General features: G+C 63.9%; 51 protein-coding genes (2 of these 51 only partly in view). 32 read left to right on the top strand and 19 right to left on the bottom strand.

What is annotated here, in order from left to right; all coding sequences use genetic code 11:
* From APH27_RS08080 to APH27_RS08030, 11 genes are all read left to right on the top strand, one after another.
* Positions 1–417, top strand: the 3' portion of a protein-coding gene (locus APH27_RS08080; RefSeq protein ID WP_060484511.1) for a chemotaxis protein CheW. 249 nt of this gene lie to the left of the window's left edge; only the last 417 of its 666 coding nucleotides appear in the window; the start codon falls outside the window, past its left edge; it ends in the stop codon at positions 415–417.
* The gene (locus tag APH27_RS08075) at positions 414–2,696 is read left to right on the top strand and encodes a hybrid sensor histidine kinase/response regulator (RefSeq protein ID WP_060484510.1); all 2,283 of its coding nucleotides are present in this window, start codon (positions 414–416) and stop codon (positions 2,694–2,696) included. Before APH27_RS08080 ends, APH27_RS08075 begins: the two co-directional genes overlap by 4 nt.
* The gene (locus APH27_RS08070) at positions 2,693–3,706 is read left to right on the top strand and encodes a chemotaxis response regulator protein-glutamate methylesterase (protein WP_060484509.1); all 1,014 of its coding nucleotides are present in this window, start codon (positions 2,693–2,695) and stop codon (positions 3,704–3,706) included. Before APH27_RS08075 ends, APH27_RS08070 begins: the two co-directional genes overlap by 4 nt.
* Positions 3,707–3,757: 51 nt before the next feature.
* Complete coding sequence (gene wspR, locus APH27_RS08065) at positions 3,758–4,762, top strand: Wsp signal transduction system regulator diguanylate cyclase WspR (RefSeq protein ID WP_027920075.1); 1,005 nt, start codon at positions 3,758–3,760, stop codon at positions 4,760–4,762.
* A gap of 89 nt (positions 4,763–4,851) precedes the next feature.
* A protein-coding gene (prfB, locus tag APH27_RS26350; protein WP_112312756.1) for a peptide chain release factor 2 occupies positions 4,852–5,947 on the top strand; the annotation gives its coding sequence in 2 pieces (ribosomal slippage) (positions 4,852–4,923 and positions 4,925–5,947; 1,095 coding nt in all).
* A gap of 93 nt (positions 5,948–6,040) precedes the next feature.
* Positions 6,041–7,543, top strand: a complete 1,503-nt coding sequence (gene lysS, locus APH27_RS08055; protein ID WP_027920073.1) for a lysine--tRNA ligase — start codon at positions 6,041–6,043, stop codon at positions 7,541–7,543.
* Between the two features lie 208 nt (positions 7,544–7,751).
* A complete protein-coding gene (locus APH27_RS08050) occupies positions 7,752–8,456 on the top strand; it encodes a TetR/AcrR family transcriptional regulator (protein ID WP_027920072.1) in 705 nt (234 codons plus the stop codon).
* Positions 8,457–8,485: 29 nt separating this feature from the next.
* Positions 8,486–9,034, top strand: a complete 549-nt coding sequence (locus APH27_RS08045) for a hypothetical protein (RefSeq protein ID WP_027920071.1) — start codon at positions 8,486–8,488, stop codon at positions 9,032–9,034.
* A gap of 135 nt (positions 9,035–9,169) precedes the next feature.
* The gene (locus APH27_RS08040) at positions 9,170–10,447 is read left to right on the top strand and encodes a flavohemoglobin expression-modulating QEGLA motif protein (RefSeq protein ID WP_027920070.1); all 1,278 of its coding nucleotides are present in this window, start codon (positions 9,170–9,172) and stop codon (positions 10,445–10,447) included.
* On the top strand, positions 10,419–11,342 hold the full coding sequence (locus APH27_RS08035) for an alpha/beta hydrolase (protein WP_060484508.1): 924 nt from the start codon (positions 10,419–10,421) through the stop codon (positions 11,340–11,342). Before APH27_RS08040 ends, APH27_RS08035 begins: the two co-directional genes overlap by 29 nt.
* Positions 11,339–11,665 carry a hypothetical protein gene (locus APH27_RS08030; RefSeq protein WP_027920068.1) on the top strand — a complete coding sequence of 109 codons (327 nt, stop codon included), beginning with the start codon at positions 11,339–11,341 and terminating at the stop codon, positions 11,663–11,665. Before APH27_RS08035 ends, APH27_RS08030 begins: the two co-directional genes overlap by 4 nt.
* A gap of 333 nt (positions 11,666–11,998) precedes the next feature.
* Here the strand turns inward: APH27_RS08030 and APH27_RS08025 are convergent, their stop codons facing one another.
* The 3 genes from APH27_RS08025 to APH27_RS08015 all read right to left on the bottom strand — a co-directional run bounded on the left by APH27_RS08025 (position 11,999) and on the right by APH27_RS08015 (position 13,877).
* Entirely contained in the window at positions 11,999–12,790 is a 792-nt protein-coding gene (locus APH27_RS08025; RefSeq protein WP_027920067.1) for an OmpA family protein, read from the bottom strand.
* A 50-nt stretch (positions 12,791–12,840) separates the two neighbouring features.
* Positions 12,841–13,254: a DUF4398 domain-containing protein gene (locus tag APH27_RS08020; protein ID WP_027920066.1), complete on the bottom strand. Its 414-nt coding sequence runs from the start codon at positions 13,252–13,254 to the stop codon at positions 12,841–12,843.
* Between the two features lie 278 nt (positions 13,255–13,532).
* On the bottom strand, positions 13,533–13,877 hold the full coding sequence (locus APH27_RS08015) for a hypothetical protein (protein ID WP_060484519.1): 345 nt from the start codon (positions 13,875–13,877) through the stop codon (positions 13,533–13,535).
* A gap of 170 nt (positions 13,878–14,047) precedes the next feature.
* On the opposite strand from APH27_RS08015, the gene ppc reads away from it, so the two are divergent.
* The 7 genes from ppc (at position 14,048) to APH27_RS07980 (ending at position 21,193) form a co-directional block, all read left to right on the top strand.
* Complete coding sequence (gene ppc / locus APH27_RS08010) at positions 14,048–16,675, top strand: phosphoenolpyruvate carboxylase (protein ID WP_060484507.1); 2,628 nt, start codon at positions 14,048–14,050, stop codon at positions 16,673–16,675.
* Between the two features lie 257 nt (positions 16,676–16,932).
* Positions 16,933–17,583 carry an adenylate kinase gene (adk, locus tag APH27_RS08005; protein ID WP_027920063.1) on the top strand — a complete coding sequence of 217 codons (651 nt, stop codon included), beginning with the start codon at positions 16,933–16,935 and terminating at the stop codon, positions 17,581–17,583.
* 88 nt (positions 17,584–17,671) lie between these two features.
* Entirely contained in the window at positions 17,672–18,346 is a 675-nt protein-coding gene (gene tsaB, locus APH27_RS08000) for a tRNA (adenosine(37)-N6)-threonylcarbamoyltransferase complex dimerization subunit type 1 TsaB (RefSeq protein WP_060484506.1), read from the top strand.
* A 131-nt stretch (positions 18,347–18,477) separates the two neighbouring features.
* Positions 18,478–18,765 (top strand): hypothetical protein, encoded by a 288-nt coding sequence (locus tag APH27_RS07995; RefSeq protein WP_027920061.1) that lies wholly within the window; start codon positions 18,478–18,480, stop codon positions 18,763–18,765.
* Positions 18,766–18,768: 3 nt separating this feature from the next.
* Positions 18,769–19,638: a DUF72 domain-containing protein gene (locus APH27_RS07990; RefSeq protein ID WP_060484505.1), complete on the top strand. Its 870-nt coding sequence runs from the start codon at positions 18,769–18,771 to the stop codon at positions 19,636–19,638.
* A 28-nt stretch (positions 19,639–19,666) separates the two neighbouring features.
* The gene (locus APH27_RS07985; RefSeq protein WP_060484504.1) at positions 19,667–20,497 is read left to right on the top strand and encodes an oxaloacetate decarboxylase; all 831 of its coding nucleotides are present in this window, start codon (positions 19,667–19,669) and stop codon (positions 20,495–20,497) included.
* Positions 20,498–20,503: 6 nt separating this feature from the next.
* On the top strand, positions 20,504–21,193 hold the full coding sequence (locus APH27_RS07980) for an extensin family protein (RefSeq protein ID WP_060484503.1): 690 nt from the start codon (positions 20,504–20,506) through the stop codon (positions 21,191–21,193).
* 2 nt (positions 21,194–21,195) lie between these two features.
* Here the strand turns inward: APH27_RS07980 and APH27_RS07975 are convergent, their stop codons facing one another.
* Complete coding sequence (locus APH27_RS07975) at positions 21,196–21,816, bottom strand: hypothetical protein (protein WP_027920057.1); 621 nt, start codon at positions 21,814–21,816, stop codon at positions 21,196–21,198.
* A gap of 107 nt (positions 21,817–21,923) precedes the next feature.
* On the opposite strand from APH27_RS07975, the gene APH27_RS07970 reads away from it, so the two are divergent.
* Entirely contained in the window at positions 21,924–22,706 is a 783-nt protein-coding gene (locus APH27_RS07970) for a class I SAM-dependent methyltransferase (protein ID WP_060484502.1), read from the top strand.
* A 78-nt stretch (positions 22,707–22,784) separates the two neighbouring features.
* On the opposite strand, the gene APH27_RS07965 is transcribed toward APH27_RS07970, so the two are convergent.
* Positions 22,785–23,426 carry a TetR/AcrR family transcriptional regulator gene (locus APH27_RS07965; protein ID WP_060484501.1) on the bottom strand — a complete coding sequence of 214 codons (642 nt, stop codon included), beginning with the start codon at positions 23,424–23,426 and terminating at the stop codon, positions 22,785–22,787.
* Between the two features lie 168 nt (positions 23,427–23,594).
* Between APH27_RS07965 and APH27_RS07960 the strand changes: the two genes are divergently transcribed.
* Both APH27_RS07960 and APH27_RS07955 read left to right on the top strand, forming a co-directional pair.
* The gene (locus tag APH27_RS07960; protein WP_060484500.1) at positions 23,595–24,695 is read left to right on the top strand and encodes an efflux RND transporter periplasmic adaptor subunit; all 1,101 of its coding nucleotides are present in this window, start codon (positions 23,595–23,597) and stop codon (positions 24,693–24,695) included.
* Positions 24,696–24,701: 6 nt separating this feature from the next.
* The gene (locus APH27_RS07955) at positions 24,702–27,767 is read left to right on the top strand and encodes an efflux RND transporter permease subunit (RefSeq protein WP_060484499.1); all 3,066 of its coding nucleotides are present in this window, start codon (positions 24,702–24,704) and stop codon (positions 27,765–27,767) included.
* Between the two features lie 120 nt (positions 27,768–27,887).
* Here APH27_RS07955 and APH27_RS07950 read toward each other — a convergent pair whose 3' ends face one another.
* From APH27_RS07950 to plsB, 3 genes are all read right to left on the bottom strand, one after another.
* A complete protein-coding gene (locus APH27_RS07950) occupies positions 27,888–28,574 on the bottom strand; it encodes a DUF4197 domain-containing protein (protein ID WP_027920052.1) in 687 nt (228 codons plus the stop codon).
* Positions 28,575–28,606: 32 nt separating this feature from the next.
* A complete protein-coding gene (locus APH27_RS07945) occupies positions 28,607–29,005 on the bottom strand; it encodes a YbaY family lipoprotein (RefSeq protein WP_027920051.1) in 399 nt (132 codons plus the stop codon).
* A gap of 78 nt (positions 29,006–29,083) precedes the next feature.
* Entirely contained in the window at positions 29,084–31,570 is a 2,487-nt protein-coding gene (gene plsB / locus APH27_RS07940; protein WP_060484498.1) for a glycerol-3-phosphate 1-O-acyltransferase PlsB, read from the bottom strand.
* A gap of 231 nt (positions 31,571–31,801) precedes the next feature.
* Here plsB and APH27_RS07935 point away from each other — a divergent pair, with 231 nt between their 5' ends.
* A complete protein-coding gene (locus APH27_RS07935) occupies positions 31,802–32,011 on the top strand; it encodes a cold-shock protein (RefSeq protein WP_003252255.1) in 210 nt (69 codons plus the stop codon).
* A gap of 64 nt (positions 32,012–32,075) precedes the next feature.
* Here APH27_RS07935 and APH27_RS07930 read toward each other — a convergent pair whose 3' ends face one another.
* The 4 genes from APH27_RS07930 to APH27_RS07915 all read right to left on the bottom strand — a co-directional run bounded on the left by APH27_RS07930 (position 32,076) and on the right by APH27_RS07915 (position 37,204).
* Positions 32,076–32,453: a hypothetical protein gene (locus APH27_RS07930; RefSeq protein WP_027920049.1), complete on the bottom strand. Its 378-nt coding sequence runs from the start codon at positions 32,451–32,453 to the stop codon at positions 32,076–32,078.
* 17 nt (positions 32,454–32,470) lie between these two features.
* Entirely contained in the window at positions 32,471–33,283 is an 813-nt protein-coding gene (locus tag APH27_RS07925) for a putative RNA methyltransferase (protein WP_027920048.1), read from the bottom strand.
* Positions 33,283–34,434 carry a succinyl-diaminopimelate desuccinylase gene (gene dapE, locus APH27_RS07920; RefSeq protein ID WP_060484497.1) on the bottom strand — a complete coding sequence of 384 codons (1,152 nt, stop codon included), beginning with the start codon at positions 34,432–34,434 and terminating at the stop codon, positions 33,283–33,285. The genes APH27_RS07925 and dapE overlap by 1 nt, the downstream gene beginning before the upstream one ends.
* A 178-nt stretch (positions 34,435–34,612) precedes the next feature.
* A complete protein-coding gene (locus APH27_RS07915) occupies positions 34,613–37,204 on the bottom strand; it encodes a glycosyltransferase (RefSeq protein ID WP_060484496.1) in 2,592 nt (863 codons plus the stop codon).
* Between the two features lie 132 nt (positions 37,205–37,336).
* Between APH27_RS07915 and tcdA the strand changes: the two genes are divergently transcribed.
* Entirely contained in the window at positions 37,337–38,146 is an 810-nt protein-coding gene (tcdA, locus tag APH27_RS07910) for a tRNA cyclic N6-threonylcarbamoyladenosine(37) synthase TcdA (RefSeq protein ID WP_060484495.1), read from the top strand.
* A 161-nt stretch (positions 38,147–38,307) separates the two neighbouring features.
* Here the strand turns inward: tcdA and APH27_RS07905 are convergent, their stop codons facing one another.
* From APH27_RS07905 to APH27_RS07890, 4 genes are all read right to left on the bottom strand, one after another.
* Positions 38,308–38,718, bottom strand: coding sequence for a SufE family protein (locus tag APH27_RS07905; protein WP_060484494.1), 411 nt, complete (start codon positions 38,716–38,718; stop codon positions 38,308–38,310).
* On the bottom strand, positions 38,715–39,920 hold the full coding sequence (locus APH27_RS07900) for a cysteine desulfurase (RefSeq protein WP_060484493.1): 1,206 nt from the start codon (positions 39,918–39,920) through the stop codon (positions 38,715–38,717). The genes APH27_RS07905 and APH27_RS07900 overlap by 4 nt, the downstream gene beginning before the upstream one ends.
* 81 nt (positions 39,921–40,001) lie before the next feature.
* On the bottom strand, positions 40,002–41,036 hold the full coding sequence (gene dapD, locus APH27_RS07895; protein ID WP_027920042.1) for a 2,3,4,5-tetrahydropyridine-2,6-dicarboxylate N-succinyltransferase: 1,035 nt from the start codon (positions 41,034–41,036) through the stop codon (positions 40,002–40,004).
* Between the two features lie 31 nt (positions 41,037–41,067).
* Entirely contained in the window at positions 41,068–41,415 is a 348-nt protein-coding gene (locus tag APH27_RS07890) for an ArsC family reductase (RefSeq protein WP_027920041.1), read from the bottom strand.
* A 548-nt stretch (positions 41,416–41,963) separates the two neighbouring features.
* Between APH27_RS07890 and APH27_RS07885 the strand changes: the two genes are divergently transcribed.
* Positions 41,964–43,610 carry a Na+/H+ antiporter gene (locus tag APH27_RS07885; protein WP_027920040.1) on the top strand — a complete coding sequence of 549 codons (1,647 nt, stop codon included), beginning with the start codon at positions 41,964–41,966 and terminating at the stop codon, positions 43,608–43,610.
* Positions 43,611–43,728: 118 nt separating this feature from the next.
* Here APH27_RS07885 and dapC read toward each other — a convergent pair whose 3' ends face one another.
* Genes dapC through map form a run of 3 tightly spaced genes read right to left on the bottom strand, consistent with a single transcriptional unit; the run spans position 43,729 to position 48,480 of the window.
* The gene (gene dapC, locus APH27_RS07880; RefSeq protein WP_060484492.1) at positions 43,729–44,925 is read right to left on the bottom strand and encodes a succinyldiaminopimelate transaminase; all 1,197 of its coding nucleotides are present in this window, start codon (positions 44,923–44,925) and stop codon (positions 43,729–43,731) included.
* 30 nt (positions 44,926–44,955) lie between these two features.
* Positions 44,956–47,658, bottom strand: a complete 2,703-nt coding sequence (locus APH27_RS07875; RefSeq protein ID WP_027920038.1) for a [protein-PII] uridylyltransferase — start codon at positions 47,656–47,658, stop codon at positions 44,956–44,958.
* 39 nt (positions 47,659–47,697) lie between these two features.
* Positions 47,698–48,480 (bottom strand): type I methionyl aminopeptidase, encoded by a 783-nt coding sequence (map, locus tag APH27_RS07870; protein ID WP_004375406.1) that lies wholly within the window; start codon positions 48,478–48,480, stop codon positions 47,698–47,700.
* Between the two features lie 346 nt (positions 48,481–48,826).
* Here map and rpsB point away from each other — a divergent pair, with 346 nt between their 5' ends.
* The 8 genes from rpsB to rseP all read left to right on the top strand — a co-directional run.
* On the top strand, positions 48,827–49,564 hold the full coding sequence (gene rpsB, locus APH27_RS07865; protein ID WP_027920037.1) for a 30S ribosomal protein S2: 738 nt from the start codon (positions 48,827–48,829) through the stop codon (positions 49,562–49,564).
* Between the two features lie 184 nt (positions 49,565–49,748).
* Positions 49,749–50,612, top strand: coding sequence for a translation elongation factor Ts (gene tsf, locus APH27_RS07860; RefSeq protein WP_027920036.1), 864 nt, complete (start codon positions 49,749–49,751; stop codon positions 50,610–50,612).
* Between the two features lie 179 nt (positions 50,613–50,791).
* Positions 50,792–51,535, top strand: a complete 744-nt coding sequence (gene pyrH / locus APH27_RS07855; RefSeq protein WP_027920035.1) for a UMP kinase — start codon at positions 50,792–50,794, stop codon at positions 51,533–51,535.
* Positions 51,532–52,089, top strand: a complete 558-nt coding sequence (frr, locus tag APH27_RS07850) for a ribosome recycling factor (protein ID WP_027920034.1) — start codon at positions 51,532–51,534, stop codon at positions 52,087–52,089. The genes pyrH and frr overlap by 4 nt, the downstream gene beginning before the upstream one ends.
* A gap of 15 nt (positions 52,090–52,104) precedes the next feature.
* Positions 52,105–52,860, top strand: a complete 756-nt coding sequence (gene uppS, locus APH27_RS07845) for a polyprenyl diphosphate synthase (protein WP_027920033.1) — start codon at positions 52,105–52,107, stop codon at positions 52,858–52,860.
* Positions 52,860–53,675: a phosphatidate cytidylyltransferase gene (locus APH27_RS07840; protein ID WP_060484491.1), complete on the top strand. Its 816-nt coding sequence runs from the start codon at positions 52,860–52,862 to the stop codon at positions 53,673–53,675. Before uppS ends, APH27_RS07840 begins: the two co-directional genes overlap by 1 nt.
* Positions 53,672–54,862 carry a 1-deoxy-D-xylulose-5-phosphate reductoisomerase gene (gene ispC / locus APH27_RS07835; RefSeq protein WP_027920031.1) on the top strand — a complete coding sequence of 397 codons (1,191 nt, stop codon included), beginning with the start codon at positions 53,672–53,674 and terminating at the stop codon, positions 54,860–54,862. The genes APH27_RS07840 and ispC overlap by 4 nt, the downstream gene beginning before the upstream one ends.
* A gap of 48 nt (positions 54,863–54,910) precedes the next feature.
* On the top strand, positions 54,911–56,114 hold the 5' portion of the coding sequence (rseP, locus tag APH27_RS07830) for a sigma E protease regulator RseP (protein ID WP_060484490.1). The gene runs 149 nt beyond the window's last position; 1,204 of the gene's 1,353 nt are visible here — the first part of the coding sequence; the start codon lies at positions 54,911–54,913; its stop codon lies beyond the right edge, outside the window.

Below are 56,114 nucleotides of genomic sequence, written 5' to 3'. Positions count from 1 at the left end.
CGCCTGGGCGAAGAATGGCTGGCCTTGGCCACTGCCTGCCTGGCCGAGATCGCCCACCTGCAGCCGGTGCATTCATTGCCGCATCAGCGCTCGCGCGTGCTGCAAGGGGTGGCCAACGTGCGCGGTGCGCTGGTGCCGTGCCTGTCACTGGGCGACCTGCTGGGCGTGGAGCGATTGTCCGAGCCGGCGCGTGGCGGCCGGGCGATGCCGCGCATGCTGATCCTGGCAGCGTCGGGCGGACCGGTGGTGATGGCCGTGGACGAGATCGACGGCATTCACCGCCTCGACGCCACACTGCTGGACGCCAGCGAAGATGCCGCGCCGTTCACCGCTGCGGTATTGCAATGGCGCGGGCGCAGCGTGCGTGTGCTGGACGATCAACAATTACTGTCTGCCGTGCAGCGGAGCCTGTCATGACCCCAGAGCAAATGCGCGACGCATCGCTGCTCGAACTGTTCAGCCTGGAGGCCGAGGCGCAGACCCAGGTGCTCAGTACCGGGCTGATGGCACTGGAACGCAACCCGACCCAGGCCGACCAGCTGGAAGCCTGCATGCGTGCGGCGCACTCATTGAAAGGCGCGGCGCGCATCGTCGGTATCGATGCCGGGGTCAGCGTCGCCCACGTCATGGAAGATTGCCTGGTGGCGGCCCAGGAAGGCCGGCTGCTGTTGCGCGCCGAACACATCGACGCGCTGCTGCGTGGCACCGACTTGCTGATGCACATCGCCACCCCTGGCGACCCGCATGGCGAGGCGCTGGTGCCGGCGTTCCTGCGGCAGATGGCCAGCTTGCTCGACCCCGGTGCCGCGCCACTGCCCGCAGCGGTTGCACTTGAGCCACCGTCGCCCGTGGTCCCGCCGGCCCAGACGGAGCCCGTGGTGCCGGCCTTGGAAACAGACGTCGAGCCAGCTGCGCCGCGCAAGGCTGGCAAGCGCACGGGTGAGGGGGGGGAGCGGGTGTTGCGGGTGACGGCCGACCGCCTGAACAGCCTGCTCGACCTGTCGAGCAAGTCGTTGGTCGAGACCCAGCGCCTCAAGCCCTACCTGGCCACCTTGCAGCGCCTCAAGCGCATGCATGGCCAAGGCATGCGGGCCCTCGACGGCCTGAAAACGCAACTCGAAGACAGCGGCCAGAGCATTGAGGTGCTCGACGCCCTGGCCCAGACCCAGCGACTGCTGGCGGAAACCCAGCAGATTCTGCAGCAGCAGGCCGCCGACCTCGACGAGTTCGGTTGGCAGGCCAGCCAGCGTGCGCAGTTGCTGTACGACACGGCATTGGCCTGCCGCATGCGCCCGTTTGCCGACGTGCTCACCGGCCAGAGCCGCATGGTCCGCGACCTGGGGCGTTCGCTCGGCAAGCAGGTGCAACTGCAGATCGAAGGCGAAAAGACCCAGGTCGATCGCGACGTGCTGGAAAAGCTCGAAGCGCCGTTGACCCACTTGCTGCGCAATGCCGTCGACCATGGCGTCGAGCTGCCCGAGCGGCGCCTGCTGGCGGGCAAACCAGCGGAAGGCACGATCCGCTTGCGCGCCTCGCACCAGGCCGGCCTGCTGATGCTCGAACTGAGCGATGATGGCGCAGGCATCGACCTTGAGCGCCTGAAACGCAACATCGTCGAGCGCGGCCTGTCGCCTGCCGATACCGTGGCACAAATGAGCAAAGCCGAGCTGCTGACCTTCCTGTTCCTGCCGGGCTTCAGCCTGCGTGACAAGGTCACCGAAGTGTCTGGCCGTGGTGTTGGCCTGGATGCGGTGCAACACATGGTCCGCGACCTGCGCGGTTCGATCGAGCTTACCCAGGTGCCTGGCCAGGGCTGCCGTTTCCAGCTTGAGGTGCCGCTGACCCTGTCGGTGGTGCGCAGCCTGGTGGTGGAGGTGGGGGATGAGGCGTATGCGTTCCCGCTGGCGCATATCGAGCGCACCCTCGAGGTGGCGGCCGACGAGATCGTGCAGATCGAGGGGCGCCAGCATTTCTGGCACGAAGGCCGACATATTGGCCTGGTGGCTGCCAGCCAGTTGCTCAACCGGCCGGCAGGGCAGGGTGAGGCAAACAGCCTGCGAGTGGTGGTGATCCGTGAGCGTGAGCAGCTGTACGGGGTGGCCGTGGAGCGCCTGATCGGCGAGCGGGTGCTGGTGGTGATGCCGCTCGACCCGCGCCTGGGCAAGGTCCAGGACATCTCTGCAGGGGCGTTGCTGGACGATGGCTCGGTGGTGCTGATCATCGACGTTGAAGACCTGCTGCGTTCGGTGGAAAAACTGCTCAGCACTGGCCGCCTGGAACGCATCGAACGCGGTGCCCAAGGCGCACGAGGCGCCAGCCGCAAGCGCATCCTGGTGGTCGACGACTCGCTCACCGTACGCGAGCTGCAACGCAAGCTGCTCAGTAACCGTGGCTACGACGTGGCGGTGGCAGTGGACGGCATGGATGGCTGGAACGCCCTGCGCAGCGAGGACTTCGACCTGCTGATCACCGACATCGACATGCCGCGCATGGACGGCATCGAACTGGTCACCCTGGTGCGCCGCGACCAGCGGTTGCAGTCGCTGCCGGTGATGGTGGTGTCGTACAAGGACCGCGAAGAAGATCGCCGACGTGGCCTGGACGCTGGCGCCGACTACTATTTGGCGAAGGCCAGCTTCCATGACGATGCGTTGCTGGATGCCGTGGTGGAATTGATCGGAGGTGCTCAGGGATGAAGGTCGCCATCGTCAACGATATGCCCATGGCAGTGGAGGCGTTGCGCCGGGCCCTGGCCTTCGAGCCGGCGCACCAGGTGATCTGGGTGGCCGGCAATGGGGCCGAAGCCGTGCGCAAGTGCGCCGAGGATACCCCCGACCTGATTCTCATGGACCTGATCATGCCGGTGATGGACGGCGTCGAGGCGACCCGGCGGATCATGGCCGAAACGCCCTGCGCCATCGTTATCGTCACCGTCGACCGCAAGCAGAACGTGCACCGGGTGTTCGAGGCCATGGGCCATGGGGCCCTGGACGTGGTCGACACCCCCGCGGTGGGCGCGGGTGATGCACGTGAGGCAGCGGCGCCGCTGCTGCGCAAGATCCTCAATATCGGCTGGCTGATCGGCCAGCAGCGGCCCGGGGCGAGCAAGACGGTCGCCGCCCCCCTGCGCGAGGCGTCCCAGCGCAGCGGCCTGGTGGCCATCGGCTCGTCCGCAGGCGGCCCAGCCGCGCTCGAAGTGCTGCTAAAAGGCCTGCCGCGCGGTTTTCCAGCCTCGATCGTGCTGGTCCAGCATGTCGACCAGGTGTTTGCCGCCGGCATGGCCGAGTGGCTCGCCAGCGCCTGCGGCTTGCCGGTGCGCCTGGCCCGCGAGGGCGAGCCGCCACAACCCGGGCAAGTGCTGCTGGCCGGCACCAATCACCATATCCGCCTGCTACAGGGTGGCCAGTTGGCCTACACTGCCGAACCGGTCAACGAGATCTATCGGCCTTCGATCGACGTGTTCTTCGAGAGCGTGGCGCGCCACTGGAACGGCGACGCGGTGGGCGTGCTGCTTACCGGCATGGGCCGTGATGGTGCCCAAGGCCTGAAGCTGATGCGCCAGCAGGGCTTTCTGACGATTGCCCAGGACCAGGCCAGCAGTGCGGTCTACGGCATGCCAAAGGCCGCTGCGGCTATCGATGCTGCGGTGGAAATCCGCCCGCTTGAGCGAATCGCCGGGCGCTTGATGGAAATCTTCGCAAAATGACCACATGTATTGAGTCACGTCGCCTGAGCGGCAGTGATCAGGTGAAAACGGATGACTGATCTACCGATCGAAGGTTTCGCGACCCCCAATGAAAATTCGGCGATGGTCCTTCTGGTGGACGATCAGGCGATGATCGGCGAAGCAGTGCGTCGTGGCCTGGCCCACGAAGAGAACATCGACTTCCACTTCTGTGCCGACCCGCACCAGGCGGTGGCCCAGGCGATGCGCATCAAGCCCACGGTCATCCTCCAGGACCTGATCATGCCCGGCCTTGACGGCCTGACCCTGGTGCGCGAGTACCGCAACAACCCAGCCACCCAGGACATCCCGATCATCGTCCTGTCGACCAAGGAAGACCCGCTGGTCAAGAGCGCGGCCTTCGCCGCCGGGGCCAACGATTACCTGGTCAAGCTGCCAGACACCATCGAGCTGGTGGCGCGCATCCGCTACCACTCGCGTTCCTACCTGACCCTGCTGCAGCGCGACGAGGCCTACCGCGCCCTGCGCGTAAGCCAGCAGCAGCTGCTCGACACCAACCTGATGCTGCAGCGCCTGATGAATTCCGACGGCCTCACCGGCTTGTCCAACCGCCGTCACTTCGACGAGTACCTGGAGCTGGAGTGGCGCCGGGCCATGCGTGAGCAGCAGCAATTGTCGCTGCTGATGATCGATGTCGATTACTTCAAGGTCTTCAACGACAGCTTCGGCCACCTGGCCGGCGACGAGGCCTTGCGCCAGGTGGCCGAAGCCATTCGCGGCTCCTGCTCGCGGCCGTCCGACCTGCCGGCGCGCTACGGCGGTGAGGAGTTCGCCCTGGTGTTGCCCAACACCTCGCCCGGTGGCGCGCGTCTGGTCGCAGAAAAGCTGCGCCAGACCGTTATCGGCCTGAACATTGCGCACAGCGCGCCGACCGCAGATTCGCACCTGACCGTGAGCATCGGCCTGGCGACCCAGACGCCAGCCATCGGTAGCCACTGCCGGCAGCTGATTTCGGCGGCAGACAAGGGGCTGTATCTGGCCAAGAACAACGGGCGCAACCAGGTCGGCATCGCCTGAGGCTGGTGCGGCTGCCCAACGGGCTGCCGCAGTTGCCTGGATCGGTTATACTCGCGGGCTTTTCACCGAATTCGCACGAGTAGCCAGCCATGGAAATCCAACCGATCCTGAACACCATCAAGGACCTCACCGAGCGTTCCCTGTCCATTCGGGGGTATCTTTGACTACGATCACAAGCATGACCGCCTGATCGAAGTCAACCGCGAGCTGGAAGACGCAGCCGTCTGGAACAAGCCCGAGTACGCCCAGGCCCTGGGCCGCGAGCGCGCCATGCTGGCGCAGGTGGTCGAGACCCTGGACAAGATGTCCAACGGCCTGGCCGACTGCAAGGACCTGCTCGACATGGCCGTCGAGGAAGGTGACGAAGGCGCTGTCAGCGATGTCGAGACCGAGCTGCAGGCCCTGGAAGAATCCCTGGCCCAGCTTGAGTTCCGTCGCATGTTCAGCGGCGAGATGGACATGAACAACGCCTACCTGGACATCCAGGCCGGCTCCGGTGGTACCGAAGCGCAGGACTGGGCCAACATCCTGCTGCGCATGTACCTGCGCTGGGCCGACAAGCGTGGTTTCGACGCTACCATCATCGAACTGTCCGAAGGTGAAGTCGCCGGCATCAAGGGTGCCACCGTGCACATCAAGGGCGAGTACGCCTTCGGCTGGCTGCGCACCGAGATCGGCGTGCACCGCCTGGTGCGCAAGAGCCCGTTCGACTCTGGCGCGCGTCGCCACACCTCGTTCTCGGCGGTGTTCGTCTCCCCCGAGATCGACGACAAGGTCGAGATCGAGATCAACCCGTCCGACCTGCGCATCGACACCTACCGCTCCTCCGGTGCCGGTGGTCAGCACGTCAACACCACCGACTCGGCGGTGCGTATCACCCACGTGCCGACCAACACCGTGGTGGCCTGCCAGAACGAACGCTCCCAGCACGCCAACAAGGACACCGCCATGAAAATGCTGCGGGCCAAGTTGTACGAGCTGGAAATGCAGAAGCGCAATGCCGCCTCGCAGGCACTGGAAGACAGCAAGTCGGACATCGGCTGGGGCCACCAGATCCGTTCCTACGTGCTGGATGACTCGCGCATCAAGGACCTGCGTACCGGCGTCGAGCGCAGCGACTGCCAGAAGGTTCTGGACGGCGACCTCGACCAGTACCTGGAAGCGAGCCTCAAGCAGGGGCTGTAAGCCGTACACCACTGCCGCGCTACCTGGCCAACCGCCGGTAGCGCGCGCCCTGCCCGACAAGGGCAACGAATACCTGATGGAAAGAATGACGACATGAGCGACCTCAAGACCGAATCGCAAGACCTGCAACAGGAAGAAAACGCCCTGATCGCCCTGCGCAAGGAAAAACTTGCCGCCGAGCGTGCCAAGGGCAATGCCTTCCCCAACGACTTCCGTCGCGACAGCTACTGCAACGACCTGCAGAAGCAGTACGCGGACAAGACCAAGGAAGAGCTGGAAGCAGCCGCGATCCCGGTCAAGGTTGCCGGCCGTATCATGCTCAACCGTGGCTCGTTCATGGTCATCCAGGACATGACTGGCCGTATCCAGGTCTACGTCAACCGCAAGACCCTGCCGGAAGAGACCCTGGCTGCGGTCAAGACCTGGGACCTGGGCGACATCATCAGCGCCGAAGGCACCCTGGCCCGTTCCGGCAAGGGTGACCTGTACGTCGAGATGACCAACGTGCGCCTGCTGACCAAGTCGCTGCGCCCGCTGCCAGACAAGCACCACGGCCTGACCGACACCGAGCAGCGCTACCGCCAGCGCTACGTCGACCTGATGGTCAACGAAGAAACCCGCCACACCTTCCGTGTGCGTTCGCAGGTGATCTCGCACATCCGCAAGTTCCTCATCGAGCGCGACTTCCTCGAAGTCGAGACGCCGATGCTGCAGACCATTCCTGGCGGTGCCGCGGCCAAACCGTTCGAAACCCACCACAACGCCCTGGACATGGCCATGTTCCTGCGCATCGCGCCTGAGCTGTACCTCAAGCGCCTGGTGGTCGGTGGCTTCGAAAAAGTGTTCGAGATCAACCGCAACTTCCGTAACGAAGGCGTTTCGACGCGTCACAACCCTGAATTCACCATGCTCGAGTTCTACCAGGCCTACGCCGACTACCGCGACAACATGGACCTCACCGAGGAACTGTTCCGCGAGCTGGCGCAGCTGGTGCTGGGCACCACCGACGTACCGTACGGCGACAAGGTGTTCCACTTCGGCGAGCCGTTCGTGCGCCTGTCGGTGTTCGACTCGATCCTCAAGTACAACCCGGAGCTGACCGCTGCCGACCTGCAGGACGTCGACCGTGCCCGCGAGATCGCCAAGAAGGCCGGTGCCAAGGTGCTGGGCCACGAAGGCCTGGGCAAGCTGCAGGTGATGATTTTCGAAGAGCTGGTCGAGCACAAGCTGGAGCAGCCGCACTTCATCACCGAGTACCCGTTCGAAGTCTCGCCGCTGGCCCGTCGCAACGACGACAACCCGTCCGTGACCGACCGTTTCGAGCTGTTCATCGGTGGCCGCGAGATCGCCAACGCCTACTCCGAGCTCAACGATGCCGAAGACCAGGCCGAGCGCTTCCTGGCCCAGGTGGCCGAGAAGGACGCGGGTGACGACGAAGCCATGCACTACGACGCCGACTTTGTTCGCGCCTTGGAATACGGCATGCCGCCGACCGCCGGTGAGGGCATCGGCATCGACCGCCTGGTGATGCTGCTGACCAACTCGCCGTCGATTCGCGACGTGATCCTGTTCCCGCACATGCGCCCACAGGCCTGAGTGAACTGAACAAGCCGCCTTTAGGGGCGGCTTTTTCTTGCCTGTACACTTGTATTGGCTGTACCGGCCTTTTCGCGGGCAAGCCCGCACCCACAGGTTTTTTGCACAGCTCCTGTGGGCTGTGGCGAACCCTGTGGGAGCGGGTTTACCCGCGAAGAGGCCGGCACTGACAAACCACTGTTTGTGAGGTACCCCCGTGACACCCGCAATGGCCCAACAAGGCGCCGCCGGCATCGCCACCGCCGTCGCCGAAAGCGTGCAATACCAGGGTCGCAAGACCGCCCGTCAAGGCAGCGAACAACGCCGCCAGCTGATCCTCGACGCCGCCATGCGCATCGTCGTGCGCGACGGCGTGCGTGGCGTGCGCCACCGTGCAGTGGCCGCCGAAGCCGGTGTGCCGCTGTCGGCCACCACCTACTACTTCAAGGACATCGAGGACCTGCTCACCGATACCTTCGCCCAGTACGTCGAGCGCAGTGCCGACTACATGGCCAAGCTCTGGGCCAACACCGAGGTGGTACTGCGCCAGCTGCTGGCCCAGGGCGATGGCAGCGTGCAGTCGCGGGCGCGGCTGGCCGACGAAATCGCGCGCATGACCGCCGACTATGTCCAGCGCCAGTTGCTTAACCGCCGCGATTTCATGATGGCCGAGCAGGCCTTCCGCCAGGAGGCCCTGCTGTGCCCGCGCTTGGCCGAGCTGGTGTGCGCGCACGAGCAGATTTTGCTGCATGGCGCACGCCAGCTGCTGCAGGTGGTAGGCTCGCAGCAACCGGAACAGGACGCCCAAATGTTGACGGCGATTATCGAGCAGATGGAATATCAGGGCCTGCTCAAGGATGCCGATGCGCAAGCCGATGGGCAGATGCTCGCTATGCTTACCCGTTACCTGCACCTGGTGTTGGCATCGGCCTGAGCTGAGACCGAACTTTCAAGGAGAACCTGATGAAAGCCTGGCGTGTGGTGTTGTTGACGTTGTCATTCCTGCTGCTGGGCGGTTGTCTGGTGACCTTTCATGAGCCGCTGCCGAGCAACCAGGCGGCGCCCAAGGCCTTGCTCGGCAAATGGAGCAGCAAGGACGCCTGGGGCGAACCGCTGAAGCTGACCATCAGCCGCAGCGGTGGCGATGCCTACAAGGCGGTGGCCACGGCCAAGGGCAAGGCGCCCGAGGAATACACGTTTACCGTCTCGCGGCATGGTAACCGCTGGTACCTGTCGGCTGGCGTGCCCAAGCGCCTGGGCGGCAACTTCCTGATCGGTGGATTCGACATCGTCGATGGCAAGGAACTGGTGGTCTACAACCTTGACGTCGAGCAGGTGCAGCAGGCGGTCGACAAGAAGGAATTGAGCGGGCGCAGCACTGAGGTGGCGGAAGAAAATGAACAGGGCGTGCTGATCGACAGCCCGTCGCCGCGCGTGCTGGCCTATCTGGATGATCCGGCCAACTCCGACCTGTTCGTTGAGGTGGCGCGGTTCCAGCGCTCCGGCAAATGACCGAGCTGGCCTCTTCGCGGCTGAAGCCGCTCCCACAGGTTCAGCGCCAGGCTTGAGGCGAGTGATAATCCTGTAGGAGCGGCTTTAGCCGCGAAGGGGCCGGCACAGGTATCTTGTTCTAGAAAGGAGTCCCCGGTGGACGAATACCAGCAAACCATCCGCGCCCTGTCTGACCGCATCGTCGCGGCGCAGACCCCGATCCGGGTCCTGGATGCGGTGAAATGGGACGACAACATTCGCCAGGGCTTCCTCAAGGCCAAGGGCAAGGAGCCACCCGCCGTTAACCGCGATTACTACCTGGCCCGCCCGCTGGCGTTCGACTCCAGCGCGGTGAAGGCCGAGTTCCAGGCCATCGAGCGTGACATCATTCGCCAACTCGGCCAGTTCAACCCGGTCGGGCAGATCATGAAGCGCATGTGCCGCGAGTACCGCATGGTCGTGCGCATGCTCGAAGCCCGCGGTACCGAAGACTTCGGGCTGATCTCCCAGGAACTCTACGGCGCGGCCTCCGATGCCTTCCATGCCGGTGACCCGACCCTGGCCGACCTGGGGCTGATGCTCTCGGACTACCTGAACAACATCGACGGGCGCGGTGACCTCAAGGACGAGCCAAAGAACCTCACTGCCAAAGAGGCCGTGGACATCCTCCAGCGCCGCCTGAACAAAGTGTTTGGCGAAGCCGAAGAAACCATCCGCGTATTCGAGTCGGACGGTATCGTCGCCGATGCTGCGGCCGGCGCCGACTATATCAAGGTGCGTGCCGATGCCATGTTCAACAACCGCGACGTACGTGCGCTGGAGGTGCATGAAGGCCTCGTGCACGTGGGCACCACGCTCAACGGCCTGAACCAGCCGATCTGCACCTTCCTGGCCAAGGGCCCGCCCTCGTCGACGGTGACCCAGGAAGGCCTGGCCATCCTCATGGAGGTGATCGCCTTTGCGTCCTACCCCAGCCGCTTGCGCAAGCTGACCAACCGCACCCGCGCCATCCACATGGTCGAGGAGGGGGCTGATTTCCTGCAGGTGTTCGACTTCTTCCGCGAACAAGGCTTCGAGATGACGCAGAGCTACAGCAACGCCAGCCGGGTGTTCCGCGGCTCGGTGCCCAATGGCCTGCCATTTACCAAGGACTTGTCCTACCTCAAGGGCTTCATCATGGTTTACAACTACATTCAGTTGGCCGTGAAGAAGGGCAAGCTTGAGCAGATTCCGCTGCTGTTCTGCGGCAAGACCACTCTGGAAGACATGCGCACCCTGCGCCAACTGGTCGAGGAGGGGCTGGTGGAGCCACCCAAGTACCTGCCGGAGCAGTTCCGTGACCTCAACGCACTGTCGGCCTGGATGTGCTTCTCCAACTTCCTCAACCACCTGAGCCTGGATCGCATTGAAGCCGACTACGCGAACATTCTCTGAAGGCTGCCGCCTGCTCGTCCTGGGCCTGCTCATGCTCGGGCTGGGCGGTTGCAGCAGCTTGCTGTTTTACCCGGAACCTGGCGAGCCGTTCACTCCGCAGCGGGCCAAGCTGGAGTACCGCGACATCACACTCACCACCGCCGATGGCCTGCGCCTGCATGGCTGGTGGCTGCCGGCCAAGGCTGGGGTGGAGGTGAAAGGGACGGTGCTGCACCTGCACGGCAATGGCGGCAACCTGCCAGGCCACCTGGGCGGCAGCTACTGGCTGCCGGAGCAGGGTTATCAGGTGCTGATGATCGATTACCGTGGCTATGGCCTGTCGGAGGGCTCGCCGAGCTTGCCCGAGGTCTACCAGGACATCGCTGCGGCGATGGCGTGGCTGGACCAGGCACCTGAGGTCAAGGGCAAGCCCCTGGTGCTACTCGGCCAGAGCCTCGGTGGGGCAATGGCGATCCATTACCTGGCGCAGCACCCAGATCAGCGCCAGCGCTTCAGTGCCTTGGTGTTCGACGGCGTGCCGGCCAGTTACCGAGGTGTCGGCCGCTATGCCCTGAGTACTTCGTGGATGACCTGGCCGCTGCAGGTGCCGCTGTCCTGGCTGGTGCCGGACGGCGACAGTGCGATCCGATCGATCGGGCAACTTAGCAGCCCGCCGAAGCTGTTTTTCCACAGCATCGACGACGCCCTGGTGCCGATGGACAACGGTATCCGCCTGTACCAGAACGCGCCGGCCCCGAGGGTGCTGCAACTGACCCGTGGCGGCCATGTGCAGACCTTCGCCGACCCGGTGTGGCGCCAGGTGATGCTGCGCTTCCTGGATGACCCCAGCCATTTCAACGGCCTGCGGCGGCTTGCCGAAGTGCCCAACTACCCTGACGAGAAGAACCAGCAATGAGTGAAGAACGCAACGCCATCCCGCTGATCCTGACCGGCGTCGGCAGCATCATCGTGACGGTGGGAGCCCTCTGGTACTACGGCTACCTGCATTTCGCCAAACCTGAGGATGCGCTGCTGCTGCAGGACTTCACCATGCTCAAGACCATCCCTGGCGAAGACTACAAGGTCTCGCTGGACCCGGCACCGCAGGTGGCCCAGTGCGTGGATGGCGTGCTGGTGCTGTTCGATACCGAACAGAAAGGCCTGACCGGCGTGCTGGTGGACAGCCGCAAGCGCGCGGTGCGTTGCATGGGCGAGGAGACCCCGAAGCAGGTGCAGTGAGGGTTGACGTGGGGGTTTTGGCGCCTGTGAGATCGAGCGCCGCCCGCGCGGCGCATCGCGGATAAATCCGCTCCTACATCTGTTGCAACGTGCCGAACCTGTTAAGCCATGGTCGCCTGCCCTCGCGCATCTCTTGAGCCGTGTAAACCGGCTGACAACCATGGCCTCACAGGCATGGCCACGTTGCAACAAATGTAGGAGCGGATTTATCCGCGATGCGCCGCGCGGGCGGCGCTCGATCTCACAGCCGCTACCCCTCTCAAGACATGAGCCCAGGCGCCCAAAGAAAAGCCCCGCATTGATCGCGGGGCTTGTCACTTGCGCTAACCGGACTTACTGGCTGACTTGGCTCACCGAACGCGGTGCCACCGGCTGGTTGTCGTTGGAAATGGTCACCTCCACCCGGCGGTTCTGCGCACGGCCCGAGTTGCTGCCGTTGTCCGCAATCGGGTATTCCTTGCCATAACCCTGGGCAACGATGCGTGCCGGGTCTACGCCTGCGCGGACCAGCGCCATGCGCACGCTGGCGGCGCGGCGTTCGGACAGGCCCTGGTTGTAGTTGGCCGAACCGACGCTGTCGGTGTAGCCCTCGACGATCACCTTGCGCTCTGGGTTTTCCTGAAGGAACTGGGCCAGTTTGGTGATGTTCGGGTAGGCATTGCTCTTGAGGTTGGCCTTGTTGAAGTCGAACAGCACGTCACCGAAGGTCACCAGGGTGCCGCGGTCGGTCTGCTTGGCGTTCAGGCTTTCCTGCAGCTTGGCGATCTGCGCGTCGCGGGCATCGAGCTTGGCCTGGGCACGCTGGGCCGAGGCATTCTTCAGCTCGTTTTCGGCGGTGCGCAGGGCGATGGTTTCTTTCGCCACCTCGATGCGCTGGTTGGTCAGGTAGGCCAGTTGGTCGACCTTCTTGCTGTCTTCACGGTCCATGAAGGCCTTGTCGGACTTGTTCAGCCAGTCCTGGGCATCCTTGGTCTCCAGCGCGGCAACCTTGCTCGACTGCGGGTCGCTCTGCAGTGCCGAGAAGTTGGTGCGCGCCGACTCCAGGTTGGGGTTCGGGTCGTGGGAGCAGGCGGCGAGGCCGACGCTGAGGGCCAACAGGGCGGGAATCATGACGTAGTTGCGCATAGTGTTCATCCTTTGATCAGTTGCGAAGGCTTGGGTTGGCATGGCGGCGCTCATTGAGCGCTGCGCAAGCCTTCCTGACGTACGTCCTGAACGCCCTGGCGGGCATCCTGCACGGCCTTCTGGGCCTTGGCTGCCTGGGCCTTGCGTTCGGCGACGCGGGCATCCCATTCGGCCTGCTCGGCCAGCAGCTTGGCTTCGTCGTACTTCTTGTCGTGCATGGCGATTTCCGCCTGCTTGAACTTGTCCTGGGCCGCTTTCATCTCCACTGCGGCGAACTCGGTGCCCCCCGCGCTGACGGCGGAGTTCACGGCGGACTGGGTAACGGCGTACTGCTCGGTGGGCGGTTTGCCCGCACAGCCGGCCAGGACCAGGCTACTGCCGAGGGCCAGCGCGGCCAGCTTGAGCCCGCGCACGTGGGTGGATGAGGGTTTTGCAGTGCGGGTCTTCATGGTGGTCAGCTCCATTGGGTCACTCCTGATAACGACGATGTCCGTAGCAGTCCATCGCTCAATCCCTGACATTGCCTGCGCTTTGCGCTTCACGATGCACCTGGGCAGGTGTGCAGGGTTTTAGCGTGATGGCTATTGGCTGGGACTTGACCTTTTTTTGAATAGTTCAGAAAAAAGTTGCCAAGGCTACGTATCTGTTTCTGACTAATTGGTCAGCAGGATTGGCCCGGAACTTTCAATGCTCGGAGGGGTATTCCAGGCCTGTTGCAGGCCTGGAACAAGGTGCTGGCAGGTCAGTTTCCGCTGTCGTCGCCCGTGTTGCTGAGGTCGTGCAGGTGCCGCCGCGAAAGGGCCAGAAAACGTGGCGTCGGGCCGACGTCTTCAAACAAGGGGTCACCTTCTTCGTCCGTGGCGATGACCTTGCGGCCCTGCACGTAAGGGAAGCTGGCTTCCAGCTCCTCCAGCGCGGCGGCGACCAGTTCGCCGAGCAATTCCTCGGCGGTGCGCTTGGGGTACATGTCGATCAAGGCCGCCAGCCGCGCTTCGGACTCCAGGTCCAGGTGCAAGGCGTGGCCGGTGGGGCTCAGGGTGCCGGTGGCATTCTGTTCCCAGTGCTGGGCGAGTTCGCGGATTTTCATGATGACCTCTGTCAACGCCAGAAAAGGCTGCATTGCATCGGACTGCTGTGCCTTAACTTTAGTTTGCTTTGCGCGATCGCGGCTTGCCATTACGTCCCGGCAGTGGGCACTCTTGGGCCAGTGCTGTTTCCTGAGCAGTGCGCGGGCGAGCCGCGCCGAAGAGAGGGCCAATGACTGATATCGATGTGCGCTTGCGTGAAGATGTCCATGTGTTGGGGGAGTTGCTCGGCGAGACCATTCGCCAGCAGCACGGTGATGCGTTCCTGCAGAAGATCGAGGGTATCCGCCACAGTGCCAAGGCCGACCGCCGTGGAGCTGGCGAGCAGTTGAGCTCGACCCTCGCCGACCTCGCCGAAGAGGACCTGCTGCCGGTGGCACGGGCATTCAACCAGTTCCTCAACCTGGCCAACATGGCCGAGCAGTATCAGCTGATCCGCCGCCGCGATGCTGGCCAGCCAGAACCGTTCGAAGCGCGGGTATTGCCCGAGCTGCTGGCGCGGCTGAAGCAGGCCGGGCACAAGGATGATGCCTTGGCCCGGCAATTGGCCAAGCTCGATATCCAGCTGGTGCTTACCGCGCACCCAACCGAAGTGGCGCGGCGCACGTTGATCCAGAAATACGATGCCATCGCCGGCCAGCTGGCCGTGCAGGACCACCGCGACCTGACCCCCGCCGAGCGCCAGCAGGTACGTGAACGTCTGCGCCGGCTGATCGCCGAGGCCTGGCACACCGAGGAAATCCGCCGCACCCGGCCAACCCCGGTGGACGAGGCCAAATGGGGCTTCGCGGTGATCGAGCACTCGCTGTGGCAGGCCATTCCCAACCACTTGCGCAAGGTCGACAAGGCACTGTTCGAAGCCACCGGGCTGCGCCTGCCGCTGGAAGCCGCACCCATCCGCTTCGCCTCGTGGATGGGCGGCGACCGTGATGGCAACCCCAATGTCACGGCCGCGGTGACCCGTGAGGTGCTGCTGCTGGCCCGCTGGATGGCGGCCGACCTGTTCCTGCGTGATGTAGATGCGCTGGCCGCCGAGCTCTCCATGCAGCAGGCCAGCCAGGCACTACGTGAGCGTGTGGGCGACAGTGCCGAGCCGTACCGGGCCGTCCTCAAGCAGTTGCGTGACCGCCTGCGGGCCACCCGCGTCTGGGCCCATGCTGCACTGACGAGCAGCCAGCCGGCCAGCGCCGAGGTGCTGGTGGACAATCGCGACCTCATCGCCCCGCTGGAGCTGTGCTACCAGTCATTGCATGAGTGCGGCATGGGCGTGATCGCCGATGGCCCGCTGCTCGACAGCTTGCGCCGGGCGGTGACCTTTGGCCTGTTCCTCGGCCGCCTGGATGTGCGCCAGGACGCTGCCCGGCACTGTGATGCACTGGCTGAAATCACGGATTACCTGGGCTTGGGCAGTTATGCCGACTGGGACGAAGAGCGCCGTATCGAATTCCTTCAGGCGGAGCTCAAGAACCGTCGGCCTCTATTGCCTGCGCACTTCAAACCCCAGGCAGAGACTGCTGAAGTGCTTGCCACTTGCCGTGAGATCGCCGCTGCACCGGGCGCCTCGCTGGGTTCCTACGTGATCTCGATGGCGGGCGCGGCCTCCGATGTGCTGGCCGTGCAGTTGCTGCTCAAGGAAGCCGGCCTGACCCGGCCGATGCGCGTGGTGCCGCTGTTCGAAACCTTGGCCGACCTGGACAACGCGGGCCCTGTGATGCAGCGCCTGCTTGGCCTGCCGGGCTACCGCGCCAGCCTGCGTGGGCCGCAGGAAGTAATGATCGGTTATTCCGACTCGGCCAAGGACGCTGGCACCACGGCGGCCGCCTGGGCCCAGTACCGCGCCCAGGAAAACCTGGTGCGCATCTGCCGCGAGCATCAGGTCGAGCTGCTGCTGTTCCACGGCCGCGGTGGCACCGTTGGGCGTGGCGGCGGCCCGGCCCATGCGGCGATCCTGTCGCAGCCGCCAGGCTCTGTGGCAGGGCGCTTCCGCACCACCGAGCAGGGTGAGATGATCCGCTTCAAGTTCGGCTTGCCGGGCATCGCCGAGCAGAACCTCAACCTTTACCTGGCCGCCGTGCTCGAAGCCACCTTGCTGCCGCCGCCGCCACCAGAGCCAGCCTGGCGCGCACTGATGGACCAGCTGGCGGCCGATGGCCTGAAGGCCTACCGCGGCGTGGTACGGGAAAACCCTGATTTCGTCGAATACTTCCGCCAGTCGACCCCCGAGCAGGAGCTGGGCCGCTTGCCGCTGGGCAGCCGCCCGGCCAAGCGCCGTGCCGGTGGCATCGAGAGCCTGCGGGCGATCCCGTGGATCTTCGGCTGGACCCAGACACGCCTGATGCTGCCTGCCTGGCTGGGGTGGGAAACCGCCCTGAGCAATGCCCTGGCGCGTGGCCAAGGCGAGCTGCTGGCGCAGATGCGCGAGCGGTGGCCGTTCTTCCGCACCCGCATCGACATGCTGGAAATGGTCCTGGCCAAGGCTGACGCGGAAATTGCCAAGGCCTACGACGAACGTCTAGTGCAACCAGGGTTGCTTCCTTTAGGTGCGCACCTGCGCGACCTATTGTCGCAGTCTTGTCAGGTGGTATTGGGCCTGACCGGGCAGCCGGTGCTACTGGCGCACAGCCCTGAGACCCTGGAATTCATCAGCCTGCGCAATACCTATCTGGACCCGCTGCACCGCCTGCAGGCCGAATTGCTGGCCCGTTCGCGCAGCCGCGAAGCCGCTCTGGACAGCCCGTTGGAGCAGGCCTTGCTGGTGACCGTGGCAGGTATTGCCGCAGGCCTGCGCAATACCGGTTGAGGCCAGCGGGTGCGGCCCTTCGCCGTCGGCACGAAAGGGGCCTGAGCAGGACGATGAGGGTGGTTGCGCCGGGCGCAACCACCTGCAGCTCTGCCGGGAAATGACGCAATGCTGCAACTTTGGGACGCTTGTCTGGCTGCCGGGCGCTGTGTATCTTGAGCAGCCTTTTGACCGATTTATGGTCATACCCGATTTTCCGGACTTGGCCTCGATTGCCGAATCCATTGAATTTCATAAAAAAATTTGAGGAGCACGAGATGCGCGTAATTCTGCTGGGAGCTCCCGGGGCCGGTAAAGGTACTCAGGCAAAGTTCATCACCGAGAAGTTCGGTATTCCACAGATCTCCACCGGTGACATGCTGCGTGCCGCCGTCAAGGCCGGTACCCCACTGGGCCTGGAACTGAAGAACGTCATGGATGCCGGCCAGCTGGTTTCCGACGAGCTGATCATCAGCCTGGTCAAGGAGCGCATCGCCCAGCCGGATTGCGCCAATGGCTGCCTGTTCGACGGCTTCCCGCGTACCATTCCGCAGGCCGAAGCCATGGTTGCTGCAGGCGTGGATATCGACGCCGTGGTCGAAATCGCCGTCGACGACGAAGAAATCGTCGGCCGCATGGCTGGCCGCCGTGTGCACCTGGCTTCGGGCCGCACCTACCACATTCAGTACAACCCGCCGAAAGTGGAAGGCAAGGACGACGTCACCGGCGAAGACCTGATCCAGCGCGACGACGACAAGGAAGAAACCGTGCGTCACCGCCTGTCGGTCTACCACAGCCAGACCAAGCCGCTGGTGGACTTCTACCAGAAGCTGTCGGCCGCCAACGCCGGCAAGCCGAAGTACAGCCACATCGAAGGCGTCGGCTCGGTCGAGTCGATCACCGCCAAGGTGCTGGCAGCGCTGAGCTGAGCCATCACCGTGCGTCACGACGGCCCGCTTGCGGGCCGTTGTCGTTTATACTGCCGCTCTTTTTCCCTAGCACCTGGATACCCGTTCGATGACCACCCTGCTGGCCCTGGATACCGCCACCGAAGCCTGTTCCGTCGCGCTGCTGCATGACGGCAAGGTAACCAGCCATTACGAGGTGATCCCGCGCATGCATGCGCAGAAGCTGCTGCCGATGATCAAGCAACTGCTGGCGGACTCGGGCGTTGCGCTGAATGCACTGGATGCCATCGCCTTTGGCCGTGGCCCGGGCGCCTTCACCGGTGTGCGCATCGCCATCGGTGTGGTGCAAGGCCTGGCGTTTGCGCTGGAGCGCCCGGTGCTGCCAGTGTCGAACCTGGCCGCGCTGGCCCAGGGCGCGCTGCGCGAGCACGGTGCGCAACAGGTGGCAGCAGCCATCGATGCGCGCATGGATGAGGTGTACTGGGGTTGCTACAAGGCCGAAGCCGGCGAGATGCGCCTGCAGGGCCAGGAAGCAGTCCTGCCGCCCGAGCGCGTGGCCTTGCCTGATGGCAGCTGCGGTGACTGGTTCGGTGCCGGCACCGGCTGGGGCTATGCCGAGCGCCTGGCGGTGCAGGCCAGCGCCAGCAACCCTGCGGCACTGCCCAATGCGCTGGACATCCTCAGCCTGGCCAGCTTCGCCTGGGCGCGTGGCGAGGCCATCGTCGCCGAACAGGCGCAACCGGTTTACTTGCGCGATAATGTAGCCACACCCAAAGCGCGCTGAGTGCTGTTCGTCGGTTATCGCGGTTGACGATAAAACCTTCGGCGCAAACTGTGGTCCAGTTATCACTCGAGCATTAGCGATGGATCCCTGATGCTGCTAAATTGCCATCATTGGTCCTGAGTGCTCACACCATGCGTATCGACGGTTTCTCATCGCAGTCCTACCCGCTCAAGCGCACGCCGCGCAAGGCAGCGGTGCGCGACGAGAGTGTCGACGATGCCGAGTTGATCGAGGAAAGCGAAGTCACCCAGGAGGCAGCTGCTCTTCGTCGCCCGGCAGGCCTGCCGGCGCGCCAGCAGGACAGGGTATTCCCCCGTGCCCGTGACCGGCGCACCGCCACTGCGTTGGCCAGCTACCTCAGCACGGCCGGTTTTACGGATTGGGACATGGAAGTGCTGGGGCTCGACCTGTACATTTGAGGGATGAATCCGTCACCCCTGCCTTACTTCGTGGGTTGTCCGTCCTGGAGCGAAAACGCCTGGCGCGATTACCTGTATCCCGCCGACGCGACCACTAACGAAATGCTTGGCTACTACAGCCAGGTGTTCAACGCCGTCGAGGGCAATACCACGTTCTACGCCCGCCCTTCACCCGGCACCATTGCGCGCTGGGCGCAGGTCATGCCTGCGCACTTCCGCTTCACAGCCAAGTTTCCCGGGGACATCAGCCACGAGGGGGACCTGCGTGATCAGCTGGAGCCTGCCTTTGATTTCACCCGTCTGATGGCACCACTGGGCCAGCGTGTATCGCCGTACTGGCTGCAGTTGCCGGCCAGGTTCAGCCCCGCACGGCTCGGCGAGCTGTGCCACTTCCTAGATGAAATCGGCGTGCCGGTGGCCGTGGAAGTGCGCAACCCGGCGTTCTTCGCCAAGGGCGAGGAAGAGCGGTTGCTCAACCGCCTGTTGCATGAGCGTGGCGTGGAGCGCATCTGCCTCGACCCCCGCGCCCTGTTCAATTGCACCTCTCGCGACCCTGCCGTGCTGCACGCGCAGTCGAAAAAGCCCAAGGTGCCACCGCGCCCCGCTGCCTTCAGCCAGCACCCACAGGTGCGCTTCATCGGTCATCCGGAGCTTGCGGCCAACGAAACTTTCCTCACCCCTTGGGTGGACAAGGTCGCCGCCTGGATCGAGGAAGGGCGCAGCCCCTATGTGTTCCTGCACACCTCCGACAACCGCCAGGCCGCCGCGTTGGCTCAGCGCTTCCACCAGCGGCTGATGACCCGTTTGCCTGGCTTGGCACCTTTGCCTGAATTGCCGCGCGCCCCCGAGGTCGAACAACTGGGGCTACTCTGACCATTCCCTGCCCCCGGAGGTTGTGACCATGGATGTACAGACCCTGCGAGCCGAAGCCTTCAAGGCACTGCACGAGCGCGATGGCGCCTTCGTCATCCCCAACCCCTGGGATGCAGGTTCTGCCAAGCTGCTGGCCAGCCTCGGCTTTGAAGCGTTGGCCACCACCAGTGCGGGCCTGGCCTTCAGCCTCGGGCGACCGGATGCCGAAGGCGCCTTGAGCCTGGATGAAACCTTGGGCAATGCCGGGGTGATCGTCGATGCCACACCTTTGCCGGTGGCCGCCGACCTGGAAAACGGCTTCGGCGACCTGCCCGAGGACTGCGCCCAGACCATCCTGCGTGCCGCCGAGACGGGGCTGGTAGGCGGTTCGATCGAAGATGCCAGTGGCCGGGCCGACGCTCCGATCTATGACTTCGAACTGGCCGTGGCACGGGTACGGGCTGCTGTGCAAGCTGCCCGCAGCCTGCCATTCCCGTTCACCTTGTGTGCCCGTGCGGAAAACCTGCTGCACGGGCGCATGGACCTGGACGACACCATCCTGCGCCTGCAGGCCTTCGCCGAAGCGGGGGCCGACGTGCTCTATGCCCCCGGGCTGCGCAGTGTCGATGAGGTGCGCGCGGTGGTACAGGCCGTGGCGCCGAAACCGGTCAACGTGCTGATGGGGCTGGCCGGTGTGCCGCTGAGCGTCAATCAGTTGCAGGACCTGGGCGTGCGCCGCATCAGTGTTGGCTCGTCACTGGCCCGTGCGGCGCTGGGCGCGTTTCAGCGTGCGGCACTGGAAATCCGTGATCAGGGCACCTTCAGCTACGGCGAGCAGGCTTTGCCGTTCGCCCAGCTCAACGACCTGTTCCGTCGCTGAGGCAAGATGCGCGCAGTAATGCTGCTGTGCGGGGGGCTGGCGCTCACGGTGGCCCTGGCCTGGCAATTCGGCTGGCGCCTGCCGGATGCCTGGAACCCTTGGGCGACCCTGGATGTAAGCCAGCCGCCGAACTGGCTGACGCGCTACAAGCTGTCGCGGCTGCGCAACGACCCAGGTCTGTGCCGCCAGGCGCTGGAAAGCTCTGGCCTGCGCTACCGCGCGCAAGCCGACAGTACACCATCGGCCAGTTGCCCATTGCAGAACGTATGGCGCATCGAGCAAGGCCAAGCCCGGCTTAGCAGCCGTTTTCTCGCCAGCTGCCCATTGGCAGTGGCGTATGCACTGTTCGAGCAGCATGGGCTGCAAGCGGCTGCGCAGCGGGTATTCGGCCAGCCTGTTGCTCAGGTGGATCATCTGGGCAGCTTTGCCTGCCGCAATATCTACAACCGCAAGCAGGGGCGCCTGAGCCAGCACGCCACGGCCAACGCGCTGGATATCAGCGGTTTTCGCCTGCAGGACGGGCAGCGCATCGTGCTGGCGCGGGACTGGCAGGCGGGCGGGCAGAAGGGGGAATTTCTAAGGCAGGTGCGGCAAGCGGCCTGCGACAGTTTCAGCACCGTGCTGGGGCCGGACTACAACGCCGCTCACCACAATCACTTTCATCTGGACATGGGGCGCTGGCAGGTTTGCCGCTGAACTCAGGCGTGCACGCGAACGTTGTTCAGCACCACCGGGCGTGCCCAGTGCATGTCGAATGCCAGCTCGCTCTGCTGCTTGGCCATGGTCGCCTCGTCGTACGGCTCCGGCGCGGGGTCGAGCAGGTCCATCTCGAATTCGGCAATCGGCAGGTGCAGCGGGCGGGGGGAGGGGGCCGGGCCGGGTTCTGCGAGCGGGTGGCCCTGGCTCATGACAACGGGGCGCAGCCAGTTGTTGCTGATGTCGAGCTGGCGCTGTTGCTGGATCATCTCGGCCACGCTGAACGGCTCCGGTGCCGGCTCCAGCAGATGGGCTTCAAGCTCGGCCTTGGGCAGGAACAATGGCTCGGGCGGCGCGACGATGGTGTCCTGCACCGGGCAGGCGCGCTGGGTTTCGATCATGGCCAGGGCCTTGGCCCCGCCGATCGGCTCGCCGCTGGCCTGGTCGTACTGGACCATGGCCTGGCTGACGCTGTCGGGTTCTTCCGCGTGCTGTTCGGCCATCGCGCGGGCAAAGAAATCCTGCCACAGGTGGCTGACGCCCCCGAGTGCCTGGGTATTTTGCCGACCGTAGTTGCCGACAGGCGACAGGTAGGTCAAACCGATGGGAAGAGTTTCTGACATGGCAGTCGTACGCGCTGTGCTCTGGCAGAATAGCGGGATATTGCCTGTATCGGCCGTGGCCGATTATTCATTAAGGGCTTCTTCCATTTTTTCGGGTACGGGTTGCGATGCAAGAGCAGGAACAGGGCACAGGTCTGAGAGTCGAGGCGTTAGCACCGGAATATGCCGCGCAGGCCAACGCATGGGCCGAGCGCCTGGGGCTTCCACGGGTGGATGACGCGGCCGGGTTTGCCGTGCAGGTCGGTGCTGACGGCTTGCAGATCCAGCAACTTGGGCCGCAGGCGCCGGGGCCGGTGCGCGTCGACTTTGTAGAGGGCCAGGCGGCACATCGTCGCCAGTTCGGCGGCGGCAACGGGCAGATGATTGCCAAGGCGGTCGGTATTGCCCAGGGCGTGCGTCCCCAAGTGCTGGATGCCACGGCAGGTTTGGGCAAGGACGCGTTCGTGCTGGCCAGCCTGGGTTGCCAGATGACCCTGATCGAGCGCCAGCCGCTGATCGCAGCGTTGCTCGAAGATGGCTTGGCGCGCGCCAGGGCCGATGACGAGGTAGGGCCTATCGTCGGGCGTATGCGTCTGCTTACCGGCAACGCCATCGAGCGCATGCGTGCATGGGAGGGCGAGCCGCCGCAGGTGATCTACCTCGACCCGATGTTCCCGCACCGCGACAAGAGCGCATTGGTGAAGAAAGAAATGCGGGTGTTCAGGCCTCTGGTCGGTGATGACATGGATGCGCCAGCCCTGCTCGAAGCAGCCTTGGCGCTGGCCAGCCACCGGGTGGTGGTGAAGCGGCCACGCAAGGCACCGATCATCGACGGGCCGAAGCCAAGCCATAGCCTGGAAGGCAAGTCGAGCCGGTATGACATTTATCCAAAGAAGGCCCTGAAGGCCTGATCACCTGCACGCTCCTACAGGTACTGCGCGATCCCTGTAGGAGCGGCTTTAGCCGCGAAGAGGCCGTCACAGGCTGACTCAGGCCTTGAACGCCCGGATGAACACCCCGACCACTTCGCGCACATGTGCCTCGGCTTCATCCCCTTCCAGAGGCTCGGCACAGCCCAGTAGCAAGCGGTAATCCGGCGCGCCCTTGACCAGGCAGAAGAAGTGCTCAGCCGCACTCAACGGATTTGCAATCCGCAGCAACCCGCGCTCGTCGATCCCGCGCAACAGCGCTTCCATCCCCGCCAGCACGCGCTTGGGCCCGGCTTCGTAGAAGTACTCGCCAAACCTCGGGTCCTGGCTGCCCAGTGCCATGATCAGCCGGCTGAGCTTGACTGCCTCGTCGCTACTGATCAGCGCCTGGAAGCTACGGCCGATATTCAGCAGCACTTGCTCCACCGGCGCACCTTCCGGGTACTCGAACATCAGGTCGGGTAACTGATTCTGGCAGGTCGCCATGACCGCCGAACCGAATAGCGTCTGTTTGTCGGTGAAGTGGCTGTAGACCGTGAGCTTTGAAACACCTGCCGCCGCAGCGACCGCATCCATGCTGGTGTTGGCATAGCCAAGGCTGAGGAACAGGGCCTTGGCGGCTTCGAGGATGGCCTCGCGCTTGGCCGGGTCCTTGGGCCGCCCCGGGCCGTTGGGTGCGTCGTTGGACATTGGAATCCGCATCTGGTTGAAGGGGCGCCCATCTTACCGGCTCGAACGGCTTCCGGCTGTAGGTCGCGACCATCGTGAATGTTGATTTTCTTTCCGACGCTGGCTTCCCGGCCTCGGTTCCCTGATTTAATATACTCGCCAGTATAAATATTCGATGTGCACTTCGCGAAAGGATTCATCATGTTGCGCCATGCCTTGTCCCTCGCCCTGCCCGCTACTGCCGCGCTGTTGCTGGCAGCCTGCGGCCAGGAAGCCGCCGCGCCTGCCGCGCCGCGCCCGGCCCTGGTGGTCCAGCCGCAGCCGGCCGAAGCCGCTGCTGACAGTTACCCCGGCGAAGTGCGTGCGCGCTTCGAGCCCGAGCTGGCCTTCCGCATTGGCGGCAAGGTCAGCAAGCGCCTGGTGGAGGAGGGGCAGCGAGTCAAGGCTGAGCAGCCGCTGGCCGAGCTCGACCCGCAGGACGTGCGCCTGCAGCTGGAGGCCAACCGCGCCCAGTTGGCGGCAGCCGAAGCTAACCTGTCGCTGGTACGCACCGAACGCGACCGCTACCAGAAGCTGCTGGATCGGCAGATGGTCAGCCACTCCCAGTACGACAACGCAGAAAACCTCTACCGCGCTGGCCTGGCCCGCCTGAAACAGGCCAAAGCTGAATACGACGTGGCCGGCAACCAGGCTGATTACGCGGTGTTGCGTGCGCCGCAGGCAGGCCTGATCGCCAAGCGTCAGGTGGAAGTCGGCCAGGTGGTTGCAGCCGGGCAAACCGTGTTCACACTCGCCGCCGACGGTGAGCGTGAAGTGGCCATCGGTCTGCCGGAGCAGCAGTTCGCCCGCTTTGCCGTGGGCCAGGATGTCAGCATCGAATTGTGGTCGCACCCCGACCAGCGCTTCCCGGGGCGTATTCGCGAGCTGTCACCTGCAGCCGACCCGCGTTCACGCACCTTCGCCGCACGGATTGCCTTCAGCTCGGCCAAGGTGCCAGCCGAACTCGGCCAGAGTGCGCGGGTGTTCATTGCCCATGACGGGGTGATCCCACTGGCAGTGCCGCTGTCGGCAGTCACCGCCGAAAACGGCCAGGCCTATGTCTGGCGCGTCAACAAGGACAGCCGCCTGGAGCGGGCCATGGTGCGCCTTGGCCCTTATGGCAGTGAAACCGTGCCGGTGCTCGAAGGCCTTGCTCCAGGCGACTGGGTGGTCGCCGCCGGCGGCCATGTGCTGCGCGAGGGGCAAGAGGTGCGGCCGGTGGACCGTACCAACCGTGTGGTGAACCTGACGGTCAAGGAGTAAGTCCCGATGGGTTTCAACCTTTCCGCCTGGGCGCTGCGCAATCGCCAGATCGTGCTGTTCCTGATGATTCTGCTGGCTGCCATTGGCGCGATGTCCTACACCAAGCTGGGGCAGAGCGAAGATCCGCCATTCACCTTCAAGGCCATGGTCATCCGCACCCTGTGGCCGGGCGCCACGGCCGAGGAAGTCTCGCGCCAGGTCACTGAACGCATCGAGAAGAAGCTGATGGAGACCGGCGAGTACGAGAAGATCGTCTCGTTCTCGCGCCCGGGCGAGTCGCAGGTGACCTTCATGGCCCGCGATTCGCTTCACTCCAAAGACATCCCCGAGCTGTGGTACCAGATCCGCAAGAAGGTCGCGGACATCCGCCATACCTTGCCACCAGAGATTCAGGGGCCGTTCTTCAACGACGAATTCGGCACCACCTTCGGCAATATCTATGCGCTGACCGGCGCCGGCTTCGATTACGCGGTGCTCAAGGACTATGCCGACCGTATCCAGATCCAGCTGCAGCGGGTCAAGGACGTAGGCAAGGTCGAGCTGATCGGCCTGCAGGACGAGAAGATCTGGATCGAGCTGTCCAACCTCAAGCTGGCCACCCTGGGTGTGCCACTGGAGGCGGTACAGCAGGCGCTGCGTGAGCAGAACGCAGTCAGCACTGCCGGTTTCTTCGAGACTCCCAGCGAGCGCTTGCAATTGCGTGTGAGCGGGCGCTTCGACAGCGTTGATCAGATTCGCCAGTTCCCCATCCGGGTGGGCGATCGCACCTTCCGCATCGGCGATGTGGCCGACGTGCACCGTGGCTTCAATGACCCGCCCGCGCCACGCATGCGCTTCATGGGCGAGGACGCCATCGGCCTGGCGGTGTCGATGAAGGATGGCGGCGACATTCTGGTGCTGGGCAAGGCGCTGGAGGGTGAGTTCGAGCGCCTGGCGCGCAACCTGCCGGCTGGCATGGAGCTGCGCAAGGTGTCGGACCAGCCTGCAGCGGTCAAGGCCGGTGTCGGCGAGTTTGTCCAGGTGCTGATCGAGGCGCTGGTGATCGTATTGCTGGTGAGTTTCTTCTCCCTCGGCCTGCGCACTGGCCTGGTGGTGGCGCTGGCCATCCCCCTGGTATTGGCCATGACGTTCGCCGCCATGCACTACTTCGGCATTGGCCTGCACAAGATTTCGCTGGGCGCGCTGGTGCTGGCACTGGGGCTGTTGGTGGATGACGCGATCATTGCCGTGGAGATGATGGCGATCAAGATGGAGCAAGGCTTCGACCGCCTCAAGGCGGCCAGCTACGCCTGGACCAGCACCGCCTTCCCGATGCTTACCGGTACGCTGATCACGGCGGCAGGCTTCCTGCCGATCGCCACGGCGGCATCAAGCACTGGCGAGTACACCCGCTCGATCTTCCAGGTGGTGACTATCGCGTTGCTGACCTCGTGGGTCGCGGCCGTGGTCTTCGTGCCTTACCTGGGCGAACGGCTGCTGCCGGACCTGGCCAAGCTGCATGCCGCCCGCCATGGCAAGGACGGGCATGCCCCCGACCCGTACGGCACGCCGTTCTACCAGCGCGTGCGGCGTGTGGTGGAGTGGTGCGTGCGGCGGCGCAAGACGGTGATCCTGCTGACCATCGCCGCCTTTGTTGGCAGCATCCTGCTGTTCCGCTTCGTGCCCCAGCAGTTCTTCCCCGCTTCCGGGCGCCCGGAGCTGATGGTCGACCTGAAGCTCGCCGAAGGCGCCTCGCTGGCCAATACCGCCGAGCGGGTCAAGCAGCTGGAAGCGGTGCTCAAGCAGCAGGATGGCATCGACAACTACGTGGCCTATGTGGGCACTGGTTCGCCTCGCTTCTACCTGCCGCTGGACCAACAACTGCCGGCGGCCAGCTTTGCCCAGTTCGTGGTGCTGGCCAAGTCGATGGAAGACCGCGAGCGCCTGCGCAGCTGGCTGATCGACACCGTCGACCAGCAGTTCCCCGACCTGCGCGCTCGCGTCACGCGTCTGGAGAACGGCCCGCCCGTGGGCTACCCGGTGCAGTTCCGGGTTACCGGCGAGCATATCGAGAAGGCCCGTGCCCTGGCCCGCGAAGTGGCGGACAAGGTGCGTGAGAACCCGCATGTGGTCAACGTGCACCTGGATTGGGAAGAGCCGAGCAAGGCGGTATTCCTTGAGATCGATCAGGACCGTGCCCGCGCCCTGGGCGTGAGTACCGCACAGCTGTCGAGCTTCTTGCAGAGCTCGCTGACCGGCACCACGGTCAGCCAGTACCGCGAGGACAACGAACTGATCGAGATCCTCCTGCGTGGCACCCCGCAGGAGCGTGGCGAACTGGGCAACCTCGGCAGCCTGGCGCTGCCTACCAACAATGGCCAGAGCGTGGCGCTGTCGCAGGTGGCAACGCTGGAATATGGCTTTGAGGAAGGCATCATCTGGCACCGCAACCGGCTGCCGACGGTGACCGTGCGTGCCGACATCTATGACAAGGAGCAGCCGGCCACGCTGGTGAAGCAGATCCTGCCGACCTTGCAGGAGATCAAGGCCAAGCTGCCGGATGGGTACCTGCTGGAAGTGGGCGGCACGGTGGAAGACGCCGAGCGCGGGCAAAAGTCGGTGAACGCCGGCATGCCGCTGTTCATCGTGGTGGTGCTGAGCCTGCTGATGATCCAGTTGCGCAGCTTCTCGCGCACGGTGATGGTGTTCCTCACCGCGCCGTTGGGGCTGATTGGCGTGACCCTGTTCCTGCTGGTATTCCGCCAGCCGTTCGGCTTCGTTGCCATGCTCGGCACCATTGCCCTGGCGGGGATGATCATGCGCAACTCGGTGATCCTGGTGGACCAGATCGAGCAGGATATCGCCTCGGGGCTGGACCGCTGGCAGGCGATCATCGAGGCCACGGTGCGGCGCTTCCGGCCGATCGTGCTGACCGCGCTGGCGGCGGTGCTGGCGATGATTCCGTTGTCCAGAAGTGTGTTTTATGGGCCGATGGCGGTGGCGATCATGGGTGGTTTGATCGTGGCCACGGCGTTGACCCTGTTGTTCTTGCCGGCGTTGTATGCGGCATGGTTCAGGGTCAAGAAAGGCTGAAGATCGCGGGGGAGGGCTTTGCCCTCCTTTCGCGACACAAGGCCGCTCCCACAGGGAAACGCGATCGCCTGTAGGAGCGGACTTGCGTCGCGAAAGGGCTGCGTAGCAGCCCCAAGGGCCTCAAAGCGCGCCGAAGACTTTCTTGGCCAGGCTGGTAGCTGCCTGTGCCGGGTTCTGGCGAATGCTCTCTTCCTGTTTGGCAATCATCTCGAACAGGCCGTCCAGCGCTTTCTCGGTCACGTAGTTCTCGATGTTCGCGTCATCCTTGATCAGCCCCAGGCCTTTGGCCTGGCCGGCAAAGGCGTTGTACTGCTGGGCGACACCGACCTTGTCGGTGGCCTGCTTGACGATCGGCAGGAACTTGGCGCGGATCTGCTCGCGGCTGCTCTTGTTCAGGTACTGGGTAGCCGAATCCTGGCCGCCGCTGAGGATGCCCTTGGCATCGGTCACGGTCATCTTCTTCACGGCATCCACCAGAATCGCCTGGGCCTGCGGCACGGCGGCCTCGGCAGCCTTGTTCATGCTGGTTTCCAGGGCTTCGACCTGATCACCCTTGCCAAACATCTTCATGGCCTTGGCGGCTTTGCCGAGGTTACCCGGCAGCTCGATGCGCACATCGGGGTTGTTACTGAAGCCACCTGGCGTGCTCAACTGCTTGACGGCAATCTGCGCGCCTTGGGTGAGGGCGTCCTTCAGGCCACCGGTGGCGTCGGACTGGCTCAGGTCGCCGAGCGACAGCGCCAGGGCACTGGCCGACAGCAGCAGGCCGGCGCACAGGGTAGTGAAGCGCAGGGAGGCGCGAATCATGGGTATTTCCTTATCGATGAAGTGGGGCGCGCTCAGCGCACCGGGTCGACTTTGACCCGTACCGGCTGCTGGTCGCTGCCGTCGAGGGCGACGCCGTGGTGTTCGGTGTTGATGAACAGCAGCTTGCCGCCCAGCTCGATCCGCGCGCTGACCGCGTAGCGGTGGCCGGGCTTGACCTGGGCCGGGTCGTAGGTGAGGTGGAACGGCAGAGGCACGTTGCCTTTTACCGGGCCGGCCTGGCGGGCCAGGGTCACGGCGGGGGCGTCCATCAGCGACACGTCCTGCAACTCGACACTCAAGGTGGCGGCAGGCGGCAGGGCGATGCGCTGCAGGTAGAAGACTTCGCCATCCAGGCTGGCCTGGTTGGAGGGGGTGTGGCTGGAACAGGCTGCGAGCAGGGATGCGCAACACAGCATCAAGAGTTTTTTCATGGAATCTCCGGTGTGTCCTTGGAGTTGGCTTGTGGCCAACCCCAGGGACTTTAGCGGATTTTCCAGGCAGATGGGGGTTCAGATGGCAGCGGTGGTCAGCGAGTCCTCACGGTGCAGCGCAACCTGGCGGATCGACAGGCGCAACTCGGCAGACAGCACCCGCTTGGCCACGCCTTCGGCCAATTCGCCAAGCTTGTCGTGGTAACCCAGTTTGCCGTTGCCATCCGGGTGCAGCACGCCTTGTTCGATCAGCGTCTGGATGAAGTGTCGGAACAAGGTCTTGTCGAAGAACTCCGGGGCGTTGAGGCCATGCAGGATCGACAGGCGTTGGGCCATCATCACGCACAGGTCTTCCAGTTCCTCGGCGCTGAGGCTGTTCTGTCCGCTGTTGAGCAGCAGCGAAGTGGCCATGTAGAAGCGCTGCAAGGTCTGGGTGATGGTGCGCGCAAGCAGGGTAAGCAGTACGAACTGCCGCGAGCTCGGCGCCGGGCGGATGTACACGTCGTTGTCCTGGCGCAGCAGGCCCTGTTCGACCAGCGCTGCGAGCCATTGGTCGATGACCTCGTCGAGCTGCTCCGGTGCCCAGCGCAGGAACAGTTCGGCCTGCAGGTACGGATAAAGCGCGTGGACGTACTGGCCAAGCAGTTCGCGGCTCATCCGCGAGCTGCTGTGGAAGAAACTCGCCAGCAGGGCGGGCAGGGCGAAGATGTGCAGCACGTTGTTGCGGTAATAGGTCATCAGTACCGCGTTGGCTTCATCCAGATAGAGGATGCGGCCCAGGGCGTCCTTCTGCTCGGCCAGCAGGTCCATGCCGCGGACATGCTCGATCAGTGCCTGGCCGTCGCCTTCGGGCAAGGTGGTGTGCTCGGAGTAGGGCACCTGGCGCAGCAAGGCCAGGTACAGGTCGAGCACGCGGGTCAGGGCACGCTCGTCCAGCGCCAGGCGGCTGGTGGACAGCAGTGCCAGGGCCACCAGGTTGACCGGGTTGACCGCTGCTGCCTCGTTGAGGTGACGGGCCACGGTTTCGCCCAGGCGGGTGGTGGCTTCGTTCAACCAGGCCGGGCGGAACTGCGGGCCCAGTTCCTGATCGCGCCAGCCGGGTTGCTGCGCGTCGAGGAAACCGGCCAGACGGATGGGCTCGCCGAAGTTGACGTACACCTGGCCGAAGCGCTGCTTCAGCGCACCGATGACCTTGAAGATGTCGAAGATCGACTCTTTCTTCTTGCTTGCCCCGCGCAGTTCGCCCAGGTAGGTACGCCCTTCAAGCACCCGCTCGTAGCCGATGTACACCGGCACGAACACGATCGGTGTGCGCGACGAGCGCAGGAAGCTGCGCAGGGTGATCGCCAGCATGCCGGTACGCGGCTGCAGCATGCGCCCGGTGCGCGAGCGCCCACCTTCGACGAAGTATTCCACCGGGAAGCCCTTGGTGAACAAGGTGTGCAGGTATTCGTTGAATACTGCGGTGTACAGCGGATTGCCCTTGAACGTGCGGCGCATGAAGAAGGCACCGCCACGGCGCAGCAGGCCGCCAATCACCGGCATGTTGAGGTTGATGCCGGCGGCGATGTGCGGCGGCGTCAGGCCGTTGCGGAACAGCAGGTAGGACAGCAGCAGGTAGTCGATGTGGCTGCGGTGGCAGGGCACGTAGATCACTTCGTGGCCCGGTGCGATGCCCTGCACCTGCTCGATGTGGTTGACCTTGATACCGTCGTAGATCTTGTTCCAGAACCAGCTCAGTACCACTTCGAGGAAGCGGATCGCGGTGTAGGTGTAGTCCGAGGCGATCTCGTTGCCATAGCGCAGCGCCTGGGCTTCGGCCTTGGCCAGCGGCATGTTCTCGCGTTGGGCCTCGTCGGCGATGGCCTGGCGGACCAGTGGCGCATGCACCAGGCCCTTGACCAGGTTGCGCCGGTGCGAGATGTCCGGGCCGATCACCGCGCTCTTGAGGTTGCGAAAGTGCACGCGCATCAGGCGCTGGGCCATGCGCACGGTGCGCTCGTGGCCCTTGTTGTGCTGCACCAGTTCGCGCAGGTGGATCGGCGCAGAGAACTGCACGCGGGTCTTGCGCCCCAGAATCAGCACGGTCAGCAGCCGGCGCAGGCGCCCGGTCACGGCCCAGCTGTCGGCAAACAGCAGCTTCCACGGGCTGTTTTCACTGGCCGGGGTCTGCCCCCAGAACACACTGACCGGAATGATCTGCGCGTCTTCCTCGGCGTGCTGGCTGATGGCGGCGACCAGGCGCTCCAAGGTCGGCGGGGCGCCGCGCTTGTCCTGGCGGCCGAGCCAGTCCGGGTCCGGCGTGAGGTAGAAAAACGCGGCAGGTTCATGCAGTGGGCCGACCGCAACCGGCAAGACCGGGCGTGGAAGCCCCGCCTTGGTGCATTCATGGTCGAGCACCGCCAGATCGGTGAGCGACGGCGAGGGCAGGGCGTAGAACACCGGGCGGCTGCGGTCGAGCTGGAGGGTCAGGGGCGATTGGTTGATGGTCTCGGAGCGCACCCACAGGTACATCAGGCGACGCAGGGCGCCGAAGATCAGGCGGCGCAGGGGGGAACGGGTCATGGGGTGAGTGCCCTGGGAATGAATTTCTGAGAATAGACAGCCATTTAGTCTGCCGTATCGGCGCAAGTTCAGCAAAATTCGGTAAATAGCGCGACGGTCATGAAATTTTTTTGTTCTGTGTCATATACTCGGCCTGCCACTTGCAAGATATTTCGGCAAGCGGCGTCGACATAGGGAGGACACCCTGTGTCTACAAGGCGATCTTCACAATAAAAATCCGGAGTAGTTCAGATGTCGTCTCGTGAGACTGGGAATGTTAAGTGGTTCAACGATGCCAAAGGTTATGGCTTCATTCAGCGCGAAGGTGGTGCGGATGTGTTCGTCCACTATCGGGCGATCCGCGGTGAGGGGCATCGTACCCTGGTCGAAGGGCAGCGGGTGGAATACGCCTGCGTGCAGGGCCAGAAAGGCCTGCAAGCCGAGGACGTAGTCGGGCTCTGAGCCTCAAGTGGTAAGCCTCAAGCTGCAAGTTGACCGTGTAACTTGCAGCCTGAAGCAACCGGTTTCAGCTAGTACGCCAGGTGATTTCCTCTTCACCGTCGGCACTGATGCGGACCCAGCGATCGGCATCTTCTTCACCGTCTTCCTCGACCCAGCCACCCGGCGCACAACGCACTTCGACGTTCAGTGCGGCGAACGCCGCGCGGGCGCAGGCGACATCATCGGGCCATGGGGTCTGGTCGCTTTCCAGGTACAGGCTGTTCCATTTCCCTACAGCTTTGGGTAACCAGGTGACCGGGATGTTACCGGCCTGGCATTTGAAGGTCTGGCCTTTCTGCTTCCATTCGCTGCACGGGCCGATCGCCTGGCTGAGCCATTCGGCAATCTGCTTGTGATCGACGTCGGCGTCCTTCAGGTAAATCTCGATATCGGGTTGGCGCATAAGGGCTCCGGGTGTGCTCAGTGCTGGCGCACGAAATAGTCATAACGCATGGAAACCGTGACCGCGAACGGCTCGGGCTGGTCGATTACCCGGGCGCGCTTCTCGGCGCTGGCGCGCCAGCCGTGTGGGGTCATCGCCAGCAGGTCGGCACGGGCCTTGGGCTCGGCCAGGCTCAGGCGGAACTCCAGGGTTTCGCTGTGGGCGTGGGCCATGCCCTGCGGCACCAGGGCCAGGTGCTTGTCGTCGGCATAGGGGCGCACTTCATCGTAGAGCACTTCGCGCAGTTCCATCAGGTGGCCGCTGGTCGGGCCCACGCGCATCAGGCCGCCGCCCGGGCTGAGCAGGCGCTTGGCCTCGTCCCAGTCCAGCGGGCTGAACACGCTGGCGATGAACTGGCAGCTGGCATCGGCCAACGGCACGCGGGCCATGCTGGCGACCATCCAGGTGACCTCGGGCGCACGGCGGCAAGCGCGCTTGACCGCCTCGCGTGAGATGTCCAGCGCATAGCCATCGGCGGCTGGCAGGGCCTGGGCGATCTGCGCGGTGTAGTAGCCCTCGCCGCAACCGATGTCCAGCCAGGCGCCGGGCTGGCGCTCGGCGGCAAGCTCGGCCAGGCGCTGGGCCACCGGGGCGTAGTGGCCGGCGTCGAGGAAATCGCGGCGGGCTTCGACCATGGCCTGGTTGTCGCCCGGATCACGGCTGTTCTTGTGCTGCACCGGCAGCAGGTTCAGGTAACCCTGGCGGGCGCGGTCGAAGCGGTGGCCGGCCGGGCACACCACGCCGTTGTCGAGCCGCGACAGGGCCGCCTGGCAGAGAGGGCAGGCGAGCATCAGGCGAGCAACCGGACCAGGGTCTGGTAGTAGATTTCGGTCAGCAGGTCGAGGTCGCTGGCCAGGATCCGCTCGTCGACCTGGTGGATGGTGGCGTTGACCGGGCCGAGCTCGACCACCTGAGTGCCCATGGTGGCAATGAAGCGGCCATCGGAGGTGCCGCCGCTGGTCGACGGCTGGGTGTCGCGACCGGTGACGCCCTTGATGCTGGCCGCCACCGCGTCGAGCAGTTCGCCCGGCTCGGTGAGGAACGGCAGGCCCGACAGCGCCCAGTCGACCGACCAGTCCAGCTCGTGCTTGTCGAGGATCGCCGAGACCCGCGCCTGCAGGCCCTCGACGGTCGACTCGGTAGAGAAGCGGAAGTTGAACAGCGCGGTCAGCTCGCCCGGGACCACGTTGGTGGCGCCGGTGCCGGAATTGAGGTTGGAGATCTGGAAGCTGGTCGGCGGGAAGAACGCGTTTCCTTCGTCCCAGTGCTCGGCAGCCAGTTCCGCCAAGGCCGGGGCGGCCAGGTGGATCGGGTTGCGCGCCAGGTGCGGGTAGGCCACGTGGCCTTGCTTGCCGCGCACGGTCAGCTTGGCGCCGAGCGAGCCGCGACGGCCGTTCTTGACCACATCACCGAGCAGGGTGGTGCTCGACGGCTCGCCGACGATGCACCAGTCCAGGCGCTCGTTGCGCGCTTTCAGGCGCTCGACCACGGCCTTGGTGCCGTGGTGGGCCGGGCCTTCCTCGTCGCTGGTGATCAGGAAAGCCACCTTGCCGCGGTGGCCCGGGTAATCCTTCACGAAGCGTTCACTGGCGATCACCATCGAGGCCAGGCTGCCTTTCATGTCGGCGGCGCCGCGGCCGCAGAGCATGCCGTCGGCGTCGATCAGCGCTTCGAACGGTTCGTGCTGCCATTGTTGCACCGGGCCAGTGGGGACCACGTCGGTGTGGCCGGCAAAGCACAGTACCGGGCCGTCCTGGGTACCGTGGGTGGCCCAGAAGTTATCGACGTCTTCAATGCGCATCGGCTCCAGCTGGAAGCCCACGGCGCCCAGGCGGTTCATCATCTGTGCCTGGCAGTCGGCATCGACGGGGGTGACCGAGGGGCGGCGGATCAGGTCGCAGGCCAGTTGAAGGGTAGGCGAGAGCTCGGCAGGGGCCGTCATGGGGAACTCCGGGGCAAGGCGGGGAAATCTGAGGGGCGTTATCTTATATCAAACACATGGGGCAATGGGGCTGCTTTGCAGCCCTTTCGCGACACAAGGCCACTCCTGCAGAAGGATCGCGAATACCTGTAGGAGCGGCCTTGTGTCGCGAAAGGGGCGCAAAGCGCCCCCGGCGTTCTCAAGCCTGTTGCGCTTGGGCAGCCTTTTCAACGGGCTTGGGCAGCGACGACAGAAACGCCATCACCAACGCCGCCACATAAGGCAACGACTGCACCAGCAACATCGCCACCCAGAAGCGCATGTCCGAACTCGGCAGCCCCTGCACCAGGCAGATGCCGGCCGCCGCACCCCACAACAGCAACATGATGAACAGCTCTTCTCGCGCTTCGGAAATCGCCACCAGCAGCCCATGGCTGTCGGCATTCTTCGGTGTGCGGAAGAACGGCATGCTGCTGGTGAAGAACCCGTACAGCACCGCCTTGGCGATGGTGTGCGACAACGCAAGCCCTGCCAGTGCTGCGGCAAAGGCATCTTTGAGGTTCACCCCCACCGCGCGGCGGTAGAGGAAGATGATCTTGCCAACCTTGAAGAAGAACAGCGCCAGCGGCGGGATGGCGAAGATCATCAGCGGCGGGTCGACCCGGTGCGGCACGATGATCATCGCGGCCGACCACAACAGGGCGCCGACGGTGAAGAAGATGTTCATGCCGTCGGCGATCCATGGCAGCCAGCCGGCCAGGAAGTGATAGCGCTGGCCACGGGTCAGCTCGCTGTTCTTGCCGCGCAGCAGGGCACTGGCGTGGTGCTTGATGATCTGGATGGCGCCATAGGCCCAGCGGAACCGCTGCTTCTTGAAGTCGATGAAGGTGTCGGGCATCAGGCCCTTGCCATAGCTATTGTGGGCATAGGCGGCCGACAGGCCCTTCTCGAAGACGCGCAGGCCCAGTTCGGCATCTTCGCAGATGCACCATTCGGCCCAGCCCAGCGCTTCCAGCACGCTGCGCCGGGTCATGGTCATGGTGCCGTGCTGGATGATCGCATCACGGTCGTTGCGGGTGACCATGCCGATGTGGAAGAAGCCCTTGTATTCGCTGTAGCAGAGCTTCTTGAAGGCACTTTCGTTCTGGTCGCGGTAGTCCTGTGGCGACTGCACCACGGCAATCTTCGGGTCGGCGAAGTGCGGCACCATGTGCTTGAGCCAGTGGCGGTCGACGCAGTAGTCCGAGTCGATCACCGCGATCACTTCGGCGTCCTTGGCGGTGTGCGGGATCAGGTAGTTCAGGGCGCCGCCCTTGAAGCCGGCCAGGGGGGCCACGTGGAAGAACTTGAACCGCTCGCCGAGCTTTTCGCAGTGGGCCTTGAGCGGCTCCCACACGGCAGGGTCCTTGGTATTGTTGTCGATCACCAGCACTTCATAGTCCGGGTAATCCAGCGCAGCGAGGGCGTCGAGGGTCTGTTTGACCATCTCCGGTGGCTCGTTGTAGCACGGCACATGCACTGACACCTTGGGCCGGTAGGCACTGTCGCCCTGCACCGGCAGGAATTCGCGCCGGCGTTTGAGGGTCCACACCGCTTCGGCCAGTTCGTGGGCCTCGGTCATCAGTACGATGAACACACCCAGCGCGCCGAGCGCCAGCAGCACGCCGACGGTGAGGCTGAACCAGGTGCTGTATTGCTGGCTGTAGTCATAGGCGATCCACACCAGCACCGACCCGCACAGGAAGGTGATGAAGGTGAGGAAGGTGCGGCCGCGCTGGCGCAGGGCCGAGCCGTCGATCAGCAGCACGGCCAGGGCGATCATCGCCAGGACCACCGAGGCGACCGCCAGGGCGCGCCACTGCGGGATCGCCACCACCGGCCCCTCGAAGTTGAATTTTTGCTGGCGCTCGGCGTTGTAGACGCCCCAGTAGGCACCCACCGAGCCCTCGTCGTTGGCCTTCCAGGGCTGGTCGTAGGCCTCGATCACAAAGTAGTTGTAGCCGCGGCGGTTGAGGGTGTTGACCAACGTGCGCAGGTAGATGGCCTGGTCGGCCTGGGTGGCATCGGCGCCGCCGCGCATGCGGCCGTTGCTTGGCCAGCCGACTTCCGACAGCAGCAGCGGCTTGTGCGAGAACTGGTGGCGCAGTTCGCGGGCGCGGTCGAGGACGAACTGCACCGAGTCTTTCATCGGCACGAACTCCCAGTACGGCAGGATGTGTGCAGCGATCAAGTCTACGTGCTTGGCCAGTTCCGGGTGTTCCTTCCAGATATGCCACTGCTCGCTGGTGGTGACCGGCACCTTGACCGCGGCACGTACGCGATCGAGGTAGGCGATCAGCTCTTCAGGCGTGACTTCTTCGCGGAACAGCGCTTCGTTGCCGACCACCACCCGCACCACACTGCGAGAATGGTTGGCCAGCTCGATGCCTTTTTCGATTTCGCGCTCGTTGCGCTCCAGGTCTTTGCTGATCCAGATGCCCAAGGTCACCCGCAGGCCCAACTCTTCGGCCAACCGCGGGATCTCTGCCTGGGTGCCCTCGACGGTATAAATACGAATGTTGTCGGTGAGCTTGTTCATCTGCTCCAGGTCCTGACGTATCTCGTCATCGCTGGGGTATTGGCCTTTTTGCGGGCTCTCCCCGAGGCGGAACGGCGAGTACGAGAAGCCGGAAATCTGTTCCGGCCAGGCAGGTGCGGAGACCGGGCGATTGATCAGGGCCCAGAACCCGGTGAACAGCGCGGCGATGGCCAGGACCACCACCAGGTTGAGGCCGAATTTGCGTGATGACATTGTGGTCCGCTTCTGTCTAAGTCGTGGGACATTAAAGCAGTAATGGTAGGGTCTTTCCTAACGATGGAGGTCAAAGCGGCCACTGGCCTATAATGCGCGCCGTTTTTTGCGTCAGAGCCCAGGGGTATCGACATGAGCACAGAAGATCCACGCTTTGCCGGCGTTGTCCGGTTGTACGGCGACGAGGGCCTGCAGCGCCTGAGCAACGCCCATGTGGCGGTCGTCGGCATCGGCGGGGTCGGCTCGTGGGCGGCCGAAGCCCTGGCGCGCAGTGGCGTGGGTGAAATCAGCCTGTTCGACCTGGACGATGTCTGCGTCAGCAACACCAACCGCCAGGCCCATGCCTTGGAAGGCCAGGTGGGGCGGCCCAAGGTCGAGGTGATGGCCGAGCGTCTGCGGGCGATCAATCCGGCGATCACCGTGCACGCGGTGGCGGATTTCGTCACCCGTGAGACCATGGCCGAGTACATCACCGAGCAGATGGATGCGGTGGTCGACTGCATCGACAGCGTGATGGCCAAGGCCGCGCTGATCGCCTGGTGCCGGCGCCGCAAGATCGCCATCGTTACCACCGGTGGTGCGGGCGGGCAGATCGACCCGACACAGATCCAGGTCGGTGACCTCAACAAGACCTTCAACGACCCGTTGGCCTCACGGGTGCGCTCGACCCTGCGCCGGGACTACAACTTCTCGCGCAATACCAGCCGCAACTATGGCGTGCCGTGCGTGTTTTCCAGCGAGCAGCTGCGCTATCCCAAGGGTGATGGCAGCGTCTGCCTGCAGAAGAGTTTCGTCGGCGAAGGCGTGCGCCTGGACTGCGCGGGGGGCTTTGGTGCGGTAATGATGGTGACTGCGACCTTTGGCATGGTGGCGGCGAGCAAGGCGGTCGAGAAACTGGTGGCCGGGGCGCGACGGCCTTCGGAGCGGGTCAAGCCTGAGTAAGCATTCGCAGGACTACTCGGTCCTTGTAGGAGCGGCCTTGTGTCGCGATGGGGCGTGCAGCGGCCCCGGCAATTTTCGCGGCGTAGCTGAAAATGTGGGGCCGCTGCGCGCCCCATCGCGACACAAGGCCGCTCCTACAGGGAGCAGTGTAAGTCTTGGATTTAGCGGTTGGAGGCCAGCTCCGCCATCCGCAGCAATACCGCATGCAGCCCATTGCTGCGCGACGGCGACAGCTGGCGCTCAAGCCCCAACTGAGTGAACCACTCGCGTAAGTCCAGCCCGGCCAGCGCTTCACGGGTCAAACCCTGCACCCGCACCAGCAACAACGCCAGCAGCCCACGCAACAGGCGTGCATCGCTACTGGCCTTGAACTGCCACAGCCCATCGACGTGTTCGGCCACCAGCCACACCAGGCTTTCGCAGCCATGCACGCGATTGGCTTCGACTTTCTCCGCCTCGCTCAGTGGTTCCAGCCGATCGCCCCATTGCATCAACAGCCGCGCCCGCTGTTCCCAGCCACGAGCCAGCTCGAAGCTGGCCAATGCCTCCTGTGCCTGAACCGGCAAGCTCATCGCAACAACTCCAGGCCCTGATCAAGCGCCGCGAAAAACCGTTGCAGGTCGTCACTGTCGTTGTATAACCCCAGCGACACCCGAATCGCCCCTTCCAGCCCCAGTCCCTTCAGTAACGGCATGGCGCAGTGATGCCCGGCACGTACGGCAATACCTTGCTCGGTCAGCATATGGGCGATGTCGGCGTTGTGTACGCCGTCGATGACGAAGCTGGCCAGGGCCGCCTGAGGTGTGCCGAGGACGCGCACGCCCTCGCGGTCGGTCAGGCCGCGCAGCAGTTGCTGATGCAGGCTGGTTTCGTGGGCCTCGACAGCATGGCTATCCAGGCTAGCCAGGTAATCCAGCGTTGCGCCCAGCCCGATCACCGCGGCGATCGGCGGGGTACCCGCTTCGAAGCCCAAAGGTGCGGGGCGGAAGCTGGCACTCTGGTAATCCGCCATTTGCACCATTTCACCGCCAAACTGCCAGTGGCGCAGCAACTGCAGGGCCTGGCTACGGCCGTACAGCACCCCGACGCCTTCCGGCCCATACAGCTTGTGGCTCGAGAACACATAGAAGTCGCACCCCAACGCCTGTACATCATGGCGGCCATGGACCACGCCCTGGGCGCCATCGACCACGGTCAGTGCGCCTTGTGCTTGGGCATGGGCCAGCAGTGCAGGCAGCGGTTGCCAGGTGCCGAGCACGTTGGACAGCTGGCTGACGGCGAGCACGCGGGTGCGCGGCCCGATCAGCTGCAGCGCCTGCTCCAGGTCGATGCGGCCATGCTCGTCCAGCGGCAGTATCACCAGGCGCATGTCGCGGCGCCGGGCCAGTTGCTGCCATGGCAACAGGTTGGCGTGGTGCTCCAGCGCGCTGATTGCAATTTCGTCGCCCGCTTCGAAACGGTGTTCCAGGCCATAGGCCAACAGGTTAAGCGCCGATGTTGCGCCATGGGTGAAGATGACCTGCCGTGAGTTTTCGGCATTGAGCCAGGCGGCCACCTTGTCGCGGCTGGTCTCGAAGGCCTGGGTCGCGAGTGCGCCGGGCAGGTGCTGAGCGCGATGCACGTTGGCAGCGCCGTGGCCGTAATAATGGCTCAGGGCATCGAGCAACGCCTGGGGCTTCTGGGTGGTGGCGGCGCTGTCCAGGTAGGTCTGGTGCTGCCGTTGCAGGGCGGCGATAGCGGGGAAATCGGCGCGCCAGGGGGAGGGCTGGAACATGTTCGCGGGGCCTGGAATGAAAATCGGGTCTGGCGCATGCACGCCAGACCCGATCTTAACACTTCAAACCTTGGAAGGTTCTCAGTTGTGGGCGTGCAGCGCCTCGTTCAGCTCGATGGCCGACTTGTGGGTCTTGCATTCCACGGCGCCGTTCAGCGAGTTGCGGCGGAACAGCAGGTCGGTCTGGCCAGCCAGGTCACGAGCCTTGACCACTTTTACCAGCTCGTTGTTCTCGTCCAGCAGGTTCACCTTTGTGCCAGCGGTGATGTACAGGCCGGCTTCGACGGTATTGCGGTCGCCCAGCGGAATGCCGATACCGGCGTTGGCGCCGATCAGGCAGCCTTCGCCGACCTTGATGACGATGTTGCCGCCACCGGACAGGGTGCCCATGGTGGAGCAGCCGCCGCCCAGGTCCGAGCCCTTGCCGACGAATACGCCAGCGGACACGCGGCCTTCGATCATGCCCGGGCCTTCGGTGCCAGCGTTAAAGTTGACGAAGCCTTCGTGCATGATGGTGGTGCCTTCGCCGATGTAGGCGCCCAGGCGGACACGGGCGGTGTCGGCGATGCGCACGCCGGCCGGGACCACGTAGTCGGTCATTTTCGGGAACTTGTCTACCGAGAACACTTCCAGCAGCTCGCCCTTCAGGCGTGCTTCCAGTTGCAGTTCGGCCAGTTCGCTGAGGTCGACGGCACCCTGGTTGGTCCAGGCCACGTTCGGCAGCAGCGGGAAGATGCCGGCCAGGCTCAGGCCGTGCGGCTTGACCAGGCGGTGCGACAACAGGTGCAGCTTGAGGTAGGCCTCTGGGGTCGAGGCGAGCGCTGCGTCTTCGGCCAGCAGGGTGGCGACCAGCGGCTTGTGGCTTTCAGCCAGGCGGGTCAGCAGGGCAGCCTGAGCGGCATCGACGCCTTTCAAGGCTTCGGCCAGCTGGGCGGCCTGGGCGTTGCTGAAGGCGATGGCCTGGTTGCCACCTTCGTAGCCGAGGATCGGCGCTACCGCGGCAACCAGCTCGGCGCTCGGGTTGAGCAGGGGTTGTGCATAGAACACTTCCAGCCAGGTGCCCTGGCGGTTCTGGGAGCCGACACCGAAGGCCAGGCTGAACAGGGTATTGGACATGTGATTACCTCGTGCGAAATAGGGTGGGGGCTCAGGCCAGCGCGGCGGCGTACAGGTCGGGCTTGAAGCCGACCAGGGTGCGATCGCCCAGGTCGAGCACCGGGCGCTTGATCATCGACGGCTGGGCGTGCATCAGTTCGACGGCCTTGGCCTGGTCGAGGTCGGCCTTGCTGGCGTCGTCGAGCTTGCGGAAGGTGGTGCCGGCACGGTTGAGGATGACTTCCCAGCCGTGTTCGTCGCACCAGCGGTTGAGGCTGTCGCGGTCGATGCCTTGGGCCTTGTAGTCGTGGAATTCGTAGGCGATGGCTTTTTCTTCGAGCCAGGTACGCGCTTTTTTCATGGTGTCACAGGCTTTGATGCCGTAGAGCGTGTAGGTCATTGTGTACATTGAGGCCACAGGCTGCCCCAATCTCTCCATTTCCGAATGTCAGTCGCGGGATTATGCGGGAACGATTGTGTGAGCGCCACGGGGTGTGCATGTCTTGCGACTTTTGGTGCCTGTGAAACCGAGCGCCGCCCGCGCGGCGCATCGCGGATGAATCCGCTCCTACATCTGTTGCAACGTGCCGAACCTGTCACGCCATGGTTGCCAGCCCTGGCGCATGCCTTGAGCCCTACGAGCAGGGCTGACAACCATGGCCTCACTGGCATGGCCACGTTGCAACAGATGTAGGAGCGGATTCATCCGCGATGCGCCGCGCGGGCGGCGCTCGATCTCAGCACGTCAACAATCTCCCAGGCATGCCCCTTCAGCTTCTACAAGCTCAAACCCGGTAACCACTCCATGTATCATCGTGTTACATATTCATCCAGCACCTGCGACTATCGTGCAGCGGCCTCGTTTCACGATACCCCGCTAACATATTGTTTCAATGGCGATCTCTCGCCCCCGCTGTCGTTTTTGGTTCACAAAGGAAGCCTTCACGGATGCAGTCCGCCTACACCGTCCTCATCCTGCTGACGCTGGTAAGCCTGTCGAAACTGGTCGGGCGCTTGATCCCGTTGCCGCTGCCCTTGGTACAGATCGCCGCCGGTGCACTGCTGGCCTGGCCGACCCTGGGACTGCATGTGGCTCTGGACCCCGAGTTGTTCCTGTTCCTGTTCCTGCCGCCGCTGCTGTTCGCCGACGGCTGGCGCATTCCCAAGCGCGAGCTGTGGCGCATCCGTGGGCCCGTGGTGGCGTTGGCTGTGGGGCTGGTGCTTTTCACCGTGGTCGGCGCCGGTTACTTCATCCACTGGCTGCTGCCGAGTATCCCGCTGCCGGTGGCCTTCGCCCTGGCCGCCGTGCTGTCGCCCACCGACGCCGTGGCGGTGTCGGCCATTAGCCAGGATCGCCTGCCGACCCCGCTGATGCACATGCTGCAAGGCGAGGCGCTGATGAATGATGCCTCCGGCCTGGTGACGTTCAAGTTTGCATTGGCTGCGGCCATTACCGGGGCGTTTTCGCTGGCCGATGCCAGCTTCAGTTTCGTCCTGGTCGCCCTCGGCGGGCTGGCTGTGGGCGTTGCACTGAGCTGGCTGATTGGCCGCTTGCGCGCCTGGATGATCGCCCGTGGCTGGGATGACCCGGCGACCCACGTGGTATTCATGCTGCTGTTGCCGTTCGCCGCTTACGTGCTGGCCGAGCGTCTTGGTGTGTCGGGCATTCTCTCGGCAGTGGCCGCCGGCATGATGCAGAGCTGGCTCGACCTGTTGCCGCGCCAGACCAGCACCCGCCTGCTTAACCGCAGTGTCTGGTCGCTGCTGGAGTTCGCTTTCAACGGCCTGATCTTCCTGCTATTGGGCCTGCAGCTGCCAGACATCATCAAGGCTGTGGTCAGCCATGAGGCAACCGTGTGGCCAACCCTGGCTTGGCGCTGCCTGGATGTACTGGCGATTTTCGCTGCGTTGATTGTGCTGCGCTTTGTCTGGGTGCAGAGCATCTGGCGTGCGATTGGCATGGTGCGCCGCTGGCGCGGCAAGCCGGCGCTGGTGCTGATGCCCACCGCGCGTTCTTGCTGGCTGATGACGCTGGGTGGCGTGCGTGGGGCGGTGACCCTGGCGGGCGTGATGTCGATACCGCTGCTGATGGGCGCGGGCAAGGCCTTCCCCGAGCGTGACCTGCTGATCTTCATTGCGGCCGGTGTGATCCTGCTGTCGTTGATCAGTGCCTGTATTGCCTTGCCGCTGTTGCTGCGCGGGGTCACCAAGAGCCCGGACGAGCGGCTGCATCAGGAAGTGCAGGAAGCTTGGCGACGTACGGCCGAGGCGGCGATCCACGCGCTGGAGGCTGAAGAAGTGATCGACACCAGTGCGCCTCAGGATGCGGCTCAGGCCACCTTGGCCACGGAGCTCAAGGCGCGATTGATGGCCGAGTATCGGGATGAGCTGGACAGCTACAACGATACGGCCGAGGCAAGGGCACTGGCCGAACAGATGGACTTGCTGGAGCGGCGCTTGCGCTTGCGCGCGCTGCGGGCGCAGCGGCTGGAGCTTTATAACCTGCATCGCCAGCATCTGGTTGGGGATGAGGTGGTCAGGCAGGTGTTGGGTGAGCTGGATCTGAGTGAAGCCAACCTGGGGCAGGTCAGATAGACCGCTGGGGCTGCTTTGCAGCCCTTTCGCGACACAAGGCCGCTCCTGCAGGAAACTGCGATCATCTGTAGGAGCGGCCTTGTGTCGCGAAAGGGGCGCAAAGCGCCCCCAGATTCAATCAGCGACTCTGCAGGAAGGCGCGAATCCTCTCGGCGGCTTCGATGCACTCGGCCAGCGGCGCAACCAGCGCCATGCGCACCCGGCCGGCCCCCGGGTTGACGCCGTCGACTTCACGCGACAGGTACGACCCTGGCACCACGGTCACATGCTGGGCTTCGAACAGGTCGCGGGTGAACGCGGCATCGCAGCCTGGCACCTTGGCCCACAGGTAGAAGCTGCCATCCGGACGTTGCACATCCATCACTGGCTGCAGGATATCCAGCACGGCATCGTACTTGGCGCGGTACTGGTCACGGTTTTCGCGCACGTGTGCTTCGTCCTGCCAGGCGGCGATGCTGGCCAACTGGGTCTGCACGGGCATGGCGCAGCCGTGATAGGTGCGGTACAGCAGGAACGGCTTGATGATCGATGCATCACCGGCGACGAAGCCCGAACGCAGGCCTGGCAGGTTGGAGCGCTTGGACAGGCTGTGGAACACCACGCACCGTTTGAAATCGCTGCGGCCCAGTTCGGCGCAGGCGCTCAGCAGGCCCGGAGGGGGTGCGTCTTCGTCGAAGTACAGCTCGCTGTAGCACTCGTCGGCGGCGATCACGAAGTCGTGCTCGTCAGCCAGGGCAATCAGCTTCTTCAGGGTGTCCATCGGCACCAGCGCACCGGTCGGGTTGCCTGGCGAGCACAGGAACAGGATCTGGCAACGCTTCCAGACGTCGGCCGGCACGGCATCGAAGTCCGGGTTGAAGCCGTTGTCTTCCAGGCATGCCAGGTAGTGCGGGGTGGCACCGGCCAGCAGGGCTGCGCCTTCGTAGATCTGGTAGAACGGGTTGGGGCTGACCACCAGGCCGTCATCGGCGCGGTTGACTACGGCCTGGGTGAAGGCAAACAGCGCCTCACGGGTACCATTGACCGGCAGGATGTGGCGGTCGGCATCCAGCCAGCCGGCCGGCACGCCGAAGCGGCGCTCGCACCATTGGCCGATGGCCTGGCGCAGGGCTGGCAGGCCGATGGTGCTCGGGTACACCGCCAGCTTGTCGAGGTTGTCGGCCATGGCCTGGGCGACGAACGCCGGCGATTCGTGCTTTGGCTCACCGATCGACAGGGCGATGGCGCGTTTGTCCGCCGCTGGCTTCACAGTGCCCAGCAGGGCGCGCAGTTTCTCGAACGGGTAGGGCTGAAGCTGGGTCAAGGCATGGTTCATCGGCGCAAGGTCTCGTCAATCGTCTAATCGTTAAAAAATCACGCGGGTCGGGCTGGCATCGCTGGCCTGGCCGGCCTGCAGTTGCTGCACGATGGCTTCCTGCAGGCGGCTGCACAGCTGCGGGTCGGACAGCGGCTGGTTGTCGGCATCGGTAATGAAGAACACATCCTCCACCCGCTCGCCGAGGGTGGCGATCTTGGCGTTCTGCAGCGACAGGTCGAACTCCAGGAAGATCCGCCCGATCCGCGCCAACAGGCCGGGGCGGTCCGGTGCGGTGATCTCGAGGATGGTCACCGGGCGCTGGGCGTCGTTGAGGATGGTCACCTGCGGCGGGAAGTTGAAGTGCTTGAGCTGGCGCGGCACCCGGCGCTGGATGATGGTGGGGTAATCCTCGGGGTTGCGCAGCGCTTCGGTCAGGCCGTCGCGGATCTGCTTGACCCGCTGCGGGTTGTCGCCGATAGAGCCGCCGTCGTTGTCGAGCACGATATAGGTGTCGAGGGTGAACTGGCTGCTCGAAGTGATGATCCGCGCATCATGGATGTTCAGGTTCAGCTGCGACATGGCGGCCACGGTCACGGCGAAGAAGTCGTGCTGGTCGGGCGCGTAGATGAAGATCTGCGTGCCGCCTTCGAATTCGCGCTGGGTGGTTTCCTTGATCAGCACCAGCGGCCCGCCATCTGCCGGTTGCTGGAGGATGGCGTCACTGTGCCAGGCCACGTCGGCGGCGTTGTGCTTGAGGAAGTAGTCATCGCCCAGTTGCGACCACAGCTGCTCGACGTCGTCCGGGTCGGTGCCCTCGCGCACGAGGATGTCCAGTGCGGCCGATTGGGTCTGGCGGATCTGCTCCTCACGGTCCAGGGGGTTTTCCAGGCCGCGGCGCAGGGCACGCTTGGTCTCGGTGTAGAGCTGGCGCAACAGGCTGGCGCGCCAGGAGTTCCACAGGCTGGGGTTTGTGGCATTGATGTCGGCCACGGTCAGTACGTAGAGGTAGTCCAGGCGCGTTTCGTCGCCCACGTGCAGGGCGAAATCGTTGATCACCTGCGGGTCGGACAGGTCCTTGCGCTGCGCCGTGGTCGACATCACCAGGTGGTTCTGCACCAGCCAGACGATCAGCCGGCTGTCCCAGGCGGGAAGCTGATGGCGTTCGCAGAACTTCTGCGCATCCACCGCGCCGATCTCGGAGTGGTCGCCCTGGCGGCCCTTCCCGATATCGTGGTACAGGCCGGCCAGGTAGATCAGCTCGGGCTTGGGCAGGCGGCCCATGAGTTTGCTGGCCAGCGGGAATTTCTCGGACACCGGCGTGTACTGCAGCTTGCGCAGGTGTTTGATGAGGTTGAGGGTGTGCGCATCGACCGTGTAGATGTGGAAGAGGTCGTGCTGCATCTGCCCGACGATCAGGCCGAACTCCGGCAGGTAGCGGCCAAGGATGCCGTACCGGTTCATCCGCCGCAGGTTGCGGTGGATGCCGATCTCGCACTTGAACAGTTCGATAAACAGGCTGGTGTTGCGGATATCGTTGCGGAAGGTGTCGTCGATCAGGTGCCGGTGCTCGCGCAGCAGGCGCACGGTGTCGGCGCGCACGCCCTTGATCTCCGGGTGCTGGGCCATCAGCACGAAGATCTCCAGCATGGCGAACGGGGTGCGCTTGAACACGTTCGGGTTGACCGCTTCGATATAACCATCGTGCAGGCGGAAGCGTGCGTTAAGCGGCTGGGTGGTGCCGCTGTCGTCATCGGCGAGGATGACTTCTTCGAAGTGCTGGATGATCAGGTCGCACAACTGGCTGATGCTCATCACCACCCGGTAGTACTGCTGCATGAACTGTTCGATGGCCCGCTTGGGGTTGTCGTCGCTGTAACCAAGCAGCGCGGCGATACTGCGCTGGTGATCGAACAGCAGGCGGTCCTCGGCGCGCCCGGCGAGCATGTGCAGGGCATAGCGCACCTTCCACAGGAAGTCCTGGGACGAGGCCAGCAGTTCGTTCTCGCTTTCCAGCAAAAAGCCTTCGCCGGCCAGGGCGTGCAAGTTCAGGGTGCCGTATTGGCGGCGGGCCACCCAGAGCACCGTCTGGATGTCGCGCAGGCCACCGGGCGAGCCTTTGACATTGGGCTCGAGGTTGTACTCGGTGTCGTTGTACTTGTGGTGGCGGGCCTTGAGTTCGGCGCGCTTGGCCAGGAAGAACTCCTTGCTCGGCCACATGTAGGTGGTGCTGGTCACCTCGAGCATGCGCTGGCGCAGGTCTTCGGGGCCGGCAATGGTGCGGCTTTCCATCAGGTTGGTGATCACCGTCAGGTCGGCGCGGGCCTGTTCGGCGCATTCGCCGACGGTACGCACGCTTTGGCCGACTTCCAGGCCGATGTCCCAGAGCAGGGTGAGGAAGCGCTCGATGGCCTCGCGGTACTGCTCGTGCTCGGCGGCGCCGAGCAGGATCAGCAGGTCGATGTCCGAATGCGGGTGCAGTTCACCGCGGCCATAGCCGCCAACCGCGACCAGGGCGATACCACTGGGGTCGCCCCAGTCGAACTGGTTCCAGGCCTGTTGCAGGATATTGTCGACAAGCCAGGCGCGGGCTTCGATCAGCGGGCGGATTTCGCCACCCGTGCGAAAACGCTTGTCGAGCACCTCGCCGGCCTGGCGGATGGCTTTCTTGAAGGCGGCAATGGGGCTCGCCTTGAGGGCCAGTTCCGCCTGGAACTGGCCGCGGTCGAACAGCTCGGGATCCACCTGGGGCATCGCGTCGCGTTCCTGTCTGGAGGGTTGCCTTGGGTGCAATCAGGCCGAGGTGCGCGGGATGGTGTCGTCCTTGCGCAGGGTGAAGATCTCGTAACCGGTGGCCGTGACCACCAAGGTGTGTTCCCACTGGGCCGAGAGCTTGCGGTCCTTGGTGATGGCGGTCCAGCCATCGCCCAGCACCTTGGTGTCGGCCTTGCCCTGGTTGATCATCGGCTCGATGGTGAAGGTCATGCCCTCTTTGAGCTCCATGCCGGTGCCTGCGCGGCCGTAGTGGAGGATCTGCGGCTCTTCATGGAACACCTTGCCGATGCCATGGCCACAGAACTCGCGCACCACCGAGAAACCGTTCTTCTCGGCGTGCTTCTGGATCACTTCACCGATATCGCCCAGGCGGCAGCCCGGCTTGACCAGCTCGATGGCCTTGTACATGCATTCCTGGGTGACCTTGGACAGGCGCTCGGCCCAGACCGGTACGGTACCGACGTGGAACATGCGGCTGGTATCGCCGTGGTAGCCGTCCTTGATCACGGTGACATCGATGTTGAGCGTGTCACCGTCCTTGAGCGGCTTGTCGTTGGGGATGCCGTGGCAGACCACATGGTTGATCGAGGTGCAGATCGACTTCGGGTAGCCCTTGTAGTTGAGGGGCGCCGGGATGGCCTGCTGGACGTTGACGATGTAGTCGTGACACAGGCGGTCGAGCTCTTCGGTGGTGACACCGGGCTTGACGTGTTCTTCGATCATTTCCAGCACCTCGGCGGCCAGGCGGCCGGCGATGCGCATCTTCTCGATGTCTTCTGCAGTCTTGATGGTGACGGTCATTACAGGCTCTCTACGGCGCCGCAGGCGGCGCGAACAAACGGGAAAGGCCGGATTCTAGCAGAGCAGGGCGGCCTTCTGTCGGGATAAAGGCGGCCATGCTGCGGTCTATAGAAGGCATTCTGGCCTGTTTGCCGGGGTGCTGCAAAAACTGCTGACGGACGCGACTTTAACCGGGTTCCGTTCGCTCGCGGTCTGTGGTATAAAATGCGCCGCTTTCGGGGTCGACCCCGTCAGCGCCAAACCCACACACGTGTCGACACGATGACCTGGGTGCCCCGAGTCGAATGATTCGCGGGTTGGTCATTGGGATACGTGGAGGCCCAACCCGACTTATCAAGGAACTATCATGTCCCAAGTCAACATGCGCGATATGCTGAAGGCCGGTGTGCACTTCGGCCACCAGACCCGTTACTGGAACCCGAAAATGGGCAAGTACATTTTCGGCGCGCGTAACAAGATCCACATCATCAACCTGGAAAAAACCCTGCCGATGTTCAACGACGCTCTGTCGTTCGTAGAGCGCCTGGCTCAGGGCAAGAACAAGATCCTGTTCGTCGGCACCAAGCGTTCCGCCGGCAAGATCGTTGCCGAGCAAGCTGCTCGTGCAGGTTCGCCATACGTTGACCACCGTTGGTTGGGCGGCATGCTGACCAACTACAAGACCATCCGTGCTTCGATCAAGCGTCTGCGCGACCTGGAAACCCAGGCCGAAGATGGCACCTTCGCCAAGCTGACCAAGAAAGAAGCCCTGATGCGTTCGCGCGATCTGGAAAAGCTGGACCGCAGCCTGGGTGGTATCAAGGACATGGGCGGCCTGCCTGATGCCCTGTTCGTGATCGACGTTGACCACGAGCGCATTGCTATCACCGAAGCCAACAAGCTGGGCATCCCGGTTATCGGCGTTGTCGATACCAACAGCAGCCCAGAAGGCGTTGACTTCGTTATCCCAGGTAACGATGACGCCATCCGCGCTATCGAGCTGTACATGACTTCGATGGCTGACGCCGTCATCCGCGGCCGCAACAACGTTGCCGGCGGCACTGAAGTCTACGCTGAAGAAGCGGCTGCACCTGCTGCTGAGTAATAGGCGCTAGCGTCTACTTGGCACGCGAAAAGGGGGCTCTGCCCCCTTTTTGCCACCTTGAAATCCTGCTGTCAGCAACGGCCCCGCATGATGGGCGAGCTGATATAAAGGCAGCGATTTGCAGAATTTAACGCCCGTGAAAAGCGGGTGGAATGGTTGAAAAACTTTCCAAGAGGATTTTTAAATGGCAGCAATTACTGCAGCGCTGGTCAAAGAACTGCGCGAGCGTACCGGCGAAGGCATGATGGATTGCAAGAAGGCCCTGGAAAAGGCCGACGGCGACATCGAAAAAGCCATTGACGACATGCGTGCCTCGGGCGCCATCAAGGCCGCCAAAAAGGCTGGCAACGTGGCTGCTGAAGGCGCCATCGCCGTCAAGACCGACGGCAAAGCCGCCGTCCTGCTGGAAGTGAACTCGCAGACCGACTTCCTGGCCCTGCAAGACGACTTCAAGAACTTCGTGGCCGAAAGCCTGGAAGAAGCCTTCGCTCAGAAGCTGACCGACGCGGCTCCCCTGATCGCCTCGCGTGAAGCTGCTCGTGAAGCCCTGGTTGCCAAGTGCGGCGAAAACGTCAACATCCGTCGCCTGGTACGCGTTGAAGGTGACGTTGTCGGTGCTTACCTGCACGGCAACAAGATCGGCGCTGCCGTTGTCCTGAAGGGCGGCGACATCGAGCTGGCCAAGAACATCGCCATGCACGTTGCAGCTTCGAACCCAGAGTTCCTGGATTCGTCGGAAATCTCCGCCGAGGCCATCGAGCGCGAGAAGAACGTCTTCCTGCAGCTGAACGCCGACAAGATCGCCGGCAAGCCGGAAAACATCGTTGAGAACATGATCAACGGTCGTATCACCAAGTTCAAAGCCGAAGCCTCGCTGAAAGAGCAAGCGTTCGTCATGAACCCGGAAGTCAAAGTTGGCGAGCTGGCCAAGAAAGCTGGCGCTGAAATCGTTTCCTTCACCTACTTCAAGGTTGGCGAAGGCATCGAGAAGCCGGTCGACGACTTCGCTGCTGAAGTTGCCGCTCAGGTAGCAGCTGCCAAGCAGTAAGACAGCCCCGTCTGTCGCCCCAAAGAGGCTGCCCGCTCACGCGCGCAGCCTCTTTGTCAAAGCGGGAGCGGTTTACGAGACCGTTGCTCGCTGACGCAGTCGCTGCGTCTCGTTAGAGTTACATGCAGGCTCAACAAGCCCGCCAGAATTTTTTACAAACGCCGCAGGAGAGATTCGCAATGGCTCAGCAGGGCAGTGGTCATCAGGCTCGCTATAAACGCATTCTACTCAAACTTAGCGGCGAGGCCCTGATGGGCTCGGAAGAGTTCGGGATCGACCCCAAGGTCCTGGATCGCATGGCGCTGGAAGTCGGCCAACTGGTCGGCATTGGTGTTCAGGTCGGTCTGGTGATCGGCGGTGGCAACCTGTTCCGTGGTGCGGCGCTCAGTGCAGCCGGCATGGATCGCGTCACCGGCGACCACATGGGCATGCTGGCGACCGTAATGAACGGCCTGGCCATGCGTGACGCGCTGGAGCGGGCGAACATCACCGCCATTGTCATGTCGGCTATTTCCATGGTTGGCGTGACCGATCACTATGATCGCCGCAAGGCCATGCGCCATCTGAACGCCAAGGAAGTTGTAATTTTCGCTGCCGGTACCGGCAACCCGTTCTTCACCACCGACTCCGCCGCCTGCCTGCGCGCCATCGAAATCGATGCCGACGTGGTATTGAAGGCAACCAAGGTCGATGGTGTATACACTGCAGATCCATTCAAGGACCCGCATGCCGAGAAGTTCGATCATCTGACCTACGATGAAGTGCTGGATCGCAAGCTGGGTGTGATGGATCTGACGGCAATCTGTCTGTGCCGCGACCACAAGATGCCGCTGCGCGTCTTCAATATGAACAAGCCCGGCGCCCTGCTGAACATCGTGCACGGCGGCGCGGAAGGAACCCTGATCGAGGAAGTTCAAAAATGATCAACGATATCAAGAAAGACGCCCAGGACCGCATGGGCAAGTCCCTCGAAGCCCTGGCTCGCAACCTGGCTGCCATCCGCACCGGTCGCGCTCACCCAAGCATCCTGGATACCGTCAGGGTCACTGCCTGGGGCAGCGAGATGCCGCTCAACCAGGTGGCCGCGATCACCGTCGAAGATGCCCGTACCCTGAAGATCGTCGCTCACGACAAGAACCTCAGCGCGGCCATCGAGAAGGCCATCCTGACCTCCGACCTGGGCCTGAACCCGTCCAGCGCCGGTACCACCATCCGTGTGCCGATGCCGGCCCTGACCGAAGAGACCCGTAAGGGCTACACCAAGCAGGCCAGCGGCGTTGCCGAGGATGCCAAGGTGGCCGTGCGCAACGTGCGCCGCGATGCCCTGGGTGACCTGAAGAAGCTGACCAAGGACAAGGAAATCAGCGAAGACGAAGAGCGTCGCGCCGCTGATGAAATCCAGAAGCTGACCGACAAGTTCATTGCTGAAGTCGATGCTGCTTACAAAGCCAAGGAAAAGGACCTGATGGCCGTTTAAGGCCGAGGTTTTTTAATGGAAAAGTCCAAGTTGGCGGCACCGTCCTCGGTGCCGCGTCATGTCGCGATCATCATGGATGGCAACAACCGCTGGGCGAAGAAGCGCTTGTTGCCCGGCGTCGCCGGGCACAAGGCTGGCGTCGATGCGGTGCGCGCAGTCATCGAGGTGTGTGCCGAGTCCGGGGTCGAAGTGCTGACCCTGTTCGCGTTCTCCAGCGAGAACTGGCAGCGCCCGGCCGAAGAGGTCGGTGCGTTGATGGAGTTGTTCTTCTCAGCCTTGCGTCGTGAGGCCCGGCGTCTCAACGAGAACAACATCAGCCTGCGCATCATCGGTGACCGTTCGCGTTTTCACCCAGAGCTGCAGGCTGCCATGCGCGAGGCTGAAGCGCTTACCGCGGGCAGCAATCGCTTTATCCTGCAGATCGCCGCCAACTACGGTGGACAGTGGGATATCGCCCAGGCTGCCCAGCGTCTGGCGCGTGAGGTGCAGGCCGGCCATCTGCGTCCGGACGATATCACCCCAGGCTTGTTGCAGACCTGCCTGGCCACAGGCGAGCTGCCGTTGCCCGACCTGTGTATCCGCACCGGTGGCGAGCATCGCATCAGCAACTTCCTGCTGTGGCAGCTGGCTTATGCCGAACTGTACTTCTCCGACCTCTACTGGCCGGATTTCAAACACGAGGCCATGCGCAAAGCCCTGGCCGATTTCGCTTCGCGCCAGCGCCGCTTCGGTAAGACCAGCGAGCAGGTCGAGGCTGGAGCTCGTGCTTAATGCTTAAACAACGCATCATTACTGCGCTGATCCTGTTGCCGGTCGCGCTGGGTGGTTTTTTCCTGCTCAACGGCGGGGACTTCGCCCTGTTCATCGGCTTCGTGGTGACCCTCGGTGCCTGGGAGTGGGCGCGTCTGGCCGGGCTCGTAGCCCAGCCTCTGCGCATCGCCTACGCCGCTGTAGTCGCCGGGGCGCTGATGCTGCTCCACCTCATGCCGGACCTGGCGCCCTGGGTGCTCGGGGCTTCGGTCATCTGGTGGGGGCTGGCCACCTGGCTCGTGCTGACCTATCCACGCAGCAGCGAGCTGTGGGCCAGCGCAGCCTGCAAACTGCTGATCGGCCTGCTGATCTTGTTGCCGGCCTGGCAAGGGCTGATCCTGCTCAAGCACTGGCAGCTGGGTAACTGGCTGATCCTGTCGGTCATGGTGCTGGTCTGGGCCGCTGATATCGGTGCCTATTTCTCCGGGCGTGCCTTCGGCAAGCGCAAGCTGGCGCCGCAGGTAAGCCCAGGCAAGAGCTGGGAAGGCGTGTACGGCGGCCTGGCGGTCAGCCTGGTGATCACCCTGGTGGTCGGCATCAGCCGTGACTGGGGTTTCGGTCAGCTTCTGCTGGGGCTGCTGGGCGCCGCGTTGGTGGTCATGTCGTCGGTGATCGGTGATCTGACCGAAAGCATGTTCAAGCGACGTGCCGGCATCAAGGACAGCAGCAACCTGCTGCCTGGCCATGGTGGCGTGCTTGACCGCATCGACAGCCTGACGGCAGCAATCCCGATCTTTGCCGTGCTGCTGTGGGCTGCAGAATGGGGTGTGATGTGAGTGGCGTGCAGCGCATTACCGTCCTGGGTGCTACTGGCTCGATCGGCCTCAGCACCCTCGATGTGATTGCACGGCACCCCGAGCGCTACCAGGTTTTCGCCCTGAGCGGCTATTCGCGCATCGACGAGCTGTTGGCCCTGTGCGTTCAACACCGCCCGGTCTATGCCGTGGTGCCCAATGGTGAAGCCGCCGCGCGCCTGCGTGATGGCCTGGCTGGCGCTGGCTGCGTTACCCAGGTACTGGAAGGGGAGGCGGGCCTCTGTGAGGTGGCAGCAGCCCCCGAAGTGGATGCGGTGATGGCGGCCATTGTCGGCGCTGCCGGTCTGCGCCCTACCTTGGCTGCGGTCGAGGCGGGCAAGAAAGTATTGTTGGCCAACAAGGAAGCGTTGGTGATGTCCGGCGCACTGTTCATGGAAGCTGTGCGTCGCAGTGGCGCCGTGCTGTTGCCGATCGACAGCGAGCATAATGCGATCTTCCAGTGCCTGCCTGGCGATTATGCCCGTGGCCTGAGCCAGGTCGGCGTGCGCCGCATCCTGCTGACTGCCTCGGGTGGGCCGTTCCGCGAAACGCCTCAGGCAGCCTTGGTCGATGTCACGCCGGAACAGGCTTGTGCTCACCCCAACTGGTCCATGGGCCGGAAGATTTCGGTGGACTCGGCCAGCATGATGAATAAGGGCCTGGAGCTGATCGAGGCCTGCTGGCTGTTCGACGCAGCACCGGCCAAGGTCGAAGTGGTGGTGCATCCGCAAAGCGTGATCCATTCGCTGGTCGACTACGTCGATGGTTCGGTGCTGGCCCAGCTGGGCAACCCGGACATGCGCACCCCGATCGCCAACGCCCTGGCCTGGCCAGAGCGCATCGATTCCGGGGTTGCCCCGCTGGACCTGTTCGCCATCGCACGCCTGGACTTCCAGGCGCCAGACGAACAGCGCTTCCCCTGCCTGCGCCTTGCGCGCGCGGCGGCCGAGGCCGGAAACAGTGCACCTGCGGTGCTCAATGCGGCCAACGAGGTCGCGGTCGAGGCATTTCTCCAGCGGCGTATCCGCTTCCCGGAGATCGCGGGTATGATCGAACAAGTGCTAGATCAGGAACCTGTGGTACCGCTGCTGTCGCTGGAAGCGGTGTTCGCTGCCGACCAGCGCGCCCGCGAGCTGGCTCGTGAGTGGCTGAGGCGTCACGGCCGTTGAGGCTGGTCGCTCTTCCAGGGTTCTGCTGAACGTCATTCGGAGATAGATATGACTGCGCTCTACATGATTGTCGGCACCCTGGTGGCCCTGGGTGTGTTGGTCACGTTCCACGAATTCGGCCACTTCTGGGTTGCCCGGCGCTGCGGAGTCAAGGTGCTGCGCTTCTCCGTCGGCTTCGGTACGCCGCTGCTGCGTTGGCATGACCGCCAAGGCACCGAGTTCGTGGTGGCGGCGATCCCGCTGGGCGGCTACGTCAAGATGCTCGACGAGCGTGAGGGGGAAGTTCCTCCTGCGCTCGCACACCAGTCTTTCAATCGCAAGTCGGTGCGTCAGCGCATCGCGATCGTGGCTGCTGGTCCCATTGCCAACTTCCTCCTGGCCATCGTCTTCTTCTGGCTGTTGGCCATGCTCGGCACCCAGCAGGTCCGCCCGGTAATCGGCGCGGTCGAATCTGGGAGCCTGGCAGCGTCCGCAGGCCTGGCCGCTGGTCAGGAAATTGTATCTATCGATGGCAAGGCGACCAATGGCTGGTCGGCCGTCAATCTGCAGCTTGTTCGACGCCTGGGCGAGAGTGGCACGCTGCAGGTAGGGGTGCGCGACGAAGGCGCCAGTGCCGAGCGCCAGCTGCAGGTGAAGCTGGACCATTGGCTCAAGGGGGCCGACGAGCCGGACCCAATCCAGTCCCTGGGCCTGCGCCCATGGCGGCCGGCGGTTGCGCCGGTACTGGCCGAGATCGATCCGAAAGGCCCGGCCGCTGCCGCTGGTCTGAAGGCTGGCGACAAGTTGCTTGCGCTCGACGGCGCGGCACTGAGTGATTGGCAGCAGGTGGTGGACAGCGTTCGCGCTCGTCCGGACGCCCCCGTGGTGCTGCGCGTCGAGCGCGATGGCGCGGCCCTGGATGTGCCGGTGACACTGGCTCATAAAGGCGAAGGCAAGGCTGCCGGTGGTTATCTCGGGGCGGGTGTGAAGGGCGCCGAATGGCCCGCGAGCATGCTCCGCGAAGTCAGCTATGGGCCGCTGGATGCCGTTGGCGAGGGCCTCTCGCGTACTTGGAACATGAGTGTCCTGACCCTCGAGTCGCTGAAGAAAATGCTGTTCGGGGAGCTCTCGGTAAAAAACTTGAGCGGACCGATAACCATTGCTAAAGTGGCGGGCGCTTCAGCCCAGTCCGGCGTGGGGGATTTCCTGAATTTCCTGGCCTACCTGAGCATAAGCCTGGGGGTTCTTAACCTGCTGCCCATTCCGGTACTGG

The sequence above is a fragment of the Pseudomonas sp. NBRC 111123 genome (assembly GCF_001320205.1).
In the GTDB taxonomy this organism is placed as follows: domain Bacteria; phylum Pseudomonadota; class Gammaproteobacteria; order Pseudomonadales; family Pseudomonadaceae; genus Aquipseudomonas; species Aquipseudomonas putida_J.
The sequence above is the reverse complement of the archived record's forward strand: the minus strand, read 5'-3'. Positions and strand labels throughout refer to the sequence as shown.

Bases quoted from the DNA above. Each gene is read 5' to 3' on its own strand.
- APH27_RS07985 (WP_060484504.1), top strand. From the start codon at position 19,667: ATGGATGTACAGACCCTGCGAGCCGAAGCCTTCAAGGCACTGCACGAG.
- APH27_RS07955 (WP_060484499.1), top strand. From the start codon at position 24,702: ATGGGTTTCAACCTTTCCGCCTGGGCGCTGCGCAATCGCCAGATCGTG.
- APH27_RS07930 (WP_027920049.1), bottom strand. From the start codon at position 32,453: ATGCGCCAACCCGATATCGAGATTTACCTGAAGGACGCCGACGTCGAT.
- dapC (WP_060484492.1), bottom strand. From the start codon at position 44,925: ATGAACCATGCCTTGACCCAGCTTCAGCCCTACCCGTTCGAGAAACTG.
- APH27_RS08015 (WP_060484519.1), bottom strand. From the start codon at position 13,877: ATGAAAATCCGCGAACTCGCCCAGCACTGGGAACAGAATGCCACCGGC.
- ppc (WP_060484507.1), top strand. From the start codon at position 14,048: ATGACTGATATCGATGTGCGCTTGCGTGAAGATGTCCATGTGTTGGGG.
- APH27_RS07990 (WP_060484505.1), top strand. From the start codon at position 18,769: ATGAATCCGTCACCCCTGCCTTACTTCGTGGGTTGTCCGTCCTGGAGC.
- plsB (WP_060484498.1), bottom strand. From the start codon at position 31,570: ATGACCCGTTCCCCCCTGCGCCGCCTGATCTTCGGCGCCCTGCGTCGC.
- APH27_RS07875 (WP_027920038.1), bottom strand. From the start codon at position 47,658: ATGCCCCAGGTGGATCCCGAGCTGTTCGACCGCGGCCAGTTCCAGGCG.
- tsf (WP_027920036.1), top strand. From the start codon at position 49,749: ATGGCAGCAATTACTGCAGCGCTGGTCAAAGAACTGCGCGAGCGTACC.
- APH27_RS07970 (WP_060484502.1), top strand. From the start codon at position 21,924: ATGCAAGAGCAGGAACAGGGCACAGGTCTGAGAGTCGAGGCGTTAGCA.
- APH27_RS07840 (WP_060484491.1), top strand. From the start codon at position 52,860: ATGCTTAAACAACGCATCATTACTGCGCTGATCCTGTTGCCGGTCGCG.
- tsaB (WP_060484506.1), top strand. From the start codon at position 17,672: ATGACCACCCTGCTGGCCCTGGATACCGCCACCGAAGCCTGTTCCGTC.
- APH27_RS07925 (WP_027920048.1), bottom strand. From the start codon at position 33,283: ATGCTCGCCTGCCCTCTCTGCCAGGCGGCCCTGTCGCGGCTCGACAAC.
- frr (WP_027920034.1), top strand. From the start codon at position 51,532: ATGATCAACGATATCAAGAAAGACGCCCAGGACCGCATGGGCAAGTCC.
- APH27_RS08045 (WP_027920071.1), top strand. From the start codon at position 8,486: ATGAAAGCCTGGCGTGTGGTGTTGTTGACGTTGTCATTCCTGCTGCTG.
- dapD (WP_027920042.1), bottom strand. From the start codon at position 41,036: ATGTCCAATACCCTGTTCAGCCTGGCCTTCGGTGTCGGCTCCCAGAAC.
- adk (WP_027920063.1), top strand. From the start codon at position 16,933: ATGCGCGTAATTCTGCTGGGAGCTCCCGGGGCCGGTAAAGGTACTCAG.
- APH27_RS07890 (WP_027920041.1), bottom strand. From the start codon at position 41,415: ATGACCTACACGCTCTACGGCATCAAAGCCTGTGACACCATGAAAAAA.
- wspR (WP_027920075.1), top strand. From the start codon at position 3,758: ATGACTGATCTACCGATCGAAGGTTTCGCGACCCCCAATGAAAATTCG.
- APH27_RS07960 (WP_060484500.1), top strand. From the start codon at position 23,595: ATGTTGCGCCATGCCTTGTCCCTCGCCCTGCCCGCTACTGCCGCGCTG.
- APH27_RS07945 (WP_027920051.1), bottom strand. From the start codon at position 29,005: ATGAAAAAACTCTTGATGCTGTGTTGCGCATCCCTGCTCGCAGCCTGT.
- rpsB (WP_027920037.1), top strand. From the start codon at position 48,827: ATGTCCCAAGTCAACATGCGCGATATGCTGAAGGCCGGTGTGCACTTC.
- APH27_RS07905 (WP_060484494.1), bottom strand. From the start codon at position 38,718: ATGAGCTTGCCGGTTCAGGCACAGGAGGCATTGGCCAGCTTCGAGCTG.
- APH27_RS07900 (WP_060484493.1), bottom strand. From the start codon at position 39,920: ATGTTCCAGCCCTCCCCCTGGCGCGCCGATTTCCCCGCTATCGCCGCC.
- APH27_RS08070 (WP_060484509.1), top strand. From the start codon at position 2,693: ATGAAGGTCGCCATCGTCAACGATATGCCCATGGCAGTGGAGGCGTTG.
- APH27_RS07980 (WP_060484503.1), top strand. From the start codon at position 20,504: ATGCGCGCAGTAATGCTGCTGTGCGGGGGGCTGGCGCTCACGGTGGCC.
- uppS (WP_027920033.1), top strand. From the start codon at position 52,105: ATGGAAAAGTCCAAGTTGGCGGCACCGTCCTCGGTGCCGCGTCATGTC.
- APH27_RS07975 (WP_027920057.1), bottom strand. From the start codon at position 21,816: ATGTCAGAAACTCTTCCCATCGGTTTGACCTACCTGTCGCCTGTCGGC.
- APH27_RS08075 (WP_060484510.1), top strand. From the start codon at position 414: ATGACCCCAGAGCAAATGCGCGACGCATCGCTGCTCGAACTGTTCAGC.
- APH27_RS08030 (WP_027920068.1), top strand. From the start codon at position 11,339: ATGAGTGAAGAACGCAACGCCATCCCGCTGATCCTGACCGGCGTCGGC.
- APH27_RS08020 (WP_027920066.1), bottom strand. From the start codon at position 13,254: ATGGAGCTGACCACCATGAAGACCCGCACTGCAAAACCCTCATCCACC.
- lysS (WP_027920073.1), top strand. From the start codon at position 6,041: ATGAGCGACCTCAAGACCGAATCGCAAGACCTGCAACAGGAAGAAAAC.
- APH27_RS07965 (WP_060484501.1), bottom strand. From the start codon at position 23,426: ATGCGGATTCCAATGTCCAACGACGCACCCAACGGCCCGGGGCGGCCC.
- APH27_RS07935 (WP_003252255.1), top strand. From the start codon at position 31,802: ATGTCGTCTCGTGAGACTGGGAATGTTAAGTGGTTCAACGATGCCAAA.
- tcdA (WP_060484495.1), top strand. From the start codon at position 37,337: ATGAGCACAGAAGATCCACGCTTTGCCGGCGTTGTCCGGTTGTACGGC.
- map (WP_004375406.1), bottom strand. From the start codon at position 48,480: ATGACCGTCACCATCAAGACTGCAGAAGACATCGAGAAGATGCGCATC.
- APH27_RS07885 (WP_027920040.1), top strand. From the start codon at position 41,964: ATGCAGTCCGCCTACACCGTCCTCATCCTGCTGACGCTGGTAAGCCTG.
- APH27_RS08050 (WP_027920072.1), top strand. From the start codon at position 7,752: ATGGCCCAACAAGGCGCCGCCGGCATCGCCACCGCCGTCGCCGAAAGC.
- APH27_RS07950 (WP_027920052.1), bottom strand. From the start codon at position 28,574: ATGATTCGCGCCTCCCTGCGCTTCACTACCCTGTGCGCCGGCCTGCTG.
- APH27_RS07915 (WP_060484496.1), bottom strand. From the start codon at position 37,204: ATGTCATCACGCAAATTCGGCCTCAACCTGGTGGTGGTCCTGGCCATC.
- APH27_RS08025 (WP_027920067.1), bottom strand. From the start codon at position 12,790: ATGCGCAACTACGTCATGATTCCCGCCCTGTTGGCCCTCAGCGTCGGC.
- pyrH (WP_027920035.1), top strand. From the start codon at position 50,792: ATGGCTCAGCAGGGCAGTGGTCATCAGGCTCGCTATAAACGCATTCTA.
- dapE (WP_060484497.1), bottom strand. From the start codon at position 34,434: ATGACGGCCCCTGCCGAGCTCTCGCCTACCCTTCAACTGGCCTGCGAC.
- APH27_RS07995 (WP_027920061.1), top strand. From the start codon at position 18,478: ATGCGTATCGACGGTTTCTCATCGCAGTCCTACCCGCTCAAGCGCACG.